Source organism: Pseudonocardia lutea (assembly GCF_042658055.1).
In the GTDB taxonomy this organism is placed as follows: Bacteria; Actinomycetota; Actinomycetes; order Mycobacteriales; family Pseudonocardiaceae; genus Pseudonocardia; species Pseudonocardia lutea.
This window is the reverse complement of the sequence record NZ_JBHSQK010000035.1, coordinates 1-56,547: the sequence shown is the minus strand read 5'-3', so window position 1 is coordinate 56,547 and position 56,547 is coordinate 1. Positions and strand designations below refer to the sequence as shown.

The window sequence follows — 56,547 nt, the reverse complement described above, 5'->3', positions numbered from 1 at the left end:
GGGAGGTGACGGTCGCGGGCTGGCCGGCCGGGTCCACCCAGCCCGGTGCGGAGATCCTCGGGGTGCTGGAGCGGATGGGCGCCACCGTCACCGCGTCCGAGGCGGGCATGACGGTCGCCGGCCCGGACCGGTTGCAGGGCGTGGACGTCGACCTGCACGAGGCCTCCGAGCTCACCCCGACGGTCGCGGCCCTGGCCGCGCTCGCCGAGGGCCCGAGCGTGATCCGCGGCGTCGGGCACATCCGCGGACACGAGACGGACCGGTTGGCCGCCCTGCGCACCGAGCTCACCGCGGTCGGCGCCGCCGTCACCGAGACCGAGGACGGCCTGGAGATCCGGCCCGCCCGCCTCACTGCGGGCGAGCGGCCCTGGGGCGCCTACGCCGACCACCGGATGGCGACCGCCGGGGCGATCCTCGGGCTCGTCGTCCCCGGCGTCCGGATCGACGACGTGACCTGCACCGACAAGACCATCCCGGACTTCCCCGGGCGCTGGGCCGCCCTGGTCTCGTGAGCGGACCCGCGGGCCCGGTCACCGCAGCGGCGCCGCGAGCGACGAGCGCCGGCAGGGCGGGCGCGTGAGCCGGGCCCGCCAGTACGACGAGTCCGACGTCCGCGTCCGCCCGGGCCGCGGCTCCCGCCCGCGCACCAAGCGCCGGCCGGACCACGCCGACGCCGAGGAGGCCATGGTCGTCGCGGTCGACCGGGGCCGCTGGACCTGCGCCCCCGGCGGCGCCGCGGACCGCCCGCCGGTCACGGCCATGCGGGCCCGCGAGCTCGGCCGGACGCCGATCGTCGTCGGGGACCGGGTCGGGCTGGTCGGCGACCTGACCGGCGCCCCGGACACCCTCGCCCGGATCGTGCGCGTCGAGGAGCGGCGCACCCTGCTGCGCCGCACCGCCGACGACACCGACCCCTACGAGCGGGTGGTCGTCGCCAACGCCGACCGGCTCGTCGTCGTGACCTCGCTGGCCGAGCCGGAGCCGCGGACCGGGTTCGTGGACCGTTGTCTGGTGGCGGCCTACGCGGGCGGGCTGGAGCCGGTGCTCTGCCTGACGAAGGCCGACCTCGCCGACCCCGGGCCCTTCGCCGCGCACTACGCCGAGCTGGAGTTCCCGGTCGTCGTGACCCGTCGCGGGGAGTTCCCGACGGCGTTGGCCGAGCTGCTCGAGGCGCGGGTGTCCGCACTCGTCGGGCACTCCGGCGTCGGCAAGTCCACCCTGGTCAACGCCCTCGTGCCGGACGCCGAGCAGCGCACCGGCCGGGTCTCGGGCGTCGGGAAGGGCCGCCACACCACCACCGCGGCGCTGGCCCTCCCGCTGCCGGACGGGCGCGGCTGGGTGGTCGACACCCCCGGCGTGCGCTCCTTCGGGCTGGCCCACGTGACGCCGGACGACGTCATCGCCGCCTTCGACGACCTCGCCGCCGCCGTCGAGGAGTGCCCCCGCGGCTGCGGCCACCTCGGGCCGCCCGCCGACCCGGAGTGCGCGCTCGACGCGCTGGTCGGGGAGGGGGCGCTGCGTCCCGGGCGACTCGCCGCTCTGCGCCGTGTGCTCGTCGCTCTGCGGGCCGCGCCGCCCGGGGCGCTCACGGCGGACCGCTAACCTCGGGGCCTTCCCTGTCGTCGAGGAGGCCGAAGGTGCCGCACGGGAGAGCGCCGGTGGCGGAGCCGGTCCGCAGGCCGCTCGCGCTCGTCCTCGCAGCGATCGCCGTCCTCGCGGTCCTGGTCGGCGTCGTGTCCTGCGCCCGGGGCAACTCCGAGGACGTCGGCGAGGGACACGGCCTGCCCAAGTACTACGCGGCCGCGGACCTGCTCACCGCGGTCACCCGGCGCCAGCAGGCGGACCGCACCGCGCTGCTGCGGCTGTCCGGCCGGGTCGACGCCGCGCAGGGCGTCCCGACCGAACTCGGGGGCGACGGTGTCCTCCGCGTCGAGCAGGGCGGCGGCGTCTCCGCCCAGTTCACGCAGACGCTCAGCGCACCCGGCGCCGACGCGCAGAGCGCGGCGTTCGTGGTGTTGCCCGGCGGGCAGGTGTGGCGCCAGGCCGGCGGCGGCTGGACCCGGGTCGACGAGGCCGCCACCGGCACCGCGGAGAAGACCCTGGCGACCACGGCGGCCAACGTCGTCGCCGGAGCCGATCCCACCGCCCACCTGACCCGCTACCGCGACGCCGCGCTGGTCGCCGACGCGGCGGACGACACGGTCGACGGCGTCCCGGCGGTCCGGTACCTGGTGGTCGTCGACCTGGTGCGCGCGGCGGAGCTGGAGCAGGACGCGGCCACGCGCGAGGCGCTGCAGGAGCAGGCCGCGAGCGGGACCACGCGCATCTCCTCCACCCTGTGGGTCGACGCGGCCAACCGGCCGTTGCGCAGCGAGACCCGCCAGGCCATGCCCGGCATCGGCACCCTCGCGCTGACCTCGGAGTACCGCGACTGGGGCACCCCCGTGGCGATCGCCTCCCCCGGGTCCGCCGCCTGATCCAGAGGCCGCCCGACCGCAGGCCGCCTGATCGGAGGCGTGATCGGATGCGGTTGACTGGGCGCGTGCCCGGCTCCCGCGTCGATCCGCGCAGCATCGGCGGCTTCACGATCACGCGCCTGCTCGGCGAGGGCGGGATGGGCCGGGTCTACCTCGGGCGGCGCGCGGGCGTGCAGGCGGCGGTGAAGGTCGTCCGGTCGGACCTGGCCGGCGATCCGGAGTTCCGGGCCCGCTTCGGCCACGAGATCCAGGCCGCGACCCGCGTGCGCAGCCCGTACACCGCGGCGCTGCTCGGGGCCGACGCCGACGCGGACCCGCCGTGGATGGCCACGGAGTACGTGCCGGCGCCCTCGCTGCGCGAGGCCGTCGGCATCCACGGTCCGATGCCCGTCGAGCAGGTCCGGCTGCTCGGGATCGGACTGGCCGACGCGCTCGCCGCGATCCACGGCGCCGGCGTCGTGCACCGCGACCTCAAGCCGGGCAACGTCCTGCTCGGTGCCGACGGGCCGAAGGTGATCGACTTCGGGATCGCCCGGGCCGCCGACGCGACCGTGCTGACCCGCACCGGCGCCGTCGTCGGCTCGCCCGGGTTCATCGCCCCGGAGCAGATCACGCACGCCCGCTCCGAGCCCGCGGGCGACGTCTTCGCGCTCGGCGGGGTGCTCGCCTACGCGGCCACGGGCCGGGCGCCCTTCGGCACCGGCGACGTCAACGCCCTGCTCTACCGCACGGTCCACGGCGAGCCGGACCTCGCCGGGATCCCGGAGCCGCTGCTCGGGCTGGTCCGCGCCTGCCTGGACCGCGACCCCGCCCGGCGGCCCGAACCCGCCCGGATCCGGGCGGCGCTCTCCTCCGGCCCCGAGGACCGCCCGATCGGCGGCTGGCTCCCCGCGGTGCTCGAGCCCACGCCGCCCCGGCCGGTGGCGCGGGCGCCGCGGTGGAGGACGCCGGCGGCGATCGGGGCGGCCGTGGCGGTGCTCGCCGCGGCCGCGGTGGTCGGGGTGCTCGCACTGCGGGGGCCGGGCGGGGGTGGGCCGGTCGCTCCCTCTTCCGGTCTGCCGACCGCTTCCCCGCCCGCGTCGGCCTCGGTGCCCGGCCCGACCGCTGCGACCGGCTCGCCGACCGCCCCCGCCGACGACGTCCGGGTGTCCGCCGAACCCGCCGGGCTCAGCAGCCCGAGTGGCAACATCGCCTGCTACCTGCAGCCCAACTCGGTGCGCTGCGACATCGCGCAGGCCGAGTGGGACCCGTCGACGATCCCGCAGCGGCCGACGGGGTGTCAGGGCGTGTGGGGCGACTCGCTGCAGATCACGGGCACCGACCGCGCCGACTTCGTGTGCCACTCCGACACCGTCTTCGGCACCGGCCCGATCCTCGACTACGGCCGCTCCCTGCGGGTCGGCGACGTCACCTGCACCAGCCGGCAGACGGGCGTGGAGTGCCGGGTGGGAACCAGCGGCCACGGCCTCAGCTTCTCCCGCACGGCCTACCAGCTCTACTGAGACCCGCATCCGGAACGCTCCGCCCCCGCCGGGACCTCGCACAACCGCCCGGACCCTGGCACATTCCTCGGGGCGTGGCACAACGGTCCGGGCGCCCCGGCACACCCGGAGGCAGCGCGGCACGGGTCGTCGACAGGGTGTGCGGCGCTCTCGCGGGTGTGGGAATCGGACGACCGGCCGCGCGGACCGCGAACCGGGCCGATCGGGGACACCGTGATCTCGGTGCCCTCACTCGGACCGCCCGATCACGCCGTCGGCCCCCACGAGGCGCATCCCGGGGGTCGGCTCCTCGGCGTCCATGACAGCTCGCACACCCACCCGGGCGTGCTACACGCCGTCGACGGGGTGTGTGGCGCTCGCTCGAGGTGTGCGAGCAGGCAGGAGCGGGTGTGGACGGTCCGCAGGGGTGTGCGGCCCTCGAGCCCGTCGACTCGCGCCTCGCATCCGGGTCGTGCCTTCGCGGCGCCCGCAGCGGACCGCAGTCGGCGCGTTCTGGATCCATGACGTGCGCCAGCGCCCGACGTGAGCGCGGTGTGGATCCATGACGCGGAAGCGCCGACCTCAGCGCGTCCTGGCTCCACAACGCGCGCCCGGCCTTCCTCAGCGCGTCGTGGGTTTATAACGAGCGGAACCGCCGGGCCTGAGCGCGTCGTGGATCCATAATGCGGGCATGACCATGGAGGGCGAGGGCAAGCTGCGCATCGGGACGGCCGAACGGGAGGCCGCGGCGGCGGCGTTGAACGCGCATCTCGAGGCCGGCCGACTCGGCGTCGAGGAGTACGCGGACCGCTCCGCGGTGGCGGCGAACGCCGTGACCGCCGACGAGCTGTCCGCGCTGTTCACCGACCTTCCCGAACCGCATCCGGCGCTGCCCGGCACCGCACCGGCCGTCAGGCCGCAGGCCGTGGTCCAGCAGCGGCGCTTCGGGAGCAGCTGGGGCACCCGGATCGCGGCCGCCAGCCCGATCCTCGCGCTGATCCTGTTCTTCGTGCTGAACACCGCGGGCGTGCCGATGGCGTGGCTCGCGTTCCTGCTCATCCCGCTCGTCGGGGCGCTCGGGTTCTCCAAGGAGCGCCAGGACGAGCGGGACGAGCGGCGCGGGCTCCCGGAGGAGCGCCGCGACGAGCTCGACCGCTGAGGGCGGTCAGTCCATCCCCGCCGGCCGGGTCGGCCAGCGCTCCAGGATCTCCGGGTAGTCGGCGCTCACCGTGTTCGGGAACGCGGGTGCCCGCTTCTCCAGGAAGGACTGCACGCCCTCGACCACGTCGGCGCTCTGCCCGAGCCGGTAGATCGCCTGTGAGTCGACGCGGTGCGCCTCCCACGGCGTCTCGGCGCCGAGCATGGCCCACAGCATCTGCTTGCTGAGCGCGACCGACACCGCGGAGGTGTTCTCCGCGATCTCCTGCGCGATCCCGTAGGCGTAGGGCAGCAACTCGTCGGGCGGGAGGACCTTCGAGACCAGGCGGCCGGCGAGGGCCTCCTCGGCGCCGAACACCCGGCCGGTCGCGACCCACTCCATGGCCTGCGAGATGCCGACGATCCGCGGCAGGAACCAGCTCGACGCCGCCTCCGGTACCAGGCCGCGGCGGGCGAACACGAAGCCGAACTTCGCCGTCTCCGAGGCCAGCCGGATGTCCATCGGCAGGGTCATCGTGGCGCCGATGCCCACGGCCGGCCCGTTGATCGCGGCGATGACCGGCTTGCGGCACGCGGCCGTGGTCAGCGACGTGACACCGCCGCCGTCCCGCGGGGCCCCGCCGATGGTGCCGATGTCGCGGCGCTCCGCGGCCCGGGCCGGGTCCTCGGCGTTGAACGTCGAGCCGCCCCGCTGCAGGTCGGCACCGGCGCAGAACCCGCGCCCCCGCCCGGTGACGACGACGGCGCGCACGGCGTCGTCCGCGTCGGCCTCGCCGTAGGCCCGGACCAGCTCCCGCATCATCGTGGTGGTGAACGCGTTGAGCCGGTCCGGCCGGTCGAGCGTGATCGTGGCGACGCCGTCCGAGACCTCGTACGCGATCTCGGTGTAGGCCTGGGCGGTGGCCGGCTCCTGGGTGCTGGTCACTTGACCGCCCACTCCCCCGTGAACACCGGGTCCCGCTTGGCCATGAAGGCCTCGAAGGCGGCCGGCGCGTCCGTGCCCGCGAAGTTGATCGTCTGGGCGCGGGCCTCGCTCTCCAGCGCCTCGCGCAGCGTCTTGTCGGTGTTCTCGTTGAGCATCCGCTTGGACTGCGCGAGGGCCATCGGCGCCCCGGCGGCCAGCGTCTTGGCCAGGTCGGCCGTGAACGCGTCGATCGTCCCGGGCTCGACGACGTAGGTCACCAGCCCGAGCCGCTCGGCCTCCTCGGCGCCGATGATCTCGGCGAGCAGCGCGAGCCGCTTGGCCTGCTGCAGCCCCACGATCTTGGGGAGCAGCCAGGAGCCGCCGAAGTCCAGCGACAGTCCACGCTTGGCGAAGATCTGGGAGAAGCGGGCGTCGCGCTCGGCCACCACCAGGTCGCAGCCCAGCGCCAGGTTCCAGCCGGCTCCGACGGCCACGCCGCTGACCTTCGCCACGGTCGGCATCGGCAGGCTGTGCAGGGCCATCGCGATCTCGTTGATGCGGTGCATCCGGCTCAGGGGGTGACCCCCGGCGGGGCCGCCGGACAGGTCCGCGCCGGCGCAGAAGTCACCGCCGGCGCCGGTCAGCACCAGCACCCGCACGGACGGGTCCTGCGCCGCGTCGGCGAAGGCCCTCTGCAGCCCGTCCCAGGACCCCGCGTTCAGGGCGTTCTTCCGCCGCGGCCGGTTCAGGGTCACCGTGCGGATCCCGTCCGCCGTCTCGACGAGTACGGGGTTCTCGGTCGTGCTCTCGGTCATGTGCCGCCCTTCCTCAGACGCCGAGCCGGTCGGCGAGCCGCGCCCGGTCGCGCCCGGGCGCCCCGAACAGCAGTTCCGTGCTCTTGGCGCGCTTGTAGTAGAGGTGCGCGTCGTGCTCCCAGGTGTAGCCGATGCCGCCGTGGTACTGCACGCACGCCTCGGCGGCCTTGAAGTAGGCCGGCCCGAAGAACGTGGCGACGAGCGCGGCCGCGACCGGCACCTCGTCCGGGGCCTCGTCGGCGGCCCACGCCGCGTAGCGCAGCGCCGACAGGCCCAGCTCCCAGTCCGAGTGGACGTCGGCCAGCCCGTGCTTCACGGCCTGGTAGGAGCCGATCGCCCGGCCGAACTGCACCCGCACCTTGGCGTAGTCGGTGGCCATCTCCAGCACCCGCTGCAGGCCGCCGAGCTGCTCCGCGGCGAGCGCGATCGTGGCGAGGTCGGCGACCCGCTCGAGCGCACCCGCCGGATCGGCCGCCTCGAGCCTCCGCGCGGGGGCGCCGCGCAGCACGATCCGGGCGAGCCGCCGGGTCGGGTCGAGGGTGTTCAGGGTGGCCCGCTCGACGTCCGCGGCCTCGACCCGGAACCACGCGGGCCCCTCGGGCGTGGTCGCGACGACCAGGAACACGTCGGCCAGGTCGCCGGCGACCACCGGCGTCTTGGTCCCGTCGAGGGTCCAGCCGTCCCCGGCCGCGGTCGCGGTGGTGGTGCCCGGACCCCACGGCGAGCCGGGCTCGGCGACGGCGACGGTCGCGATCAGCTCGCCGGAGACCATTCGCGGCAGCAGCGCGCGGCGGGCCTCCTCGTCGTCGAGGGCGAGCAGCGCGTCGGTGGCGAGGACCGCCGAGGCGAGGAATGGCGTGGGCACGACGGCCCGGCCGAGCTCCTCCTGCACGACCGCCCGCTCGACGTGCCCGGCGCCGGCGCCGCCGTACTCCTCGGGCACGACCAGCCCCAGCACGTCGAGGTCGCGGCCGAGCCGGGTCCACAGGTCCCGGTCGACCCCGCTCTCCGACTCCATCGCCGCACGCACCTGCGCCGACGCGGCCCGGTCGGTGAGAAGGTCGCGCACCGCCGCGCGCAGGGCCTGCTGCTCCTCGGTGAGCACCAGCTTCATTTCTGCGTCCCCACCTTCAGCTCGCGGAACGGCACGCCCCTGTCCACGGACGGCTCCTTCGGCAGGCCGAGCACGCGCTCGCCGATGATCCCGCGCTGGATCTCGTTGGTGCCGCCGGCGATGCTCGACGACGGCGTGGAGTTGATGCCCAGCGCCAGCTCGGCGCCGCGGGTGTCCTCCGGGTCCCAGGCCACGACCTCCGGCCCGGCGATCTCGCCGACGGTCTGCACGGCCAGCCGCGCCAGCATGGAGCCGGCCAGCTTCGCGACCGAGCCGCGCGACCCGGGCGCGATGCCGAGGGCGGTCTCCTGGCGCATCCGGACGTTGAACAGCTCGAGCACGCGCTCGCGCGCGTACAGCTCGGCCAGCCGCTCCCGGGTGGCCGGCTCGTCCGCCACGCCGAGCCGGCGCGCCAGCGCGACGACCGAGGTGAAGTCCAGCGGGTTGGTCTTGGCCCGGCGCCGCGACCCGATGGAGACGCGCTCGTGGCCGAGCATCGTGACCGCGGCGTGCCAGCCGCCGTTGACCTCGCCGATCACGGCGTCGGCCGGGATGCGGACCGAGTCGAAGTAGATCTCGTTGAACGGGGCCCGGCCGGACATGTCCTTGAGCGGGCGGACCGTGACCCCCGGCGCGTGCATGTCCAGCACGAACATCGTGAGCCCGGAGTGCTTGGGCCGGTCGGGGTCGGTGCGGGCGAGCAGGGCACCGAAGTCCGCCCACTGCGCGTTGGTGGTCCACACCTTCTGCCCGTCGACGACCCAGGAGTCGCCGTCGAGGACCGCGCGGGTCTGCAGGCTCGCCACGTCCGACCCCGCGCCCGGCTCGGAGAACAGCTGGCACCAGATGTCCTCGCCGCGCAGCAGCCGCGGCAGGTAGCGGGTCCGCTGCTCCGGCGTGCCCAGGTCGTTGACGGTCGGCCCGCACATGCCCATGCCGATCGTGAACGGGTAGGTGGGCAGCTCGTACTCGGCCTCCTCCTCGGAGAAGACCTGCTGATAGGCGGTGGGCAGGCCCTGCCCGCCCACGTCCTTCGGCCAGGTGATCCCGGCGTATCCCGCGTCGAACAGCGCGGCCTGGAAGGCCTTCGCCGCCTCGATGTCGGTCACCGGCGACGGGGCCGGCGCGTGTTCGCGCAGCCAGGCGCGCGCCTGCTCGCGGAACGCGTCGAGATCGGGGGGACTCCCCGTCGCGATGGTGGGCGCCGCAGTCATCCACTACCTCCCGGCGTCGCTGACGGACCTTTGAACGATCACTCGTTAAGTTAACACCGCCGAGGAGCCGCCAGAAGGGGCATCCGGGCCCTATCCTCTCCGGTGTGAGCACCGCAATCGACCGATCGCCCGAGGGCGGACCGATCCCCCGCGGCGGCGGTCGCGAGGCGATCGCCGCGGCCGCGCGGGAGGTCTTCGAGCAGCGCGGCTACCACGGCGCGTCCATCCGGGACATCGCCAAGCGCGCCGGGCTGTCCCTCTCGGCGCTCTACTACTGGCACCCGAGCAAGCAGGACCTGCTCGCGGCGCTGATCGAGGAGAACACCCTCGACTACTTCCGCCGCTGCGACGAGGCGCTCGCCTCCGCCGGGGAGGATCCGGCGGACCGGCTGCGCGCCCTGGTCAAGGCCACGGTGGAGTACCGCGTGCAGCGGCAGACGGAGAGCAACATCTCCTCCCGCGAGTGGCGCAACCTCGAGCCCTCCCACGAGGAGCGGCTCGCCGGGCTGCGCACCAAGGCCAGCACGATCTGGTCGGACATCGTCGACGCCGGCGTGGAGCAGGGGATCTTCCGCTGCGAGCACCCCGCCGACGCGCGCCGCTCCGCCCAGGCCGCCTGCAACGCCATCGCGCAGTGGTTCGACCCCTCCGGCCCGGTGACGATGGAGGAGCTCGTGGACCACTACACCCGGATCGTCATGCGGATCGTCGACCTGCGTCCCTGACCGGGCGCCGCGGCCGCCGGTCCGCCGTCGAGCACGTCACAGCGCCGGGGACTGCCGCGGACCCGGCAACTGAATGTACGATCGTTCAGTTCGCCGAATCCGCAGCGTAGGGGAGTCCTCCGGTGGCTGAAGCCTTCATCGTCGGTGCCGTCCGCACACCCGTCGGGACGCGCAAGGGAGCACTGGCCGGGGTGCACCCGGCCGACCTCGGCGCGCACGTGCTGCGCGAGCTCGTGGAGCGGACCGGGGTGGACCCGGCCGCGGTCGAGGACGTGATCATGGGCTGCGTCAGCCAGCTCGGCGCGCAGGCGGGCGACATCGCGCGCAGCGCCTGGCTGTCCGCCGGGCTGCCGCAGAGCGTGCCCGGCGTGACGATCGACCGGCAGTGCGGCTCGTCGCAGCAGGCCCTGCACTTCGCCGCCCAGGGCGTGATGTCCGGGACCCAGGACCTGGTCGTCGCCGCCGGCGTCGAGCAGATGGCCATGGTCCCGATGACGGCCAACGGGATCGTCAACTCCGAGCTGGGCACCTCCACCAAGGGCCAGGGCTGGACCGACCGCTACGGCGACCAGGAGATCTCGCAGTTCCGCGGCGCCCAGCTGATCACCGAGAAGTGGGGCTTCACCCGCGAGGACCTCGAGAAGTTCTCGCTGGAGAGCCACCGCCGCGCGATCACCGCGATCGACGAGGGCCGCTTCCGCGACCAGATCGCCCCGCTCGCCGGGCTGGACACGGACGAGGGCGCCCGCCGCGACACCTCGCTGGAGAAGCTCGCCGCCCTGAAGCCGCTGCGCGAGGGTTGGGCGATCACCGCGGGCGTCGCGAGCCAGATCTCGATCGGTGCCGCCGCGCTGCTGGTGGCGTCGGAGGACGCGGTGCGCCGCTTCGACCTCACCCCGCTGGCCCGGGTGCACACCCTCGCCGTGGTCGGCGACGACCCCGTCTACATGCTCACCGGCCCGATCCCGGCCACCCAGGCGGCGCTGAAGCGCTCCGGCCTGGGCATCGACGACATCGACACCTTCGAGATCAACGAGGCCTTCGCCCCCGTCGTGCTCGCCTGGGCCCAGGACACCGGCGCCGACCTCGCGAAGACCAACCCCAACGGCGGCGCGATCGCCCTCGGCCACCCGCTCGGCGGCACCGGCGCCATCCTGGCCACCAAGATGATCCACGAGCTGCACCGCACCGGTGGCCGCTACGGCCTGCAGTCCATGTGCGAGGGCGGCGGCCAGGCCAACGCCACCATCCTCGAGCGCGTGTAGCGGCTGCGCGGTCGGTGGTGCTCCGGCGCCACCGACCGCACACGGCGCGTACCGATCCCGACGACACGAACGGCGCTCTCGNGAACGGCGCTCTCGCTCGCGTGAGCGAGAGCGCCGTTCGTGTGTCGGGGCCGGTCAGGTGTGGAGGTGGCAGCGCACCGTGCCACCGCCCGGGGCGGCGACGACGGGCGGTGCCTCGACCTTGCAGAGGTCCATGACGTGCGGACAGCGGGTGTGGAAGGCGCAGCCGGTGGGCGGGTTGGCCGCGTCGGGCACCTCACCCTTGAGCACGATCCGCTCCCGCTCGCGCTGGCGCCGCGGGTTGGGCACCGGCACGGCCGAGAGCAGCGCCTCGGTGTACGGGTGCGCCGGTTTGTCGAACAGCCGGTCCGTCGGCGCCGTCTCCACGATCTCGCCCAGGTACATCACCGCCACCCGGTGCGCGATGTGCCGGACGACGGCGAGGTCGTGCGCGATGAACAGGTAGGACAGCCCGAACTCGGCCTGCAGGTCCTCCAGCAGGTTGAGGATCTGGTTCTGGGTGGAGACGTCGAGCGCGCTGACCGCCTCGTCGCAGACCAGCAGGCGCGGGTTGAGCGCGATCGCACGGGCGATCGCCAGCCGCTGCCGCTGCCCGCCGGAGAACTCGTACGGGTAGCGCTGGGCGTAGGTGCGCGAGAGCCCGACGTGCTCGAGCAGGTCACCGACCCGTGCCGACCGCTCGGACCGCGACAGCGACTCGTGGACGTCGAGCGGCTCGCCGATGCTCTCCCCCACCACCATCGCGGGGTCGAGCGAGGAGTACGGGTCCTGGAACACCATCTGCATCCGCCGCCGGGCCAGCCGCAGGTCGCCGCGGGCCAGCGCGGTGATCTCCTCGCCGTCGAGCCGGACCGAGCCCGCCGTCGGTTCGACGAGCCGCAGCATCGCCCGCCCGGTCGTCGACTTGCCGGAGCCGGACTCGCCGACCAGCCCGAGCGTCTCCCGCTCGCCGATCTCCAGGCTCACCGCCCGGACCGCGCGCAGTGTGCCGCCGCGGCCGAGGAGCCCGCCGCGCAGCCGGAAGTCGACGGTCAGGTCCTCGACCTCGGCGACCGGGCCGGCGTGGTCCGCCCCCGGCATGGACCCGGACGCGGACCGGGACGCGTTCACCGCGTTCGTCATGCGCTCCCCTTCAGGACCAGGTCGGACACGCGCAGGCAGCGGCTGGTGCCGCCCTCGGCGAGCGGGTGCTCGGCGACGGGGGTGTCCCGGCAGGCGTCGACCACGTGCCCGCAGCGCGGGTGGAACCGGCAGCCGGGCGGCATCGCCCCCGCGGGCGGGGTGGAGCCGGGGATCGTGGCCAGCCGTCCCGACCGCGCGGTGAGCTGCGGCATCGCCGACAGCAAGGCCTCGGTGTAGGGGTGGCGCGGGTGCTCGTAGAGCGCGTCGATCCCGGACCGCTCCACGACCTGCCCGGCGTACATGACGACGGCGCGGTCGCAGATGTCGGCGACCACCCCGAGGTCGTGGGTCACGAAGACCACGGCGGTGCCGAACTCGTCCCGCATGGCGCGCAGCAGGTCGAGCACCTGGGCCTGGATCGTCACGTCGAGCGCGGTGGTCGGCTCGTCGGCGATCACCAGCTTCGGCTCGCAGGACAACGCCATCGCGATCATCACGCGCTGGCGCATGCCGCCGGAGAACTCGTGCGGGTAGCTGCGCGCGCGGCGCTCGGCGTACGGGATGCCCACGGTCGAGAGCACCTCGACCGCGCGGGCCCACGCGGCCCGTTTCGACCCGCCGCGGTGCCGGCGCACGACCTCCGCGATCTGGTCCCCCACCCGGAACGCCGGGTCGAGGCTGGTCATCGGCTCCTGGAAGATCATCGAGAGCTCGTCGCCGCGGAGCGCCTCCATCTTCCGCCGCGGCAGCCCGACGAGCTCGCGGCCGTCGAGCCGGATGCTGCCGGCGGTGATCCGCGAGGACTCCGGGGGCAGCAGCCCGAGCACCGTGAGGCTGGTGACGGTCTTGCCGGAGCCGGACTCGCCGACCAGCCCGACCGTCTCGCCGCGGTCGACGGTGAACGACACGCCGTCGAGCACCTGCACCCAGCCGCGGTCGGTGGCGAACTCGACCTCCAGGCCCTCCACCACGAGGAGCGGTTCGGTCACGACCCCCTCCGGATCTCCCGGCCGAGCGAGTCCCGCAGGCCGTCGCCGAGGATGTTGAACGCGAGCACGGTCAGGGCGATGAGCAGGCCGGGGAACACCGTCAGCCACGGCGCGGTGGCGGTGTAGCGGAAGCCGCGCTCGATCATCGAGCCCCAGCTCGCGTCGGGCGGCTGGACGCCCAGGCCCAGGAAGCTCAGGCTCGCCTCGGCCAGCATCGCCATCGCCGCGGTGAGCGAGATCTGCACGATCAGCGGCGAGAGCGCGTTGGGCAGCACGTGCCGGAGGATGACGCGCGGTGTCGGGGTGCCGATCGAGCGGGAGGCCTCGACGAAGGTCTCCTCGCGGATCGACAGCACGGTGCCGCGCACGAGCCGGACGAACCGCGGCGCGAAGATCACGCCGATCACGAACATCGCGTTCGTGAGGCTCGGGCCGAGCACGCCGACGAAGGCGATCGCGAGGATCAGCGGCGGGAAGCTCATCAGCGCGTCCGTGAGCCGCATGATCACCGCGTCCACCCGGCGCCCGGCGTAGCCGGCGACCAGGCCGGGGATCACGCCGAGCACCACGGCGACGCCGACGGCCTGGGCGGCCGCCAGCAGCGAGACCCGGCCGGCGTAGAGGGCGCGGCTGAACACGTCCCGGCCCAGGTCGTCCGTGCCCAGGACGTGGCCGCCGCCGGGCTGCTGCAGCACCGAGGCGAGGTTCTGGGCCAGCGGGTCGTGCGTGGCCAGCAGCGGGGCGAGCGCCGTCGCGAGGACGACCAGGACCAGGTAGACCAGGGCGGCGAGGGCGAGCCGCTGGCGCCGGAAGCGGCGCAGGAACCTCGCCCGGGCGCTGGGCTCCGGCGGCGCGAGGGCCTCGCGCCGGTCGATGGCGGTGGCCGTCACGCCTGCCTCACCTTCGGGTTGAGCCAGCCGTAGGACAGGTCCACGACCAGGTTCACGAGCATCACGATCAGTGCGGCGACCACGACGATCCCCTGGATCATCGGGATGTCCCGCTGCAGCACGGCCCGGATGGCGAGGTCGCCGAGGCCGGGCAGGCCGAACACCCGCTCGACGATCACCGAGCCGCCGAGCAGGAACCCGACCTGGAAACCGATCACCGTGACGACCGGGACCGCGGCGTTCTTCATGCCGTGCTTGAGGATCACCGCGCGGCCGCTGAGCCCGTTGGCCCGCGCGGTGCGGATGAAGTCCTGCTGGAGGGTGTCGGTGAGCGAGCCGCGCAGCTGGCGCGTGATCTCGGCGGCGACCGCCGTGCCGAGGGTGATGCCGGGCAGCACCAGGCCGCGGGCCCAGGAGCCGACGCCCTCGGAGATCGGGGTGTAGCCCACCGCCGGGAAGATCGGGAAGGCCAGCGCGAAGGCCATGATCAGCAGGATCCCGACCCAGAAGTTGGGCAGGGAGATCCCGACGGAGGCGAACAGCGTGGCCCCGCGGTCCTGCCAGCGACCGCGGCGCAGCGCTGCGATCGTGCCGGCGGGCACGGCGATCAGCAGCGCGATCACCATGGCGGCCAGGGTGAGCGCGAGCGTGACGGGGAACCGGCCGGCGATCGCGCCGGTCACGGACTCGTTGCTGAACAGGGAGCTGCCGAGGTCGCCGGTGAGCGCGTTGCCGGCCCAGGCGGCGTACTGGACGAGGACGGGGTCGTTCAGGCCGAGGCGTTCCCGGGTCGCGTCGATCTGCGCCTCGGTGGCGTTCTCGCCCGCGATCGTGATGGCCGGGTCGCCCGGGATCATCAGGACCAGCGCGAAGACGCCGAGGGACACGAGGAAGAGCAGCGGGACCATCATCAGGACGCGCCGGACGGTGTACCGGAGCACGGGCGGGCACCCTCCCAGCGGACGGCGGTGTCGCGAGGGAACTGCGACCAGGTGGTGGGAAAAAGGACTCGGGATCGAGCGGGGGATTCGAACGGAAAGGGACACGGAGAATCGTCCGTCGCGCCCGGGCACGCCCCCGTCGCGCGACACCTCCGCACTAAACGATCGTTCGGAAAGGTAGCAAGCGCCTCACGGTCCGTCAACCGGGTCTTTACCAGGAAGGGCGTCTGAGCTGGACAACCTACTCCGCAGTATCAGCCGTCCTTGACCCCGCCTTGACTCCACGGCCGCCCGAAGATCATCTCCGGCAGCATGGACAATGCGCGGGAACAACGTCTTGTGAATCACGCGGACTCGTGTTCAGAATGGCGCCACGCCGGCACGTCCCCGGTGATCCCTCGTATTCTTGCGTCCCGCACCGTCGCGGGCCCTGCAGAAGTGGACCGCCCATGCCGATCCGTCGTCTCCCGGCCGTGTGCACGGCCCTGCTGGCCGCGTTGCTCGCGGTCGCGCTGGCCGGCTGCGCCCCGATCTCCCCCTCGGAGGGCGGCGGTGGTGCCTCCACGGCGCCGGTCGCCCGGGAGGACCTCGACCCCGAGGCCACGATCCGCTACGCCGACGCCGTCGGCCCCAGCCGGTTCGACCCGCACCGCTCCACCAACGGCCAGGACATCCGCTACCTCGCCCCGGTGTACGACCGGCTCGTGCACCTGTCGTCGGCGGGCGACCCGGTCCCCGGGCTCGCCACCGCGTGGGAGTGGCAGGACGACGGGCTCGCGCTGCGGATGACGCTGCGGCAGAACGTCCGCTTCCACGACGGCACCCCGTTCGACGCGGCGGCGGTCAAGGCCAACATCGAGCGGGAGAAGACCGTCGAGGGCTCCTCGGTCGCCGCGGACCTCGCCAGCGTGACCACGGTGGAGACCCCGGACCCGACCACGGTCGTGCTGCGGCTGGCCAAGCGCAACAGCATGCTGCTCGGCCTGCTCTCGCACCGCGCCGGCGCGATGGTGAGCCCTGCGGCGTTCGACAACCCCGATCTCGACCTCGCGCCCGTCGGTACCGGCATGTACAAGGTGACCTCGTACCGGCCCAACGACGTGATCGTCTACGAGCGCAACCCCGACTACTGGAACCCCGACGTCGTGGGCGCGAAGAGCATCGAGCTGCGCATCCTGCCCGACGAGGTCACCCGGATGAACGCGCTGCGGACCGGTGAGGTCGACGTCGCGCTGCTGTCCGGCCGGCTCGCCGCGGAGGCGAGCGGCCTGCCGGGGATGACCGTGCACCGCGACACCACGCTGACCTACCTGGTGCTCTACCTGAACCGCGCCCGCTCGGAGTTCGGGGACCCGAGGGTGCGCCAGGCCCTCAACTACGCGGTGAACCGGCAGGCCATCGCCCAGGGCATCTACTTCGGCGCCGCCCAGCCCACGGTGCAGCCCTTCCCGCCGGACTACTACGCCCACAACCCCGCCTACCCCGGCGACTACTACCCGCACGACCCGGCGAAGGCCCGGCAGCTGCTCGCCGAGGCGGGCCTGCCGAACGGGTTCGAGTTCGAGATGCTGGTGACCGCGCTGTCGACCTACACCCAGGCCGGCGAGGCGATCCAGCAGATGCTGGCCGAGGTCGGGATCAAGGCGAACATCCGCAACGTCGAGGCCGCCCAGACCGCCGACGTCTACTACCGCCAGCAGCAGGGCGACGCCCTCGTCTCGCAGTGGGGCGGCCGGCCGGACCCGTCGATGACCATCGACCTGCAGTTCACCTCCACCGGGTTCTCCAACCCCGGCCGCGTCACCACGCCGCGACTGGAGGAGCTTCAGCGCACCGCGCTGGACACCCTCGACCCGCAGAAGCGCCAGGAGATCATCCACGAGGAGGTCGGCGAGCTCGTCGACCAGGCCTTCCAGGTGCCGATCGTGCTGGACGAGTCGGTCATCGCGACCAGCTCGAAGATCGCCGGGTTCGAGCTGCTGGTGACCGGCCAGGTCGACTTCCAGAAGCTCGCCGTCAAGAAGCAGCCGTGAGGCCGACGATGCGACGCAGGACCTTCCTCGGCCTCGTCCCGGTCGCCGGGCTCGCCGCCGTCGCCGGGTGCGCCCCGCTCCCGTCGTCGGGCCCCGCCTCGCAGGGCCCGCCGGGGGTCTTCCGGTACGCCTACGAGCTCACGCCGAGCCGGCTGGACCCGCACCGGGCGTCCATCAGCCAGGACGGGGTCACCCTGTTCCCGGCCTACGACCGGCTGGTGCACCAGTCCCCCGTCGGCGAGCCCGAGCCCGGCCTGGCCCGGGCCTGGACCTGGGAGGACCCGCTGGCCCTGCGGCTCGACCTGCGGCCCGGGGTGACCTTCCACGACGGCACGCCGTTCGACGCCGCCGCGGTACGGACGAACATCGAGCGGGCGAAGACGGTGCAGGGGTCCGCGGTGCGGACCGAGCTCGACCCGATCACCTCGGTCGAGGTCCGCGACCCGCTGACCGCCGTGCTCCGGCTGTCGTACCCGTCGGCGTCGCTGCCCGCCGTGCTGTCCGACCGGGCCGGGGTGATGGTCAGCCCCAAGGCGCTGGCCGACGGCCTCGACCTCGACGCGGTGGCGGTCGGCGCCGGGATGTACCGGATGGTCGAGCACCGCCGCGGGCAGATCACCCGTTTCGAGCGGCACCCCGGCTACTGGGACCCCGCCGCGGCCGCCGCGGAGAAGGTGGAGATCCACCACATCGCCGACGCGGCCACCCGGCTCAACGCCGTGCGCACCGGGGTCGTCGACGCGTGCCGGGTGCCGCCCGCGCTGCTCGACCAGGCGAAGCAGACCGGGCTCGAGGTCAGCACCGCGGGCTCGCTGAACTTCAACTACTTCGTGCTCAACCGCGCCCGCTCCGCCTTCGGCGACCTGCGGGTCCGGCGCGCGCTCAACCACGCGCTGGACCGGGAGGCCATCCGGCAGGGCGTCTACCGCGGCCTCGCCACCGTCTCCGCGCAGCCCTTCGTGCCGGGCTACTGGGCCTACGACCCGGACCTCGGCGACGAGGCGATCCGGTTCGACCCCGACCTCGCCCGCCGGCTGCTGGCCGAGGCCGGGGTCGGCGGCGGGCTCCGGTTCTCGACCGTGATCCCGACCGGTTCGGACTACCAGCCGCTGGCCGAGGCGATCCAGGCCCAGCTCGCCGCCGTCGGCGTCACCATGGAGATCTCGCCGGCCGCCCCGGACACCATGGGCGACCTGATGTTCGTGCAGGAGCGGTACGACGCGATGCTCGCCTCCTGGGGTCCGCGGGCCGACCCGTCGATGACGGTCGCCACCCGCTACACCGCCAACGGCTTCGGCAACCCGGGCGGGCAGACCACGCCGCGGCTGGAGGAGCTGCACAAGCAGGCGCTGGCCACGACCGACCCCGGCGCCCGGACCGCCGTCATGCACGACCTGGTCGACGAGGTGGTCGACCAGGTGCTGGAGATCCCGGTGGTGTTCCCGGAGGACGTCGTCGTGCAGTCGCCGCGCGTGGTCGGGCTCGTGCCGCGGCTGATGCACCGGCCGGAGTTCCGCGGGGTGACGGTCCGATGAGGACGCTCCGCGGTGTCGTCGCCGCCCTGCTGCTGCTCCTCGTCGCGGCGTGCGCCCCGATCTCCCCCGCCGGCGGCGGCACCGAGCAGGCGGCCGGACCGGCCGACCCGAACGCGATCTTCCGCTGGGCCAACGCCGTGGGGCTCAGCCGGTTCGACCCGCACCGGGCGAGCTCCAGCAACGACAACACCCACCTCTTCCTCACCTACGACCGGCTCGTGCACACCGACGCGGACGGCCGCGCCGTCCCGGGGCTGGCCACCGCCTGGGAGTTCGGCCCGGACGGGACCACGCTGGACATGACCCTGCGGCAGGGCGTCACGTTCCACGACGGAACGCCCTTCGACGCCGCCGCGGTCAAGGCCAACATCGAGCGGGCCAAGACCGTGACCGGCAGCGCCGTCGCGCCCGAGCTGCGGCCGGTGCGCGCGGTCGAGGTGCTGGCCCCGGACCGGGTGCGCCTCCTGCTGACCGCACCGACCGCCTCGCTGCCCCTGGTGCTCTCCGACCGGGCGGGCGCGATGATCAGCCCGGCCGCCTTCGACAACCCGGACCTGGACCAGAACCCGGTGGGCGCCGGCATGTACCGGGTCACCGCCTACCAGCCGGGCGCCCGGATCGAGTACCGCGCCGCCCAGAACTACTGGGATCCCGCGGCCGTGCGCGTCGCCGGGATCGACATGCCGATCTACACCGACTCGGTCACCCGGTTGAACGCGCTGCGCGGCGGCCAGGTCGACGGCGCCGTCCTGTCGCCCGAGCAGGTCGCCGAGGCACAGGCGTCGGGCATCCGCGTCGAGCCGGGGCGCACCAGCAACTTCTGGTACTTCCAGCCGAACCGCACGCGCTCGGAGTTCGGCGACGTCCGGGTGCGGCGGGCCGTCTGGCACGCGATCAACCGCCAGGCGCTGGTCGACGTCCTCGCCCGCGGCTACGGCGAGCTCTCCGCCCAGCCCCTGCCCGAGTGGAGCGCGGGCCACGACCCGTCGATCGGGCCGGACCCCTACCCGTACGACCCCGCGCGGGCGCGGCAGCTCCTGGCCGAGGCCGGCCTGCCGAACGGGTTCGCGTTCGAGGCGCTCGTGTCGACCAGCCCGGACGTCCAGCGGGTGGCCGAGGCCATCCAGGCCGACCTCGCCGCCGTCGGGATCACGATGACCGGTCGGGTCCTCGAGGGCGCCCAGATCACGGACGAGTTCTTCGTGCGCAAGCAGGGCGACCTCCTGCTCGGCCCGGGCGGCGGCCGGCCCGACCCCGCCCAGACCACCGGCCTGCGGTACCTGCCGGACGGCTTCAACAACCCCGGCGGCCACACCAGCCCGGAGATGGAGCGCCTCCAGGAGACCGTGCTGCGCACCGTCGACCCGGCCGCGCGGGCGGACGCCCTGCACGCGCAGATGCGGGAGTTCGTCGACCAGGCCTTCGAGGTGATCCTCTACTACGCGACCCCGCCGGTCGCGTTGTCGCCGCAGGTCCTGGACTTCCGCCCCGGTCTGGCGGACCGGCCGGAGTTCCGCGGCGTGGCGAAGGCGGTGGCCCAGTGAACCGGATGAACGAGGGGGGTGCCCAGCTGTCGCGGCGGTCCCTGCTGGCCGGCGCGCTGTCCCTGCCACTGCTGGCCGCCTGCGCGCCGCTGGCCAACCCCGGCGCGGGCCGTCCCGCGGCCGGACCGGCCGATCCCTCGGCGGTGTTCCGCTACGCCAACACGATCGGCGTGAGCCGGTTCGACCCGCACCGGGCGTCGTCGAGCACCGACAACACGCTGCTGTTCCTCACCTACGACCGGCTGGTGCACACCGACACGGAGGGCCGCGCGGTGCCCGGCCTCGCGACCGCGTGGCGCACCTCCGGCGACGGGCGGGTGCTCGAGCTCGACCTGCGCGAGGGCGTGCGCTTCCACGACGGCACGCCGTTCGACGCCGCCGCGGTCAAGGCCAACATCGAGCGGGCCAAGACCGTGCAGTCCTCCGCCGTGCGGGCCGAGCTCGCGAGCATCGTCTCGGTGGACCTCGCCGGCCCGCTGCAGGTCAGGCTCGGCCTCTCCGCGCCCAACGCGGCGCTACCGTTGATCCTCTCCGACCGGGCGGGCGCGATGGTCAGCCCGGCGGCCTTCGCGAACCCCGACCTCGACCAGGCCCCGGTCGGCGCCGGGATGTACCGGGTGACGGCCTACCGGCCGGGGGCGAGCGTGACCTACCGGCCGGCGGAGGGCTACTGGGACCCCGCCGCGGTGCGGGTGGCCGGGATCGACGTGCTGATCTACACGGACGCGGTCACCCGGCTCAACGCCCTGCGCACCGGCGAGATCGACGCCACCGTGCTCTCCCCGGACCAGGTCGCCGAGGCGCAGGCCGCGGGCATCGCCGTCACCGCGGGGCGCACCAACAACTTCTACTACCTGCAGCCGAACCGGGCGCGGCCGTTCTTCGCCGACGTCCGGGTACGCCGCGCGCTCTGGCACGCGGTGGACCGGCAGTCCCTCGTCGACGGGCTCGCCCGCGGCTACGGGACGATCGCCGCGCAGCCGGTGCCGGACTGGAGCTTCGCCCATTCCCCGGACGTCGGGCCGGACCCGTACCCGTACGACCCCGAGCTGGCGCGGCGGCTGCTCGCCGAGGCCGGCTACCCGAACGGCTTCAGTTTCGAGGTCTTCGCCTCGGCCGGCAGCGACCAGGGCAAGCACGCCGAGGCGCTGCAGGACTTCTACGCCGCGGTCGGCATCGACATGCGCATCCGGATCATGGACAGCGCCCAGATCGCCGACGTGTTCTTCGTCCGCGAGGAGGGCGACGGCCTGCCCTCCGTCGGGGGCGGACGGGCCGACCCCGCCCAGACGACGGCGCTGCGCTACACGGCCGACGGCTTCAACAACCCCGGGGGCTCCGCGCCCCCGGAGTTCGAGCAGCTGCAGGCCGACGTCGTGGCGGTGAGCGACGAGGCGGGCCGGGCCGCGGCGTTCCACCGGATGATGAACGCCGTGGTCGAGCAGGCGCTCGAGGTCATCCTCTACTTCCCGACGCCGCCGATCGCCACGGGCCCGTCCGTCCTGGACTACCACCCGTTCCTCGCCGACCGGCCCGAGTTCCGCGGCGTGGCCAAGGCCGCCGCCTCCTGAACCACCTGCCCGGAGGGCACCGGTGTGCGGACCTTGCCCGCGCGCGGTGCCGGTCGGGCGGGTCGGGTCCTGTTCGACGAGGAGAGAGGGGCGCGATGAGGCGCATCCGATCGGTTGTCGGGAGCACGGTGGCGGCGCTGCTGCTGGGACTGGTGGCGGCGTGTGCGCCGCTGCCGTCCGGGGGCGGGCAGGCGGCCGGGCCGAGCGGGCCCGCCGACCCGAACGCGATCTTCGGCTGGGCGCACATCGTGGGCCTGAGCCGGTTCGACCCGCACCGGGCAACCTCGAGCTACGACAACACGTTCCTGTTCCTGACCTACGACCGGCTCGTGCACGTCGACAGGGACCTCGACCCGGTTCCCGGACTGGCCACCTCCTGGCGGTTCGGGCCCGACGGCCGCACGCTCGACCTGCAGCTGCGCGAGGGCGTGACCTTCCACGACGGCACCCCGTTCGACGCGGCCGCGGTCAAGGCCAACCTCGAGCGCGCGAAGACGGTCGAGGGGTCGTCGGTGCGCAACGAGCTCGCGTCCGTGCAGTCGGTCGACGTGACCGGCCCACTGGCCGTGCGGCTGAACCTGTCGACACCCAACGCCGCGTTGCCGCTGATCCTCTCCGACCGCGCGGGCGCGATGATCAGCCCGGCCGCCTTCGACAACCCCGACCTCGACCAGGCCCCGGTCGGCGCCGGGATGTTCCGGGTGGCCTCGTACCAGCCCCAGGCGAAGATCGAGTACCGCCGGGTCGACGGCTACTGGGACCCCGCGGCCGTGCAGGTCGCGGGCGTCGACATGTACATCTACGTCGATCCGACGACCCGGCTCAACGCCCTGCGCACCGGGAAGATCGACGGCTCGATCATCTCCGCGGAGCAGGTGCCCGAGGCCGAGGCCGCGGGCCTGCGGCTCGAGCGGGGTCGGTCGAACAACTTCTACTTCTTCCACCCCAACCGGTCCCGCTCGGAGTTCGGGAAGCTGGAGGTCCGGCAGGCCCTGGCGCACGCGATCAACCGGCAGGCCATCGTCGACTCGGTGTTCCGCGGCTACGCCACGGTGTCCGAGCAGCCGCTGCCCGGGTGGAGCTTCGCGCACAACCCCGACCTGCCGCCCGAGCCGCACCCGTACGACCCGGAGCGAGCCCGGCGACTGCTCGCGCAGGCGGGGCTGCCGAACGGGTTCGCCTTCGAGGCGCTCGTGCCCTCCAGCCCGGACTCGATCCGGATCGCCGAGGCGGTGCAGGCCGACCTCGCCGCCGTCGGCGTCCGGATGTCTACCCGGGTGATGGAGGGCCAGCAGCTCACCGACGTGTTCTTCGCCCGCAAGGAGGGCGACCTGCTGATGGGCTCGGGCGGCGGACGCGCCGACCCGGCGCAGATGACGGCGCTGCGCTACCTCCCGACCGGCTTCAACAACCCGGGCGGGACCAGCACCCCGACGATCGAGCGGCTGCAGCAGGAGGCGCTGGCGACCACCGACCAGGCGCAGCGGGCCGAGATCTTCCGGCGGATGATGCAGGAGGTCTCCGACCAGGTGCTCGACGGCGTGCTGTTCTACCCGGAGTCGCCGGTCGCCACGACCGGCCAGGTGATCAGCTTCGACCCCGCCCTCTCCGACCGGCCGGAGTTCCGGGGGGTGTCCAAGGCCGCCGCCTCCTGATGGGTCCGCGGAGACCCTTCCGATCACGCCGTCGGGACGGTACCGTCTCGTCCATTACAGGACGGGACGGTACCGCCCCGTCGGCGATCGGGAGGTTCCCGTGAGACGCACGCCCACCGGCGCCGCGGTCCTGCAGCCGGCGAAGACGGCCTCGATCACCACGGCCGTGCTCGAGGAGCTCGCGGAGAGCGGCTACGGGCGGCTCGCCATGGAGGCGGTGGCCCGGCGCGCCGGTGTGGGGAAGAGCGCGCTGTACCGGCGCTGGTCGGGCAAGCCCGAGATGGTCACCGCCGCCCTGTCCGAGCTGAGCGTGCCGGCCGTGCCGACGCCCGACACGGGCACGCTGCGCGGCGACCTCCGCGTGCTGGTCGAGGCCGTGCACGAGTGGCTCACGCACCCGCTCATCGCCCGGATCCTGCCGGACGTCAGCTCCGAGGCCGTGCGCAACCCGGAGCTGGCCGACGCCCTCCGCCGCACCGTCGGCGACCCGCGCCGCGAGATGGCGAGACCGGTGTTCGACCGCGCCGTGGCGCGGGGCGAGCTGGCCGTGGACGTGGATCTGGCCCTCGACCTCGTGGGGGCGCCGCTGTACTGGCGGCTGTCGGTCCGGCACGTGCCGCTCACCCCCGGATACCTGGACGACCTCACGGACGCACTGCTCCGCGCCCTGTCCCGCTCCTGACCCCCTGCCCCTGAGCCCGCTCCCGGTCGCTCCGACCGGGAGGGCGAGACCCCGGCCACCGCCACCCGTCGCACGTCCCGTCCCGCACTCGATCCGCAGATTGGATCCAATCTGCTTCTGATTGCACTCATGGAGGACCGCATGACCGCGAGCACGGACGTCCCCACCGCCCCCGGGGACACCCTGATCTTCGAGAACGACCGGGTCCGGGTCTGGTCCATGACCCTGGAACCCGGCGGGATGTTCGACTTCCACCAGCACCACCACGACCACGTGGTGCTGTGGCCCGACGCGGGCGACGCCCAGGCCCAGGAGCTGGGCGACCCCGACTGGGGTCTGGTGCAGCACGCCGAGCCCGGCTTCGTCCTCTACCGCACGGTCGGGCGGGCCCGTCCCCTGCCGCCGCACCGGATCCGCAACCTCGGGTCGGAACCGGTGACCCACTACATCGTCGAACTGCTCGAGCCCTCGCCGTCCGAGGAGAGCGAACCGTGGGTCTTCAACGACCGCGGCCGGATCGGGCGCGCCGACGGGTCGGCGCTGTGACCGCCCCGGAGGCCGCCGGACCCGCCGTGCCGGCGGTACCGGGCGACGCCTCGGCCCCGGTCGCGGCGGGGTCCCTGCGCCGCAACGCGATCGGCGTGCCGGGCATGATCTTCATGGTCGTCGCCGCGACCGCGCCGCTGACGGCCCTGTCGTCGAACATCTCGCTGAGCCTCGGCTTCGGCACCGGCCCCTCGACGGTCCTCCTGCTGGTGCTGGTCGGGCTCGTGCTGGCCGTGTTCGCCGCGGGGTACGTCGTGCTCAGCCGGTACGTGACCAGCGCGGGCGCCTACCAGGCCTTCGTCGAGTTCGGCCTGGGCCGCCGCGCGGGCGCCGCCACCGCCTTCGTCGCCACCCTCGCCTACACCGTGGCCGCGGCCGGCATGGTGGCCGCGACCGGCTACTTCGCCGCGCTCACCTGGACGGCGCTGACCGGCGCCGAGGTGCCGTGGTGGGCCTTCGCCGCGGTCGCCCTGGTGCTCACCTACGGGCTGGGCGTGCGCGGGGTGGAGATCGCCCAGCACGTCACCACCGGGATCTCGGTGCTGCAGTTCGCGATCATCGCCGCCCTCGCGGTCGCCGTGCTCGTGCGGAACCCGGACGGCTGGGCGGTCCCGATCCTGTCGCCGACCGCGGCGTTCGGTCCCGGGCTGGCGATGACGTTGGTCTTCTGCCTGCTCTGCTTCGGCGGGTTCGAGGCCACCGCGGCGTACGGGGAGGAGGCACGGGCGCCGCGGCGGAGCATCGCCGTGGCGACCTACGCCGCGCTCGGCATCCTCGTGGTGGTCTTCGCGTTCGGCACCTGGACCCTCGCGGCGGCCTTCGACGACGTGCGGGCCGTGGCCGCCGAGGACCCCGGCGCCCTCGTCGTCACCGCCGCCGACCGCTACCTCGGCACCTGGTCCGGCCCGGTCCTGAGCGGGCTCGTCACGGTCAGCTTCCTGGCCGCCGCGGTCGCCTTCCACAACCTGGCCTCGCGCTACCTGTTCGCCCTCGGCCGGTCCGGCCTGCTGCCCCGCGCGCTCGCCACGGTGCACCACCGGCACGACACCCCGTACGTCGGCTGCCGGACCCAGGCCGTCGTCGCGGTGCTGCTGCTGGTCCCGTTCGCGATCGCGGGTGCGGACCCGATCGTCAACCTCTTCCCGGCGCTGTCCGGGATCACCTCGCTGGCCCTGGTGGCCATGATGGCCGGCTGCTGCGCCAGCCTCGTCGTGGCTGCGCTGCGCAGCCGGGTCACCGAGTCCCGCTGGGTCACGCTCGTTGCGCCCGCCGCCGCCGGGACCGTGCTCGTCGCGGTGCTGGTGCTGATCGTCGGTCACTACACCGAGGTCACCGGCAGCGACGCCCTCGTCGTCGCCCTCATGCCCCTCACCCTGCTCGTCGTCGCCGCGTACGGCGTCGGCGCGGCCACCCTCCGCGGAAAGGACGAGTCATGACCACCGAACTGCTGCGCGCCACCGACCTCCCGGCCACTCGGCGTGAGGTCGTCGAGCGGGCCCGCGAACTGCGGCCCCTCCTCGCCGAGGCCGGCCCGGGGATCGATGCGACCGGCGCCGACCCCACCGCCGCGATGACCCTGCTCGGCGAGGCAGGCCTGCACCGGATCAACGTGCCGGTGGAGTTCGGGGGCCTGTGGGACGGCCCCGCCTTCGGCGGCTGGCGCGAGCTGATCGAGGCGCAGATCGAGATCTGTGCGGGGGACGGCTCGACCGGCCAGTGCTGGAGCACGACCACCCTGGTCGCCCGCGAGCTCTTCACCTCCGACGAGCTGCCGCGCGGGACCAAGCGGCAGCTGGCCGACGAGCTGCTGTACGAGGGCCGCCGGTTCGTGGCGTCCAACGCCGAGACCGGCGGCACCGGACGGGTCGTCGGCCGGCGCGTGCCGGGCGGTGTGGTGGTCTCCGGGACCAAGACCTTCAACACCAACAGCGGCGGCGGCGGCCGCGACATCGCCAGCGTGAGCTTCGCGCTGGTCGGCGAGGACGGTGACGTGGAGACCGCCCCGCGCTGGCACGCCCTGGTCCGGCTCGACGATCCCGCGCTCGAGCTGCTCGGCGACTGGGACAACATGGGCCAGCGCGGCACCGTCAGCCAGACGATCCGCTACCGGGACGTGTTCGTGCCCGACGGCTGGCACTTCCGCGTCCACGTCGCCGACCCGTACTTCTTCGGCGCGGTGATGCTGATGCACGGCGCGCTGCTGCAGGGCATCGGTGAGGGCGGGTTCGCGGCGGCGGTCGCCCATGTGCAGGAGCTGAACCGGCCGAGCATGCCGCGGTTCGGCACCGCCACGGAGGACCCGTTGATGCACCGCCAGCTGGGCGAGATGTCGAGCGAGCTGGCGGCGGCGCGGGCCCTGCTGCTCTCGGTCGCCGACGAGCTGGAGGCACCGGAGCTGGTCACCCGCCCCGAGGAGATGGCGATCAAGGGCTTCCGGGCCAAGGTCGCGAGCACTCGCGCCGCGCTCGACGTGACCGCCCGGATCCACGACCTGACCGGCGCGCGCAGCACGGCGAACCGGTTCCGGCTGGACCGGTTCTGGCGCAACGCCCGGACCTTCGGCAGCCACGACTCGATCGACGCCAAGAACGCGTTCGTCGGGGCGTTCGAGCTGGCCGGCGCGCTGCCCGCGATCCCCGACTACATCCGGGTGTGACAGTGCACCCGTCGGAGATCCTCCCCGTGCCGGACTACGCCGCCCTGGTCCCGGCCCATTTCCTCCACCCGCCCGCGGTGCGGGTGCTGCCCGGAGCGCGCAGCCACCTCGGCGTCCCCTACGCCACCCCACCGGGCTGGCGGGCGCTGCGGCTGGACCTGCACCTGCCGGAGGGACCGGGTCCGCACCCGGTCGTCGTCTACGCGCACGGCGGGAGCTGGTTGGGCGGGATGCCCGGGCACGGCCCGTGGCACGGCCTGCCCGCGCGCGGCACGGCCGTCGCGTCCGTCGGCTACCGGTTGGCGGGCGAGGTGCCCTTCCCGGAACCCGTCGAGGACCTCCGGGCGGCGATCCGGTGGGTGCGGTCCCACGGGGACCGCTACGACCTGGACCCGCACCGGGTGGCCGGCTGGGGCAGCTCCGCCGGGGCCTACCTGATGACGATGGCGGCGCTGTCCGGCGAGCGCCCGCTCGGCCGGCCGATCGGCGACGGGGTCGGTGCGGCCGGCGTGGACGCCGTCGTCGACCACTACGGGCCCGCCGACCTCGGCCGGCTGCTCGACGACGCGCACGAGCCCACCTCCGAGGGCCAGGCCGGGACCGCCGCCGTCCTCCGCACCTTTCTCGGGCGCGATCCCGACGGCTCCGACAACCCGGACGACCCGGCCAACCCGCTGCGGCTCGCCGGGCCGGGCGCACCACCCTTCCTGATCGTGCACGGCGACGCGGACCACCGCGTCGGGCTCGCCCAGAGCCGCTGGCTCCACGCGGGTCTGCGGGCCGCCGGGGTACCGGCCGAGCTCGTCGTCCTGCCCGGGGCCGACCACGCCGACCCGGCCTTCTTCGACCCGGTCGAGGTCGAGCGGGTCCTCGCCTTCCTGACCGCCGTCTGGGACCGCGCCGCGGTCCCCGTCCCCTCGAGGAGCAGTCCGTGACCGTCACCGCGCTCGATCCGCACCCGCTGCCGCCGTGGCCCGGCGAGCTCACCTCCCTGCGCCACGACGAGCCGTCCGGGACCTGGTCGGTGATCGCCGTGCACTCCACGCGGCTCGGCCCGGCCGTCGGCGGGACCCGTGCGATGGCCTACCCGGCGCTGCCGGCGGCGGTCGCCGACGCCCGGCGCCTGGCCGGGGCGATGACCCTCAAGGTCGCCGTCGCCGGCCTGCCGATGGGCGGCGGCAAGTCGGTGCTGGTGCTCCCGGCCCCGCGGCACCGGCTGCACGACGACACGTGGTGCCGGGCACTGGAGGCGCACGCGCGGCACATCGAGCTCCTGCGCGGCACCTACTGGACCGGCCCCGACATCGGCACCGACACGGCGGACATGGACGTGCTGCGCCGGCACACGACCTACGCGTTCGGCCGCTCGGAGGCCGACGGCGGGTCCGGGACGAGCGCCGAGGCCACCGCGGTCGGCGTCGTCGCCGCCGTGCGGGCGGCGGTCCGCGAGGCGGGGCACCCCGGCCTCGACGGGCTGCGGATCCTGGTGCAGGGCCTCGGCGCGGTCGGCATGCGGGTCGCCCGGACCGTGTCGGCGTCCGGCGCGCACCTGCTCGTCGCCGACGTCGATCCCGCCCGGGTCGAGCGGGCCGTCGGGCTCGCGGGCGCCGTGGAGGTCGTGGCGCCCGAGGAGGTCGTCGGCACGCCGTGCGACGCCCTGGTGCCGTGCGCCGTCGGCGGGCTGATCGACGCGCGGGTGGCCCGCACCCTGCCCGCCGCCGTCGTGGTGGGCGGGGCGAACAACGTCCTCGCCGACGACGAGGCCGCGGACGTGCTGGCGGCGCGCGGCGTCGTCGTCGCCCCGGACTTCGTGGCCAACGCGGGCGGGGCGATCCACCTCGTCGGCCGCGAGGTGCTCGGCTGGTCCGCCGAGCGGGTCCGGGAGCGGGCCGAGGCGATCGAGGGCACGCTCGCGGAGATCTTCGCCGACGCCCGGGCCCGTGGCGTCGGCAGCGTGCGCGCCGCACTCGAGCGCGCCGAGCGTTCGCTCGTGGTGGAGCCGGCCGCGTGACCACCCGTCCGACCCTGCGCGGCCGCTTCGGGATGTCGGCCTCGACCCACTGGCTCGCGACGGGCGCCGCCCAGTCGGTCCTGGAGCGGGGGGGCACCGCGGTGGATGCGGCGACCGCCGCGGCTTTCGTCCTCCACGTGGTGGAGCCGCACCTCAACGGTCCCGGCGGGGATCTCGTCGCCCTGGTCGCGCCCGCGGGCGGTGCGCCGTTCGTGCTGTGCGGCCAGGGCCCGGCGCCTGCGGGGGCGACCCGGGAGCACCTCGCGGCCGAGGGCCTCGACCACGTGCCCGGGGCCGGGGCGCTCGCCGCGGCGGTGCCCGGCGCCGTCGTCGCGTGGCTGCGGCTGCTGGCCGAGCACGGCACGTGGGAGCTCGCCGACGTCCTGGAGTACGCCGTGGACCTCGCCGAGCACGGTTGTCCGGTGGTGCCGCGGCTCGCGGCCACGATCGCCGCGGTGGCGGACCTGTTCCGGGACCACTGGCCCTCGTCGGCCGCACTGTGGCTGCCCGGCGGCCGGGTGCCGGAGGCCGGCGCGACCCTGACCAACCCGGAGTACGCGGCCACGCTGCGCACGCTGATCTCCGCGGGGCGCCCGGGCGCCGACCGGCGGGCGCGGATCGACCTCGCGCGACGGGCCTGGCAGGAGGGCGCGGTGGCCCAGGCCCTGGAGGAGTTCGCGGCGAAGCCGCACCGGCACTCCGACGGCCGCGACCACGCGGGCGTCCTGCGGGCTGCGGACCTCGCGGCCTTCCGCGCCACCATCGAGGAACCCGTGCACGGCGAGTTCCGCGGCACCACGGTGGTGAAGGCCGGGCCGTGGAGCCAGGGCCCGGTGCTGCTGCAGGCGCTGGCCATCCTCGACCACGTCGGCGACGGCCGGCTGGACCCCGCGACCGCGGAGGGTGTGCACACGATCGCCGAGGCGCTCAAGCTCGCGCTCGCGGACCGCGAGGCCCACTACGACGCGGAGGCCGCGCCGGGGCTCGTCGACCGGGTGCTCGACCCGGCCCACGCCCGGGCGCGGGCGGCGCTCATCGGCCCCGGGGCGTCCCGGGAGCTGCGTCCCAGCCGGCTCGACGGCGACCCGGTGCTGCCGCCGCTGCACGTCGACGGCACGGCCGCGGCCGGGACCGGCGAGCCGACGGTCGCCAGGGACGGCGAGACGCGCGGCGACACCTGCCACGTCGACGTGGTCGACCGCTGGGGGACGATGGTCTCCGCGACGCCGTCGGGGGGCTGGCTGCAGTCCTCACCCACCGTCCCCGGCCTGGGGTTCTGCCTCGGCACCCGGTTGCAGATGTCCTGGCTGGACCCGCGCTCGCCGTCCCGGCTCGAGCCCGGCCGGCGCCCGCGCACCACGCTGAGTCCTACCCTGCTGCTCCGGGACGGGGCCGCGGTCGCCGCGCTGGGCACGCCCGGCGGGGACCAGCAGGACCAGTGGCAGCTGCTCTACCTGCTGCGCACGCTGGTCGGCGGGCAGTCGCCGCAGGAGGCGATCGACGCGCCCGCGTTCCACACCACGGCGGTCCCCGGCTCCTTCTGGCCGCGCACCTGGACACCGGCCGGCCTGGTCGTCGAGGAGCGCCTCGGACCGGAGGTGGTCGCTGACCTGCGCGGGCGCGGGCACGCCGTGACCGTGTCCGGGCCGTGGACGCTCGGCCGGCTCTCGGTCGTCACGCGGGACCCGGCGACCGGACTGCTCGGCGCCGCGGCGAACCCCCGCGGGGCCCAGGGCTACGCGGCCGGGCGGTGACCGGCCACGGACTACGATCGCGCCGTGGCCGCCCGGGGTTCCGCCGACGTCGCCGCCGTGCGGGACATCGTCGACCGGCTCCAGGAGCGGATCGGCAGCGGCGAGATCCCCATCGGCGGCTGGATCCGGCAGGAGCAGGTGGCCCAGGAGCACGGGGTCAGCCGCACCCCGGTCCGGGAGGCGCTGCGCCAGCTCGAGGCGCTGGGCGTCGTCGAGATGGTGGCGCACCGGGGCGCGCGGGTGACGCTGCCGTCGACCCGGGACATCGCCGAGGCGCTCGAGGTGCGCGGGGTCCTGGAGGGGCACGCCGCGCAGCTCGCCGCGGACCGCATCACCGAGGCCCAGCTCGAGGTGCTCGCGGGGACGGACGCGACCTTCCGCCGGGTCGTCGCGCTGGCGCGGGACCCGGACGCGCAGGAGGAGGCCCGCGAGCTCTGGTACCGGACCAACTCGCTGTTCCACGCGACGGTCGTCGACGCGGCGGGGAACCGGCAGCTCACCGCCAGCCTCGACGCGCTGCACCACCGGCTGCCCCGCAACCTCACCTGGACCGGGCTGGCGGGCGACCCGCGACTGCTCGACCGCAACGCGGACGACCACGTCGCCATCACCGCCGCGATCCGCGCCGGCGAGGGCGAGCGCGCCCGTTCGCTCACCCTCCAGCACGCCCGCCGCGCTGCCGAGATGATCCTCGTGCGCCGGGCCTGACCCGGCGAACGGCGGTCTCGCTCGTCAGGAGCGAGCGAGAGTGCCGTTCGCTCGGGGGTCGGGCCGGCTCGGGGTCACTGCGGGTCGCGCCACATCGGCCAGATCGGCGGGCTGTCGTCGACCGAGAGCGGGGTGCCGGCGACGAAGCCGTGCCGCTCGTACAGCGCCCGGCTGCGGGGGCTCGTGGCCTCCAGGTAGGCGGGATGGCCGGCGCGGTCGGCGCGGGCGAGGACCGGCGCCATGGTGGCGCTGCCGATGCCGAGGCCCTGCCGGTCCGGCCGGACCCCGAGGAACCACAGGTACTCGTGGGGCTCGTGCGGGTGGTGCTGCTCCATGAGGCCCATCAGCGCGAACAGCCGCTGCGCGTCGTCGCCCGCCCGTTCCTCGAGGGCGGCGGCGAAGGCCTCGCCCTGCTCGTCGGACATCGGGGCGCTGCCGTGCGGCACCCACAGCGCGGCACCCGCGACGTCCGGCCCGGCCGCCCACGTGTCGTCGTGCTGGGCGAGCACCTCGACGGTGAGGTCGAAGAAGAACCGCGTCCTCGCCGCCCGATCGGCCGGGTCCGGGTGGATCCAGACGAGGACCGGGTCGTCCGCGAAGGCGGCCGCGAGCGTCGCGGCGACGGCGGCGCGTTCGCCCTCCCCGGCGCGGCGGACGTGGACGGTGGGCTGGATCGTCGTCATCGGGTGCCTCCCCGCTCGGTGACCGGATCGACGACGACGGTGCCCGCGGGCGCCGTCAGAGCCCTGTCATGCGGCTGTCGGCCCGCGCTGTCGGGCGGGTGTCAGCGGACCCGGCGCACGGTCGTGCCGGGGCGGGCGTACTCGTGGAAGAGCACGTCGAGGTGGTCGGCGAGGGTGTCCGCGGGCGCCTCCGGCGGGAGCCGCACGTCCTCGGCGGGGCGCCGGCGGCCCTCGCCGACGTACGAGGCGACCCAGCGCCCGTCCCGCCGCTCGACCTCGATCACGACGCGGCCGTACACGTCGAAACGCAACCGGTCGCCGTCCGGTGTGTCCATGCCGGGCAGTGTGGCGGCCCTCCGGGCGCACACGACGGGTGCGCGGCGCTCCCGCTCACCGGGTACGAGCGGGAGCGCCGTTCGCTCACCCCAGCCCGGCGGCCTCCAGCGCCTCCTTCGCGGACTCGCCGAGCAGCCGGCCGGTGGCGAGGCGGGCGCGGACCTGGTCGGCGTAGCCGTCGTCGGCCATCACGCCCGCCAGGTAGCGCGCCTGCACGCCGGCGAGGATGCACGCCGAACGCCAGCGGTTGAAGGCGATCCAGTAGGGCAGGTCGGACACGTCCCGCCCGGTGATCCGCGCGTACCGGGCGACCAGCTCCTCCCGGGTCGGGAAGCCGGGGACGGTCGTCGGCCCCGGATCCGCGCCCTCGGGCAGCTCGTCCCCGGGCTCCTGCCAGAGCGAGACCAGGTAGCCCAGGTCGGCCATCGGGTCGCCGAGCGTGGAGAGCTCCCAGTCGAAGACCGCGCGGACCGTCCCGTCCGGGCCGAAGGTCATGTTCCCCGGCCGGAAGTCGCCGTGCACGATCCCGCGGGACTGCGGCGGGACGTGCGCGGCGAGCGCGGCGTGGATCTCGTCCAGCAACGCCAGCTCGGCGCCCTCCACCCCGGAGTTGCGGATCTGCTGGTGCCAGCGCGCGAGCTGGCGCTCGGCGAAGCCCTTCCGCGAACCCTCCAGCCCCACCGCCTCGGGATCGAGCGCGTGCAGCGCCGCCAGCACCTCGACGACGTGCTCCCCCGCCCGGGCGCGCGCCGCCGGCGTCAGCGACTTCGCGGCCGCGGGATCGGCGAGCACCGTGCCCTCGACGAAGTCCATGACGTAGAACTCCGCGCCGGTCACGGCCGGGTCGGCGCAGTAGGCGCGGGGCGGCGCCACCGGGACCGCGGTCGGCGCCATCGCCGAGATGAACCGCCACTCGCGACCCATGTCGTGCGCGGTGCTGAGCACGCCCCCGAGGGGCGGGCGGCGCAACGCGTAGGCGTGCCCCGCCGCGTCGTCGATCCGGTAGGTCAGGTTGGACCGCCCGCCGGCGACCAGCGTGAACCGCGCCGGACCGACGAAGCCGTCGACCTGCTCGGCCAGCCAGGTCTCGACGGCCGGCGTCTCGAGACCGGCCAGGGTGCCCGTCGTCGAACCCGTCATCGGCCCACGTACCTCGGCTCCCGCTTCTCCAGGAAGGACCGCACGCCCTCGCGGTGGTCCTCGGTGGCGAACAGTTCACCGAGCCGTGTGCTCACCCAGCGGCCCAGCTCGGTCCAGTCCGGGTCGAGCGCCTCCCGCAGCCCGGCCTTGAGCGCGCCGACGGCCAGCGGCGGGTTCGCGGCGATCCGCCCGGCCAGCTCGAGGGCCGTCGGGAGCAGCCGGTCGTCGTCGACGACCCGGCCGACCAGCCCGATCCGGCCGGCCTCCTCCGCGTCGATGATCTCGCCGGTGAACAGCAGCTCCGCCGCCTTCTCCCGGCCGACGAGCTGGGCGAGCCGGGCGATCCCGGCGACGTCGCTGCACAGCCCGCGCTTGACGAACAGCTCGCCGAACTTCGCCCGGCGCGCCGCCACCCGGAAGTCCGCCATCAGCGCCATCTCCATGCCCCAGCCGACCGCGGCGCCGTTGACGGCGGCGATCACCGGGACGTTCGACGTCAGCAGCGCGCCGGCCGCGGGGGTGAGCCGCGGTGCGGGCCGGGGCGGGCGCTTCTCCGGGTCGCCCCCGCCCATCAGCTCGCGGACGTCGTCGCCCGAGCAGAACGAGCGGCCCTCGCCCGTGATCACCAGGACCCGGGCGGTCGTGGTGCGGACCAGCTCCTCCAGCTCGTCGTACGTCCGACGGCGCAGGGCGTTGTGCACCTCCGGCCGGGCGATGGTGAGCACGCCGACGTGCCCGTCCTCCTCGTACCGGATATCGGTGAGCGCCGTGTCCGGGCTCGCGGTCATCCCTGCACCTCCGTGCGCAGCTCGCGCTTCAGGACCTTGCCGCTGGGGGTGCGCGGCAGCGGCTCCGCGCGGAACACGACCTGCTCGGGCACCTTGAACTCGGCCAGCCGCTCGCGGACGTGCTGCTGCAGTTCCTCCGCGGTCACCGCCGAGCGGGTGTTCACCACGGCCACGGCCTGCTCGCCGAGCCGCGCGTGCGGGATCCCGACGACGGCGACGTCGGCGACCGCGGGGTGCTCGAACAGCGCGGCCTCGACCTCGGCGCAGTAGATGTTCTCGCCGCCCCGGATGACCACGTCCTTCATCCGGTCCACGACGTAGACCCAGCCGTCGCGGACCAGGCCGAGGTCGCCGGTATGGAACCAGCCGTCGGTGAAGGCCGCGGCCGTGCCCTCCGGGTTGTTCCAGTACCCGCGCACCACGTTGGGCCCGCGGAACCAGAGCTCGCCGATCTCCTCCGGCCCGGCGTCCTCCCCCGTCGCGGGGTCGACGACGCGGATGTCCGCCCCCGGGGCGAGGCGGCCCACGCTGTCCGGGTGGGTCACGTAGTCCTGCCCGGTGTTGGAGACGACGGCGCTGGTCGTCTCGGTGAGCCCGTAGCCGTTGGCCGGCGAGACCAGCGAGGCGAACTGACTGTCGATCAGGCCGATGAGGTCGGGCGGGATCGGTGCCCCGCCCATGCTCAGCGCGGCCAGCGTGTCCAGCCCGCCGCCCTCGCGCGCGGCCTGCTCGACCAGCTGGCGCCCGACCGTCGGCACGCCCGAGACGCCGGTGAGCGCCTCCCGGCGGACCAGCTCGAGCGCCTCGACCGGGTCCCACCGGTACTGCGTGACGAGTTTCCCGCCGGTCAGCGCGGTGTAGGTCAGGCTGGTGATGCCGGCGATGTGGAACAGCGGGAAGGTGCACAGCCCGCCCGGCTGCGGCGCGCCCGGGTCCGGGTCCGGCGGGGCCCCGCCGTTGGCGATCGTCGCGGCCACCCGCGCGCCGAGCAGGGTGTTGAGGATGTTGGTGCAGTGGTTGCGGTGCGTCCCGACCGCGCCCTTCGGCCTCCCGGTGGTGCCCGAGGTGTAGAGGATGGTGGCGTCGTCGTCCGGCGCGATCGTGACGTCCGGGAGCTCCGCGTTCCGGTCCAGCGCGGCCAGCACCTCGGCCCACGGCCGGCCCCGCCCCTCCCCGCGAACCTCGATCATCGGCAGGTCGATGCCCTCGAGGATCGCGGCCCGCTCGCCGTCGGCCACGACGAGCCGCGCCTCGCAGTTGCCGAGCGCGTAGCGCAGCTCGGGGCCGGTCCACCAGGCGTTGAGCGGCACGAACACCAGCCCGGACACCTGGCAGGCGTAGAACCACGGCGCCCACTCCGGGTAGTTCCGCATGGTGACGGCCACCCGGTCGCCCTGCCGCAGCCCGTACTCGTCGTGCAGCAGCGTCGCCAGGCCGGCGACGATGCCGGCGTGCTGGGCGTAGGTGACGTGCTCGTCCCGGTAGACCGTGAACACGCGGTCGCCCCACGTGCGGGTGAGCTCGAACAGCTCCCGCAAGGTGTGCGGGCCGCGCTCATACACCCGCCACGGCACCCCGCGAACCTCGGTGTCGACCAGCGCGAACTCGCCCCCGGGCGCGGTGAAGGCGGCGGTGAGCTCGGCGCGCACGCTCCCGCCCGACGTGACCGTCATGCCCGGAACGCCAGGTCGAGGCCCGGGTAGGGCCACTCGGTCGCGTACAGCTTCCCGCGGCCGGAGGAGGTGATGTACGCGGTGCGCGAGTCCGCCCCGGCGAAGCAGATGTTGGTGACGAACGGGTCCGGCTCGGGCACCGGGACCTGCCGGTCGAGCGTGCCGTCCGGCCGGATGATGCTCACCGCCCCGGTGACCAGGGTGGCGACGCAGACGTTGCCGGCGCCGTCGACGGCCAGCGAGTCGAGCAGCTGGTAGCCGGGGAAGCCGTGCAGCAGGTTGGCCCCGCCCGGCCCGCGCGGCGGGTCGCCGCACGGCCCGAGGTGCGCCGGGCCGAGCACCTCCCACTCCCAGACCCGCCCGGTCTGGGTCTCGGCGACGTAGACCCGCGAGCCGTCCGGCGACAGCCCGACACCGTTCGGGGTCATCAGCGGGTGCACCACCTCGGTGATCGACGAACCGTCCGGCAGCGCGTAGCAGAGCCTGCCGACGTCCATCTCCCGGCCGCGGTTCTTGCCCAGGTCGGTGAACCAGAAGCCGCCCGCGGAGTCGAACACGATGTCGTTGGGCCCGCGCAGCGGCCGCCCGTCGACCTCCGTGTAGAGGTCCTTCACCTCACCGTCGAGGGTGACCCGCTGGATGCGGCCGCCGCTGTAGTCCGCGGGCTGGTGCCCGGGCGCGACGATGCCCTCCGGCCGGTCGTGCCACTCGAAGCCGCCGTTGTTGCAGACGTAGATCGCCCCGTCGGGGCCCACGGCGGCACCGTTGGGGCCGCCGCCGAGCTCGGCGACGACGTCGACCGAGCCGTCCGGCCACACCCGGGACAGGGTGCCGCGGCGGATCTCCACGAGGACCACGGAACCGTCGGCGAGGGCGATCGGCCCCTCGGGGAACTGCAGGCCGGAGGCCACCTCACGGAGGACGGGGGTGCCGGTGTCGGCGGGGTCGGCGGCGGGGTCGGCGCTGACCATGCGGGGTCTCCTTCCGACGCTGGAAGTGCGGGGGGGATCGTGCTGAACGATCGTTCAGGTCACGCTAGGAGGGGGTCCGGGCGGTGTCAACGGGCTCGCGCGTCACGAGCTCGCGCAGCACCGGTTTGCGGACCTTCCCGGTGGTGGTGCGGGGCAGCTCGTCGACCACGAGCACCCGGCGCGGGATCTTGTAGCCCGCCAGGTGGCCGCGGCAGAACTCGCGCACGCCCTCCTCGGTCGGGGTGCGCCCCTCGCGGGCCTCCAGCACCGCGACCACCAGCTCGCCCCACACCTCGTCGGGCTGCCCGACGACGGCCGCGGCGGCCACGTCCGGGTGCTGGTGCAGGATCTCCTCGACCTCGCGGGAGTACACGTTCTCCCCGCCGGTGAGGATCATGTCCTTCTTGCGGTCGACGATGTAGAGGTAACCCCGCGCGTCCCGGCGGGCGAGGTCGCCGCTGTGGAACCAGCCGTCCCGGTAGGCCTCCGCGGTCGCCTCCGGCCGGCCCCAGTACCCGGCGCACACCTGGTCGCCGCGGATCACGAGCTCGCCGACCTCGTCCGGGGCGGTGTCCCGGCCCTCGGGGTCGACGACCCGCACCGCGGAGAGCCACTGCGGCTTGCCGACGCTGGTCAGCAGGGCCTCGTCGGACTCCAGTGCCCGGACGTGGTCGGCCGAGCCGTGCACGACGACGTTGCCGGCCAGCTCCGTCATCCCGAACCCGGTCTGGAAGCGGACCTCCGGGAAGGCCGCCATCGCCTCGCGCAGCACCGCCGCGGGCATCGGGGCCGAGCCGTAGCTGATCCGGCGCAACGAGGAGAGGTCGAACTCGGGGAAGCGCGGGTGGCGCAGCAGCATCGCGAGCATCGTCGGCGCCACCGAGGTCTGGCTGACGCGGTGGTCCTGCACCGCCTCCAGGAACCCGACGGCGTCGTAGCGGCGCATCAGGACCATCGTGTCGCCCTTGAGGTGCGCCATCGGCACGCCGTAGCCGGCGATGTGGCACAGCGGCCACGGCATCAGCGCCACCCCGGGATCGTGGTCGTGCTCCCAGCTGAGCAGCGAGTTCATCACCGCGGCGACGACGTTGCGGTGGGTCAGCACCGCGCCCTTCGCCCGCCCGGTGGTGCCGGAGGTGTAGATCAGCCAGGCCGGCGAGTCCTCGTCCGGCACCGACAGCGCGCCGGGTTCGGCGAGCAGGTCCGACCAGGCCAGTGCCCCCTCGACCGGCCCGTCGACGCACACCAGCGTGCGGATCGACGGGACCTCGGCCATCGCCCGGCGCGCGGTCTCCAGGTACTTCCGTTCGGTGACGAGGACCGTCGGGGTCGAGTCCTCCAGGTTGAGCACGACCTCGCGCGGGCTCAACCGGTAGTTGAGGAACACCAGGGCCATCCCCGCCGTCGGGACGCCGTAGTAGGCCTGGATGTACTCGGGGTTGTTCTCGGTCAGGATCGCGATCCGGTCGCCCGGGGCGGCGTAGCGGGCCAGCCCGGTCGCGAGCGCCCGGACGTCCCGGTCGAGCTCCGCGAACGTCCAGCTCCGGTCCTCGAACACCAGCGCGGTCTCGTCCGCGCGCCGGGCGGCGGTGAAGGTCAGGATGTCGCCGATCCGCATTCGTGCTCCTTCGCACGGGTCAGGCCTGCACGGGTCGGCACTGCACGGGGCAGCACCGCCGGGGTCATTCGCCGGGGTGGGACAGGTACTTCGGGTTGGCCACGCGGAGCCGGTCGGTGATCGCCTCCCGCACCGCCGCCAGCAGCGCCGGGTCCTCCGGGTCGACGACGCCGGCGCGGATCGCGGCGGCGAGGTCGGCCTGGTCGGCGCGGCCGAAGCGGGCGAGCCGCTCGCGGTGCCGGCGCTCCTGCTCGGGGCCGAGCGCGAGCTCCCGCGCGACGGTGTCGACGACGTTGGCCGCGACCCGGGCGTTGAAGCTCAGCCGGCCCTGGGTGCCGGGCATGACGTCCTCGCGCAGGTAGAGCGCCACCGCCCCGAGCAGCTCCCGGCTCGTCGGGCGGCCGTGCAGGTCCGACGGCGGCGCCTCGGGGAGGTCCGGGAGCTCGGCGGGCAGGCCGAGCGCGAGGAACAGGTCGTGCTCCTGCTCGCACACCCGCCGGCCGATCGCGGCCAGCTCCACGGACGGGACCGCCCCGGAGAGGTGCCGCTCGGCCATGCCGCGGCAGCCCACGGCCCAGCGCGCGGTGCCGTAGACCTGCCACCAGCGCACCGCCTCGGGGTCCGGGCGGTGCCCGGCCACCTCGGCGTAGCCGTCGAGCAGCTGGTCCAGCGGGCCGAACCCGCCGACGGTCGGCGCGGCGCCGAACCGCCAGCACTTCACGCAGAGCCAGCCGAGGTCCTCGCGGGGGTCGCCGCGGTGCACGACCTCCCAGTCCAGGACCGCCTTGAGCCCGTCCGGCGCGACGATCATGTTGCCGTTGCGGAAGTCGCCGTGCACCACGGTCTCCGGCACGTCGGCCGGCCGGTTCCTCGCCAGCCAGTGCAGCGCGATCTCGATCGACGGCAGCGGCTCGCCCAGCTCGTCGTAGGTCTGCCGGAGCTGCTCCAGCGGGTCGCGGCGCTCCAGCCCGGGCACGTCGTCCGGCGGGATCGCGTGCACCCGCGCGACCGCGCGCCCCAGCTCGGCGGCCAGGGTGGTGCGGACCTGCGCGTACTCGGGGTCGCGCAGCAGCCGGCGGGCGAGCGTCTCCCCGTCGACGTGCCGGGTCACCAGGTACGGCGCCCCGACGACCGCCGGGTCCGTGCCGTGGTCCACCAGCGGCGGCACCGGCACGCCGGCCCGCTCCGCGGCCGCGATCGCCCGCGCCTCCATGGCCATGCCGTCCGGCCGGCCGGGGCCGGGCGGGTCCCGGCGCAGCACGAGGCGGTGCGCGGTGCCGCCGGCGCGGGCGGTGAAGGACCAGGTCTCGCGGCTCGCGCCCCCGGTCAGCCGGTGCAGCCCGACGACCTCGACGGGCTCGCCGAGGACCTCGGTCAGGCGGGCGCCGAGCAGCCCCGCGAGCACGGCCGGGTCCGCGGGGTCACCGGTCGGCAACCGGGTGTCGGTGGTGGCGGTCATGCCGCACCCCCGCCCGTCAGCCCGGTTCGCCGTCCCAGGGGCCGGGGTCCACCGCGTCGACCATGTCCAGGGCGAGGCGCTGGTAGCGGCGCACCATCTCCTCGCGCGAGGCGGGCCCCTCCGGCGAGAACCAGCTGGCGACGCCCGTGCACATCACGACGATCGCCCGCGAAGCCTCGCCCGGGAGCGGGGTGCGGAACGCACCGGTCTCCACGCCCCGGGCCACCACCTCGTCGAACATCCGCTGCTGCGCGTGCCGCTTGGCCAGGTGCGGGGTGCGCACCGGCTCCTCCAGCGCCCGCAGCTCGCTGGTGCCCAGCAGCGTGCCGCGCTGGTCCTCGAGGTGGAACAGCACCTGCACCTCGACCAGCGCCCGCAGCCGGTCCGCCGGGTCGTCCCCCGCGGACTCCAGCGCCTCGCGGGTCCGCGCCAGCAGGGCCTCGATCCCCCGCTCCATGATCATCGCGAGGACGGCCTGCTTCGACGGGAAGTGGTGGTACAGCGCCGCGGGGCTCAGCCCGGCCCGCAGCGCGATGTCCCGCACCGACGTCCCGTGGTAGCCGTGCTCGGCCATGGTCGCGATCGACGCCTCGAGGATCGCCGCGTCGCCCGGCGGCGCGTTCGGGGGCCGCGAGGCGGGCTGGTGCGCTCGCGCCATCGGTCCCTCCCCCGTCCGTCGGCCCGCCCGGCACCCCGGACGGTTGCGGGAAGGCTACCCGGCTGCGCCGCAGCGGGTCGGGCGGCGTCATTTGATCGCCAACGGGTTGATCGGCGAGCCGAGGGCCCGGCTGAACTTGATCGGCGGCGCGGTGAGGAAGAACTCGTAGCGGCCGTCCTCGGCGCAGTCCGCCGAGAGCTCCTCGAAGTCGAGGATCTCGCCGAGCGTCATGCCCATGTCCCGGATCAGCACCATGTGCACGGGCAGCTGCTCGCCGGGGATCTCCCCCGGGAGCACCTCGATCGCCCAGTTGTCCGAGCAGACCGCGGCCACCTCGTGCTCGTGCAGCCATTCGCAGCAGTCCAGGCCGAGCCCGGGCTCGCCGGCCATGAACGCCGCGGCGTCGTTCTCCACCAGGAACTTGCGCCGCCAGCCGGTGCGCACGAGCAGGATGTCGCCACCCTGCAGCGCGACGCCCTGCGCGGCCATCGCCGCGTCGAGCTCCTCCGGCGTGACCACCTCGCCGGCCTCCAGCCACTCGACGCCGCGGTGCCGGGCGACGTCGACCAGCACGCCGCGGCCCGCGATGCCCTTGGCCTGCTTGTCGATCGAGTTCGCACTCGTGCCGTGCGGGCTCACCGCGGAGGCGGGGAACCCGTTGTAGAGCTGGTCGTCGTAGAAGACGTGGGCGAGCCCGTCCCACTGCGACGCGCTCTGCAGCGGCATGAACACGTAGTCGTCGGCGTAGTGGAAGGCGCCCGGGAAGTCCTGGTCCGCGCCGGTCTCGGACACCAGGATCATCGGGTTGATCCGGCCCCCGCCCGGCTGCGGGCCACCCCGGCCGAACGGGATGCCGAGGTCGAAGATCTTCCCCTCACGCACGAGCCCGGCCGCCGCGGCGACCCGCTCCGGCGTGAGCAGGTTGGTGGTCCCGCGCTCGTCGCGGACGCCGTCGCGGTCCCACCGCCCCCAGTTCGAGAGCCGCTTGCCGAGTGCCCTGAAGTCCTGCATCAGCGCACCTTGTTGGGCCCGGCGAAGCCGAACAGGTAGCCGGCGACCTTGCGCATCTGGACCTCCTCGGCGCCCTCGGTGATCCGGTAGCGGCGGTGGTGGCGGTAGATGTGCTCGAAGGGCTGGTGACGGGAGTAGCCCAGGCCGCCGTGCACCTGCATGGCCCGGTCGGCGGCGTCGCAGACGAACCGGTTGGCCCGGTAGTTGCACATCGAGACCTTGTCGCTGATCTCCATGTGCGGCACCCGGTCGAGCTCCCAGGCGGTCTTGCGGACCAGCCCGCGCAGCATCTCCGCCTCGGTCTGCAGCTCCACCAGCGGCCACTGGATGGCCTGCCGGGTGGCCAGCGGCGCGCCGAAGGTGACCCGCTTGCGGGCGTACTCCACGGCCCGGTCGATGCAGAACTGGCCGGCCCCGACCCCGGAGGCGGCCTGGCGGATCCGGTTCTCGTGCACGAAGGTCTGCGCCACGGCCAGGCCCTCGCCCTCCTCGCCGAAGATCGCCGAGTGCGGCACCCGGACGTCGCGGATGGTCACCTCGGCGTGGTCGGTGGGCATGTTGAACGTCCACCAGTGGAAGTCGACCGAGAAGCCCGGGGTGTCGGTGGGCACGAAGAACGCGGTGATCCCGCGGGCGTCGCCGTCCTTGCCGGACGTGCGGGCGAACACCACGTCGTGGGTGGCCGAGTGCATCCCGGAGTTCCACCGCTTGGCGCCGTTGATGATCCAGTCCCCGTTGCCGCTGCCGTCGCGGACCGCGCGGGTCTCCATCCAGGTGGCGTCCGAGCCGTGGTCGGGCTCGGTCAGGCCGAACCCGATCCGGGCCTGGCCGGTCAGCATCGGCTCGAGGTACTCCTCCTTCTGCTCCGGGGTGGCGAAGGCGAGCAGCATGTGCGCGAACGGGAAGTTCCCGACCACCGACGACTCGTTCTGCAGGTCGTTGTGCAGACCGAGACCCTTGCGCGCCAGGTGCTCGCGGATCACGGCCATGTCGAAGTTGGTGCCGTCCTGCCCGCCGACCTCCTTGGGCAGCGCGTAGCGCAGCCACCCGGCCGCGTCGGCGCGGCGACGCATCTCGCGCAGCAACTCCTCCCACTCCGGGCGCGGCGTGCCCCCGGCCTCGAAGTCGGTGCGCGCCCACTCACGGCGGTGGTCGAAGAACCGCTCGTTGTCGTCCTGCGCCTGAAGCGGCACGATCTCCCGCTCGATGAACGCGTCGAGCTCCTCGAGCTTCTGGGTCAGCTCCACCGGCAGTGCGAAATCCACGGGCCCTCCTTAACGATCGTTCAGCTAGGATGCATCGGCACGGGCGCCGAGGGAAGGGGTCGGATGCAGGAGATCCGGTACGAGGTGGCGGAGAGGGTCGCCACCCTCACCATCGACCGCCCCGCGAAACGCGGGGCCATGACCTACGCCATGCTGGAGGAGTTCACGGCCCGGATCGACGAGGCCGGGCACGATCCCGACGTCACGGTCCTGCTGGTGACGGGGGTGCCCGGCAGTTTCTGCGCCGGGATCGACCTGGCCGATCTGGCAGGTCGCTCGCCCGACCAGCGCGGCGCGGTGCGCTCCCGGGAGATCCCGGCGCTGATGGAGTGCCCCAAGCCGGTGCTCTGCGCGGTCGACGGGATGGCCGTCGGGATGGGGGCGGAGTTCGCCACCCAGGCCGACCTGCGGCTCGTCTCCACCCGGGCGCGGTTCCGGTGGAACTTCGTGCACCGCGGGCTGGTGTCGGACACGGGAGCGGGATCGTGGCTGCTGCCCCGCCAGATCGGCACGCCGGCCGCGCTGCGCCTGCTCTACACCGGGGACGACCTGGGCGCCGACGAGGCCGTCTCGCTCGGGTTCGCCGTCTCGGCGCACTCGCCCGAGGAGCTGCCGGAGGCGGCCCGGGCGCTGGCGGTGAAGATCGCCACGGCGTCGCCCTTCGCGCTGGCCCGGACCAAGAAGCTCGTGCTCGACGGCGCGGGCATCGGGATGGCCGAACACGTCGCCGCGACGCGGGAGGCGCTCGCCGAGTGCTTCGCGTCGGAGGATCATGCCGAGGGGGTCGCGTCGTTCCTGGAGCGGCGACCGGCCCGGTTCACGGGGAGGTAGGAGTGACCGAGGTGTCCGAGACATCCGAGACGTCCGCGCAGCGGGTGACCGTCGAGATCACGGACGGGGTGGCCGACGTCCGGCTGGCCCGGCCGGACAAGCGCAACGCGCTCGACCCGGCGATGTTCGCCGCCCTCGTCAGGACCGGTGAGCGGCTGCGGACCGAGCCCGGCCTGCGGGCGGTGGTGCTCTCCGGCGAGGGCCCGGACTTCTGCGCCGGGCTGGACTTCGGGTCCTTCCGGGCCATGCGGGACGGGGAGCGGCTCTCCGCCACCGCCGACCTCCCGCCGGGCGACGGGCCGGCCAAGGCCACCGGTCAGCGGGCGGCGTCCGTCTGGGCGCAGGTGCCGGTGCCGGTGATCGCGGCGATCACCGGCAACGCGCTGGGCGGCGGACTGCAGGTCGCGCTCGGCGCCGACATCCGGATCGTCGCGCCCGACGCCACCCTCTCGGTCCTCGAGGTCAAGTGGGGCCTGATCCCGGACATGACCGGCACCCAGGTGCTGCCCGAGCTGGTCGGGCGGGACGTGGCCAAGGAGCTGACGTTCACCGGGCGCAAGGTCAGCGGCGAGGAGGCCGCGGCCCTCGGCCTGGCCACCCGCGTCGATCCCGACCCGCACAAGGCGGCACTGGAGCTGGCCCGGGAGATCGCCGGGCGCAACCCGCACGCGATCCGCGCGGCCAAGCGACTGCTGGAGAGCTCGGGCCGGGTCGACGCCGAGACCCAGCTCGCCGCGGAGCAGACCGAGATCGGCGCGCTGATCGGCAGCCCCAACCAGGTGGAGGCGGTCACGGCGTCGTTCGAGAAGCGGGCCCCCCGGTTCAGCGACTGATTCGTGAGTTCCTACTGCCGCGGAAGGGGCGGTAGGCACTCACGACGGGCGTGACCTGCGGCGATGCCGGTATCGGACGTCGCCACCGGGACCGGGGGTCGGGGTCGTCGGAAGCCGGGTTGTCGGAGCCGGGATCCTCGGAAGCCGGGCCCTCGGAAGCGGGGCCGGGGCGGAGCTGGACGGCGACGTGGACCCGCCCGGGCCTCGCACACCCGGATGGTGTGCGGAACACCCGCTGCGACCCCGCACACCCGCCAGAATGCCGTCGCACACCATGGCGTGAACTCGCACACCCTGTCGACGAGGTGTGCGGCGACGCGCCGGTTGTGTCGGCCTTCGTCAGGTTCGTGGGCGTTCGCGAGTTGGACGCTCGAAACCGGGTGCCGATCCGCAACTGCGTGGAAATCGGCAGCAAGCACACCCGCTCGTACCTTCCACACGCCGTCGACAGGTTGTGCCGCACTCGCTCCGGTTGTGTCACGCGGCCATGGCGGAGGTGCCGCGCACCTTGGGGGTGTGTTGCGCTCTGTCGGGTGTGCGACCACCCTCTGGCCGAGGGGTCGCGCTCCTCGACGGCCCGGCACACCCGCTCGGACCTCCCACACGCCGTCGACGGGTTGTGCCGCGCTCACCCCGGTTGTGTCACGCGGCCATGGCGGAGGTGCCGCGCTCCTTCGGGTGTGCCGCCCTCCTTCGGATGTGCCACCACGCCACGGCGGAGGTGCCGCGCTCCTTCGGGTGTGCCGCGCTCCTTCGGGTGTGCCGCGACCGTGACCGACGGCCGCCGCTCGGGGTCGCGGCCGAACCGACCCGCAGCTCATCTGGGGTCGTGCGCACCTCCTGCGGGCCGGCAGCGGCACTCACAGGTCGCCGAGGTCCACCAGGAAGGCGATCTCCTCCGGGGAGTACCAGGCGAGCTCGTGGTCCTCGGCCTCGCCGACGAGGAACTCGGCGTCGAGGTCGCCCAGGTCCGCCTTGTCCACGACCGCGGCCGCCTCCCGCACCGCGTGCTCGGCCTCCTCGGTGTCGACGTGCACCGCGGCGATCGCGGTCATCGGCACGGCACCGGTGATGCGGACCGCGCCGTCGTCGAGGTCGGGCCGCAGGGTGACGTCGTCGAGGTCGGCGGCCACCACCACCCGCCGCGACGGCACCTGGTCCTCGCCCAGCCCGAACTCCACGGCGAGCAGGCGCAACGACGCCCGCGCCGCCTCACCCATCGCGGCGTACTCCAGCTCCTCGTCGTCGCCGGACACGTAGGCCTCCCGCAGCCGGGGGGTCAGCGCGAAGGCCGTCCCCCCGATGGGGTCGAACCGTCCGGTCTTGACCAGCTTCCGCAGCATCGGCCAGGTCCCGGGGATGTAGATCCGCACGGTCTCTCTCCTGCTCTCAGCGGCTCGCGGCCAGCAACTCGTCCAACGCCTCGTCGACCAGCCCGGCGAGGACGTCGACGTCCGGCATGGCGTCCCGGTCGCCGTTGAACCCGTAGTACACCCCGCCGTCGTAACTGGTGAGCCCGATCGCGAGCGCCTGCCCCTTGGCGAGCGGCACGACCGGGAACATCTCCAGCATGCGCGCTCCGGCGGCGTAGAGGGGGAACTGCGGGCCGGGGACGTTCGTCACGACGAGGTTGAAGATCCGTCTGGAGATCCCGCTCGCGGCCCGCGCGCCCAGCGCGTGCAGGGTCGGCGGCGCGAACCCGCCGATCCGGACCAGGGTGTCGGCGCCGACGTTGCGGCCGGTGGAGGTGTGCTCGCGCATCGCGTGCGTGACGTGGTGCAGCCGCACCACCGGGCTCGGCTCCCCCACCGGCAGGTCGACCAGGAACGAGGACACGCGGTTGCCGAGCGAGCCCGAGGTGGCCGAGCTGGGCACGTCGGCCTCGCCGCGTACGGACATCGGCACCATCGCCCGCACGGTCGCCCCCGACGTCACCGGCTCGCCGCGGGAGAGCAGCCAGTTCCGCAGGGCCCCGGAGACCACGCTCAGCACGGCGTCGTTGACCGTGCAGCCGTGCGCGGCGCGGATCCGCCGGTAGGCCTCGAGGTCCGTGCGCGCGATCGTGAAGCGGCGCTGCGTGGAGATGTGGACGTTGAGCGGGGTGCCCGGCGCCGGGCGGGAGGCCGTGCGGGCCATGGTGACCAGCTTGCCCGCCATGCCCGCGAGCTTGGTGGCGGTCGCGACCGCGTCCCCGGTGGCGGAGCGGACGTTGTCGACGATCTCGCCCGGGCGGGAGACGGCGTCGCTCACGGCCTCGGCGATCAGCCGGAGGTCGCTCGGCTCCGGCCGCGGCATCCACACCTCCTCGACGCCGGGCCGCGTGTCGGGCGAGACGTCGAGGATCACCTGGGACAGGTCGATCGCCGAGATGCCGTCGACCATGGCCTGGTGGGTCTTGGTGACGACGGCGACCCGGTTCTTCTCCAGGCCCTCGACCAGGTACATCTCCCACAGCGGCCGGGTGTGGTCGAGCGGGCGGGACATCAGGCGCGCGACGAGCTCGCACAGCTGCTCGTCCGTGCCCGGGCGGGGCAGGGCGGAGCGGCGGACGTGGTAGGCGACGTCGAACTCGGTGTCGTCCACCCACACCGGCCGGGCGAGGTTGCCCGGCACGTGCCGGACCTTCTGCCGGTAGCGCGGCACCAGCGACAGGCGCTGTTCCACCAGCCCGACCAGCTTCTCGTAGTCCAGCCCGCCCTTGCCGGACCGCTTGAAGACGGCCACGCCACCCACGTGCATCGGCGTGGTCGACTGCTCCAGATAGAGGAACGAGGCGTCGAGCGCGGAGAGCCGGGGCGGCATGGTCGCGATCCTACGTGCGCGTGCGACCCTGCACGGGTGGCATCGCCGGTCTCGCCGAAGGACTCCTTCATCACCGTCTACGGCCGCAAGCCCGTGCTCGAGGCGCTCGACGACGAGTCGCTGGCCGTCGACAAGGTGATCATCGCCGAGGGCACGCGCGGGGACTCGGTGCGCGCCATCACGGACGCGGCCCGCCGCCGCGGGGTGCCGGTGCAGCGCGCGAGCGCGCACCGGGTGAAGGTGCTGGCGGGCAACGGCCGCCACGACCAGGGGGTGCTGGCGGACGTCGTCGCGCCGCGGATGGCACCGGTGCCGGTGTTCCTGCGCGACCTCGGCTCCCGGCGCCCGGCGCGGGTGCTCGTGCTCGACCGGGTCACGAACCCGTCGAACGTCGGCATGATCCTCCGGACGGCCACGGGCGCGGGTCTCGACGGCGTGCTCCTGCCCCGGCGCGGTGTGCCCGCGATCGACCCGCTGGTGATCAAGGCCTCGGCGGGGGTGGCGTTCTCCGCGCCGGTGCTGCGCTCGGCGACCGCCGAGGAGGGGCTCGCGCAGCTCAAGGAGGCCGGGTTCGGGATCTTCGGGCTCGACGCCGGCGGGGCCGACCTGCTCGCGGCCGACCTCCCGCCCCGGGTCGCGCTGGTGCTCGGGAACGAGACGGACGGGCTCTCCGACGCCGTGCGCCCCCTGCTCGACGACCTGCTCGCCATCCCGCTGATGGGCGGGGTGGAGTCGCTCAACGTCGCCAGCGCCGCCGCCGTCGCCGCCTACGAGCTGCACCGCCGCCGCTGAGCCCACCCGGACGAGCGAACGGCGCTCTCCTGCGGGAGGTGTGGACGAACGCGCCGCTCGCCCGTCAGCCGGGCGTCAGGCGGACTAGCCTCGCGGCATGGTCCAGCGACGGATGCCCAAGCCGAAGGAGCTGCTGCCCCTGCTGCGGCCCGCCCCCTTCGTCCGCGACGCGACCGACCGCCGGCTGCGGCGCGCCGCGTCGATCGCCGATCTGCGCGAGATCGCCCGCCGCCGCACCCCGCGCGCCGTGTTCGACTACACCGACGGCGCCGCGGACGGCGAGCTCTCCCTGAACCGGGCGCGGGACGCCTGGTCCCGCATCGAGTTCACCCCGACGGTGCTGCGGGACGTCAGCGCGGTCGACCTGGGCCGCGACATGCTGGGCGCGCGCTCGGCCCTGCCGTTCGCTCTCGCACCCACCGGTTTCACCCGCATGATGGGTACCGAGGGCGAGCCCGCCGTCGCGTCCGTCGCGGCCGACGCGGGCATCCCGTACACGCTGTCCACGATGGGCACCACGACCATCGAGGAGGTCGCCGAGGCCGCCCCCGCCGCCCGCAGGTGGTTCCAGCTCTACCTGTGGCGGGACCGGGCGTTCGCGAAGGACCTGGTCCAGCGCGCGGCCGCCGCCGGCTACGACACGCTGATGCTCACCGTCGACACACCCGTCGGCGGCAACCGGCGCCGGGACGTGCACAACGGCCTCACCATCCCGCCCGCGCTCACCCTGCGCACCTTCCTCGACGGGGCGCTGCACCCGCACTGGTGGTTCGACCTGCTCACCACCTCGCCGCTGACCTTCGCGACCCTCGAGCGCACCGAGGGCACGGTCGCCGACCTCATCAACCGGGTCTTCGATCCTGCCCTGACCATGGACGACGTCGAGTGGTTGCGCGGGGCGTGGCCCGGCAAGCTGATGATCAAGGGGATCCAGAACGTGGCCGACGCCCGCCGGGTCGTCGACGCCGGGGTCGACGCGGTGCTGCTCTCCAACCACGGCGGCCGGCAGCTGGACCGCGCGCCCGTCCCGGTGGAGCTGGTCGAGCCGACGGTGCAGGAGGTCGGCGACTCCGCCGAGGTCTACGTCGACACCGGGATCATGCACGGGGCGGACGTGGTGGCGGCCGTCGCGCTCGGCGCGCGCGGTGCGCTGGTCGGCCGGGCGTACCTCTACGGGCTGATGGCGGGCGGGCGCGCGGGCGTCGCGAAGGCCGTCGACATCCTGACCGGGGAGATCACGCGGACCATGCAGCTCCTCGGCATCACCTCCGTCGACGACCTGCGCCGCGAGCACGCGAGGCTTCGCCCGATCGGGTGACTCCCGGCGTTGCGCGCCCCGGCCAGGAGGTCCACGGTGGCGACATGGGTTTCATGGACAAGGCCAAGGAGATGCTCGGCAAGCACGACGACAAGGTCGACCAGGGCCTCGACAAGGCCGGTGACGCGGCCAAGCAGAAGTACGCCGGGCACGACGACCAGATCGACAAGGGTGTCGACTTCCTCCAGCAGAGGACCGGTGAGGGCGACACCACCGCCGCGCCGCCGCCGGCGCCGGAGGGCGAGCAGCCCCCGCCCCCGCCCCAGCAGTGACCCCTGACCCTCTCGGCCGACCACCACGGCTGTCCGTCGCGGCGCCGCCCTCCGGGGCGGCGCCGCCGTCGTCCCGGCCCGGTCTCACCAGTCGAAGAGGATCTCCAGCTCGCGCAGGGTCGCGTCGGGATCGGTGTGCCGGACCCCGACCGCCCCGGCCGCACTCGCGCCGCGGACGTTGACGGGCAGGTCGTCGACGACCACGCAGTCGCCGGGCGCGAGCCCCAGCCGCTCGGCGGTGCGCCGGAACGCCTCCGGATCGGGTTTGCGGGCGCCGGTCGCCCCACCGAGGACCACGGCGTCGAACCGGGCGGCATACTCCGCCGGGACGCTGTGGGCGTCGGAGAGCAGGGCGACGCGCAGCCCCGCCGCCCGCGCGCGGGCCGGCAGCTCGGCCATCTCCGGCCCGTCGGTGAGCACGCCGCCGTAGTCGAGGATCAGCCCGCGCAACGCCGTCACGCCAGCCGCCCCTCGACCGCCGCCAGGACCTGGCCCAGGTAGCGGCGCACCGTCGGCTCCTCGCCCGGCAGCGCGTCCCGCAGGGCCCGGTCCACCTGGTCGGCGACCGCCACGCGGCGCCGCCGGCCGCTGTCGGTGAGGTACACCCGGACCACCCGCCGGTCGTCCGCGTCGCGTTCGCGCCGGACGTCGCCGGCCCGCTCGAGGGCGTCGACGACCGGGGTGAGGGTCGCCGGGGTGAGCCCGAGCCGCCCGGCGAGCTCGCGGTGCGGCACCCCGTCCTCGCCGCTCAGCGCCGCGAGGAGGTCGAGCGCGGTCGCCGAGAGCCCGTGCGCGGCCACCACCCGCTGGCGGAACCGGGCGAGCGTCGCGCCGGTCGCGATCAGGAGCCGGTCCAGCGGCTGCTCGCCCACGCCGCGCACCTTAGCCGCCCGAACCATCAGGCCGCTGATGGTTCGGCGGCGAAGTACCCCGATCGGCTCCGCGGCGGGCGGGACGGCCGCACGCTCGAGCCATGACGCTCACCGCCCCGGGACCCGTGCTGCCGGTCTTCGGCACGGTCGTCTACGAGCCGGCCCTGGAGCCGCCGGACGCAGACCTGCCCGCCCTCGACGGGGGCTGGGCCGTGCAGGGCGACCCGCCCCCGGCCTCCGAGGAGACCCAGCCGCCGACTCCCGAGGTCGCCGACCCGGTCCTCGGCCGCAGGCCGAAGGCCGAGGCGCACGACGGGACGGCGGCGGCGGCGACGACCGACCGCGCAGAACGCTCGGCATCGGGCGGTGGGGCACTGCCGAGCACCCGGACCGGTCCCGCGGGGGACGAGGTGCCCCGGACGCCGCCGCCCGGGTCCGCGCGCCGGGAGCGGGAACGGGCGCTCGCGGCCCGGCGACGGGCGGAGCTCGTCGTGCGCACCGCGCTCGAGGTGCTCGACGGCCGCCGTCCGGTCACCCAGCTCGCCCCGTTCGCCGCGCCCCCGGTCCTGCGGTACGTGAGCGCCGGGGTCCCACGGCGCGGACACGGGGCCGCGGCCGGGGCGTCCCTGCGCTCGCTGCACGTGAGCCTGCCGGCGCGCACCGCCGCCGAGGTCGCGGCCGTCTGCCGGTTCGGCACCCGGTTCCGCGCCCTCGCCGCCCGCCTCGAGCTCACCGGTCAGGGCGAGTGGCGGTGCGTCGCCCTCCGGGTGGTCTGAGGCCGGGCGCTCAGCGCTGCTTGCGCGCCGCCCGCTCCTGACGCCGGCGCTCGGCCCGGTTGGTCCCCGCGCCCTGCGGCTGCCGTTGGGCGCCACCGCCGCGCTGACCACCCCGCTGGCCGCCGCGGGTGACGACCTCGCCGCCGTCGTCGCTCGGGCCGCTGTAGCTGAGGTTCTGCTGCGGCGGGCCGGCGCGGAAGGCGGTGGGCAGGACCGACGTCGGGGTCTCGTCCGGGCGGCCGTCGGCGGCCAGGGCGGCCGGGACGCGCGGGATCCGGCTGGTGACCGGTTCGGCGGCCGGCGCGCTCGACGGGGCGGCCGCGGCACCCTGCCGGGCACCGGCCCCGTTCTGGCCGGCACCGTTCTGGCCCGCACCGTTCTGGCCCGCACCGTTCTGGCCGGCGCCGTTCTGTGCCGCGGGCGCCGCCCCGGCCGGCACCGCCCCGGCCTCGGGCGACTCCTGGACCTGCACCACGACGTTGAACAGGTGCCCGACCGTCTCCTCCTTGATGCCGTCGAGCATCGCGGTGAACATGTCGTAGCCCTCGCGCTGGTACTCGATCACCGGGTCGCGCTGGGCCATGGCCCGCAGCCCGATGCCCTCCTTGAGGTAGTCCATCTCGTAGAGGTGCTCGCGCCACTTGCGGTCGATGACCTGCAGCAGGACCTGCCGCTCGAGCTCGCGCATGCCCCCCTGCGCCCCGATCAGCTGGTCCATCTCGGCCTCGCGCACCGAGTAGGCGCGCTCGGCGTCGGCGATCACGGCCTCCTCGATGCGCTCGGCGGTCAGCTCGTCGAGGCCGCCCTCGTCCGGGTCGCCGTCGACGAGGTCCTGCCACTTGATCGCGATCGGGAACAGCTGGCCGAGCGCGGTCCACAGCTTGTCGAGGTCCCAGTCCTCGGCGTAGCCCTCGGAGGTGGCGCCCTCGACGTAGGCGTGGATCACGTCGTGCAGCATGTGCCGCGTCTGTTCCTGGACGTCCTCGCCCGCGAGGACCCGGCGGCGCTCGGCGTAGATCACCTTGCGCTGCTGGTTGAGCACCTCGTCGTACTTGAGGACGTTCTTGCGGATCTCGAAGTTCTGCTGCTCGACCTGCGTCTGCGCGCTGCGGATCGCCCGCGTGACCATCTTGGCCTCGATCGGGACGTCCTCGGGCAGGTTGAACCGGGTCATGATCGACTCGACCATGGCGCCGTTGAACCGCCGCATGAGGTCGTCGCCGAGCGAGAGGTAGAAGCGGGACTCGCCCGGGTCGCCCTGCCGGCCGGAGCGGCCGCGCAGCTGGTTGTCGATGCGCCGCGACTCGTGCCGCTCGGTGCCGAGCACGTAGAGCCCGCCGGCCGCGCGCACCTCCTCGGCCTCGGCCGCGACCTGCTTCTTCATCCGCGCGACGGTCTCGTCCCAGGCCGCCTCGTACTCCTCGCGGTGCTCCACCGGGTCCAGCCCGCGGCTGCGCAGCTCGAGGTCGGCGAGGAAGTCCGGGTTGCCGCCGAGCATGATGTCCGTACCGCGGCCGGCCATGTTGGTGGCGACGGTGACCGCGCCCGCGTGCCCCGCCTGCGCGACGATCATCGACTCGCGCTCGTGGTGCTTGGCGTTCAGCACCTCGTGCGGGACCTGGCGCGCCACCAGCAGCTTCGACAGGTACTCGGACTTCTCGACGCTCGTCGTGCCGACCAGCACCGGCTGGCCCTTGCGGTGCTTCTCGGCGATGTCGTCCGCGACCGCCTCGAACTTGGCCGCCTCGGTCTTGTAGATCAGGTCGGCCTGGTCGAGCCGGATCATCGGGCGGTTGGTCGGGATGACGACGACGTGCATGTCGTACGTCTGGTGCAGCTCGGCCGCCTCGGTCTCGGCGGTACCGGTCATGCCCGAGAGCTTCTCGTAGAGGCGGAAGTAGTTCTGCAGCGTGATGGTGGCCAGGGTCTGGTTCTCCGCCTGGATGTCCACCTTCTCCTTGGCCTCGATGGCCTGGTGCATGCCCTCGTTGTAGCGGCGCCCCGCCAGCACGCGGCCGGTGAACTCGTCGACGATCAGGACGTTGCCGTCCCGGACGATGTAGTCCTTGTCCTTCTTGAACAGCTCCTTGGCCTTGAGCGCGTTGTTCAGGTAGCCGACGAGCGGGGTGTTGGCCGCCTCGTAGAGGTTGTCGATGCCGAGCTGGTCCTCGACGAACGCCACGCCCTCCTCGGTGACGCCGATGGTGCGCTTGCGCTCGTCGACCTCGTAGTGGACGTCCCGCTTGAGCAGCGGCGCCATCCGCGCGAACTCCTGGTACCAGCGGGCGCTCTGCTCGGCCGGCCCGGAGATGATCAGCGGGGTGCGGGCCTCGTCGATGAGGATCGAGTCCGCCTCGTCGACGATCGCGAAGTGGTGCCCGCGCTGCACCATGTCCGCGGCGTTCCACGCCATGTTGTCGCGCAGGTAGTCGAAGCCGAACTCGTTGTTCGTGCCGTAGGTGACGTCCGCGGCGTACATCGTGCGGCGCTGCGAGGGGGTCATCTCGGCGAGGATCACGCCGACCTCGAGGCCCAGGAAGCGGTGGATCCGGCCCATGTTCTCCGAGTCGCGGCGGGCCAGGTAGTCGTTCGTGGTGACGACGTGCACGCCCTTGCCGGTGAGCGCGTTGAGGTAGCTGGGCAGCACACAGGTCAGGGTCTTGCCCTCACCGGTGCGCATCTCCGCGACGTTGCCCAGGTGCAGGGCCGCGCCACCCATCAGCTGGACGGGGAAGGGGCGCTGGCCCAGGGTGCGCTTGGCCGCCTCGCGGACCACCGCGAACGCCTCGGGCAGCAGGTCGTCGAGGCTCTCCCCGTCCGCGTGCCGCTCGCGGAACTCGTCCGTCTTCGCGCGCAGCTCGGCGTCGGAGAGCGGCTCGATCTCGGGCTCGAGCGCGTCGATGTGCGCGGCGATCCTGCCGAGCCGTTTCACCAGCTTCGTCTCACCGGCACGGAGCAGGCGGTTCAACAACGGCACTGGTCGACCTCATTCGCGATCGCGGTCTCGGGCGCGGTCCTGCGGGCCCGACGGGCGCCGGAGGACCGGGGCGGACGCCGGCGCACGGCAGACACCCGCGAACCATGGTAGCCATCGGCGCGGCGACCCCTCACCGTGCAACGACCCCGGACCCTCGCGGGTTCCGGGGTCGTCGCCGTCGGATCCGGTGGACGGGCGCCGGGACGCGGGCGTGCCGCACCCCGGCGCCCTCGTGGGCAGGGCCGGTGGGTCCGCCCGATCAGCCGCCGAGACTGATCACGCCGTAGTCGTAGCCGCGGCGCCGGTAGACGACCGAGGGGGTGCCGCTCTCGGCGTCCGCGAAGAGGTAGAAGTCGTGGCCGACCAGCTCCATCCGGGAGAGCGCCTCGTCGACGCTGATCGGTTCGCTCGAGTGCTGCTTGCGCCGCACGATGCGGCCGGGGACGTTCTCCTCCTCGTCGGTCTCGTACCCGGCGGTGTCGTGGCCGGACTCCTGCGCGGCGTCGAGGTGCTCGGTGTGGTCGCGGGGGCGGGGCACGTCGACCTCGGGGATGGTCTCCTCGGTCTCCGGGAGGGTGTCGAGCACGGCGACGGCAGAGCCGGCGGTCACGGCGCCACGCCCGGCCATGACGCGGGAGCGTCGGTCGTTGAGCCTGCGGCGGTCGTGCGAGCGCCGCATCCTGCTCTCGAGCTTGTTCACCGCGCAGTCCAGCGCGCCGTAGAAGTCCTGTGCACAGGCCTCGGCGCGGATGACGGGGCCGCGGCCCCGCGCGGTGATCTCCACGCGCTGACAGATCTTGGCCTGCCGGCGGTTCGGCTCGTGGAAGAGCTCGACCTCCATCCCGACGATCTTGTGGTCGTACCGTTCGAGCCGGGTCAGCTTCTCTTCCACATGGATCCGGAAATGGTCCGGGACCTCGACGTTCCGGCCGGTGACGACAATCTCCACTCGACTTCCCTCGCTCTCCGTGCGTTGCGGCGTCGGCGTGGTGACTTCGGGCCCGGGGCTCGAGGAGCGCACGTGCGCGGGTGTGGTGCGACCCTGGGGGACCCGAAGCGGACGGTCGGTGTTCCCCTCCCGTTGTGGTCTGGGTTACGTGTGCCAGGCACGGTAGTGCGCATCACGCTTTGGCAACAGTCCTGAGCGACGAGTGACGCCGAACCGGGCGAAATCTCCGGATTCTCTTCCCCTGACCTGCGCAAACACGTAGAGTGGTGGGGTTGCCGGCCGTGCCGGCGGCGCGCTCCCGGCCGGGTGCCGGCGGTCCGTCCGGCTGCTCGCGTCGCACAGCACCACCGCCCCCGAGACCGGGATCCCGACCTCCGCCAGGGCGCGTGCGCAGGCCCGCAACGTGGCCCCGGTGGTCACCACGTCGTCCACGAGCAGGACCGCGCCCGGCGGGTTCTCCCGGGAGCGCACGTGCACCCGGCCCGCCAGGTTCGCCGCGCGTCCGGCGGCGTCGAGGCCGAGGGAGTCCCGCGTCCGGCGGGCCAGTCCGAGCAGCGGCAGCGTGCGCGCGGGCGCGATCCGCCGGCACAGCCGGAGCACGTGGTCGCCCCCGCCGGCCCGGGCGGCCGCGGGCCGCGACGGCGCCGGCACGAGGAGGGCGCGTGGTGGCACGAGCGGGGCGAGCACCGCC

The 56,547-nt window shown here is 74.2% G+C and carries 52 protein-coding genes (1 of these 52 only partly in view); 26 read left to right on the top strand and 26 right to left on the bottom strand.

Annotation, left to right across the window (positions count from 1 at the left end; translation table 11 throughout):
* From aroA to ACFQH9_RS15070, 5 genes are all read left to right on the top strand, one after another.
* A protein-coding gene (aroA, locus tag ACFQH9_RS15090) for a 3-phosphoshikimate 1-carboxyvinyltransferase (protein ID WP_379566716.1) crosses the window boundary here: on the top strand, window positions 1-512 show its 3' end. Its footprint begins 781 nt before the window's first position; 512 of the gene's 1,293 nt are visible here — the last part of the coding sequence; the start codon falls outside the window, past its left edge; the stop codon is at window positions 510-512.
* Between the two features lie 64 nt (window positions 513-576).
* The gene (gene rsgA, locus ACFQH9_RS15085) at window positions 577-1,602 is read left to right on the top strand and encodes a ribosome small subunit-dependent GTPase A (protein WP_379566715.1); all 1,026 of its coding nucleotides are present in this window, start codon (window positions 577-579) and stop codon (window positions 1,600-1,602) included.
* A 56-nt stretch (window positions 1,603-1,658) separates the two neighbouring features.
* Window positions 1,659-2,477 carry an SCO4651 family lipoprotein gene (locus ACFQH9_RS15080; RefSeq protein WP_379566714.1) on the top strand — a complete coding sequence of 273 codons (819 nt, stop codon included), beginning with the start codon at window positions 1,659-1,661 and terminating at the stop codon, window positions 2,475-2,477.
* Between the two features lie 65 nt (window positions 2,478-2,542).
* Window positions 2,543-3,979 (top strand): protein kinase domain-containing protein, encoded by a 1,437-nt coding sequence (locus tag ACFQH9_RS15075; protein ID WP_379566713.1) that lies wholly within the window; start codon window positions 2,543-2,545, stop codon window positions 3,977-3,979.
* 670 nt (window positions 3,980-4,649) lie between these two features.
* A complete protein-coding gene (locus tag ACFQH9_RS15070) occupies window positions 4,650-5,117 on the top strand; it encodes a DUF1707 SHOCT-like domain-containing protein (RefSeq protein WP_379566712.1) in 468 nt (155 codons plus the stop codon).
* A 6-nt stretch (window positions 5,118-5,123) separates the two neighbouring features.
* On the opposite strand, the gene ACFQH9_RS15065 is transcribed toward ACFQH9_RS15070, so the two are convergent.
* Genes ACFQH9_RS15065 through ACFQH9_RS15050 form a run of 4 tightly spaced genes read right to left on the bottom strand, consistent with a single transcriptional unit; the run spans window position 5,124 to window position 9,163 of the window.
* Window positions 5,124-6,041 carry a crotonase/enoyl-CoA hydratase family protein gene (locus ACFQH9_RS15065; RefSeq protein WP_379566711.1) on the bottom strand — a complete coding sequence of 306 codons (918 nt, stop codon included), beginning with the start codon at window positions 6,039-6,041 and terminating at the stop codon, window positions 5,124-5,126.
* Window positions 6,038-6,835 (bottom strand): enoyl-CoA hydratase/isomerase family protein, encoded by a 798-nt coding sequence (locus tag ACFQH9_RS15060; protein ID WP_379566710.1) that lies wholly within the window; start codon window positions 6,833-6,835, stop codon window positions 6,038-6,040. The genes ACFQH9_RS15065 and ACFQH9_RS15060 overlap by 4 nt, the downstream gene beginning before the upstream one ends.
* A 13-nt stretch (window positions 6,836-6,848) precedes the next feature.
* On the bottom strand, window positions 6,849-7,949 hold the full coding sequence (locus ACFQH9_RS15055) for an acyl-CoA dehydrogenase family protein (RefSeq protein WP_379566709.1): 1,101 nt from the start codon (window positions 7,947-7,949) through the stop codon (window positions 6,849-6,851).
* Window positions 7,946-9,163 (bottom strand): acyl-CoA dehydrogenase family protein, encoded by a 1,218-nt coding sequence (locus tag ACFQH9_RS15050; protein WP_379566708.1) that lies wholly within the window; start codon window positions 9,161-9,163, stop codon window positions 7,946-7,948. Before ACFQH9_RS15050 ends, ACFQH9_RS15055 begins: the two co-directional genes overlap by 4 nt.
* Before the next feature lie 104 nt (window positions 9,164-9,267).
* Between ACFQH9_RS15050 and ACFQH9_RS15045 the strand changes: the two genes are divergently transcribed.
* A complete protein-coding gene (locus ACFQH9_RS15045) occupies window positions 9,268-9,888 on the top strand; it encodes a TetR/AcrR family transcriptional regulator (protein ID WP_379566707.1) in 621 nt (206 codons plus the stop codon).
* Between the two features lie 122 nt (window positions 9,889-10,010).
* Window positions 10,011-11,153: an acetyl-CoA C-acetyltransferase gene (locus ACFQH9_RS15040; RefSeq protein ID WP_379566706.1), complete on the top strand. Its 1,143-nt coding sequence runs from the start codon at window positions 10,011-10,013 to the stop codon at window positions 11,151-11,153.
* Between the two features lie 135 nt (window positions 11,154-11,288).
* Here ACFQH9_RS15040 and ACFQH9_RS15035 read toward each other — a convergent pair whose 3' ends face one another.
* The 4 genes from ACFQH9_RS15035 to ACFQH9_RS15020 are packed head-to-tail and all read right to left on the bottom strand — an operon-like array spanning window position 11,289 to window position 15,137.
* Complete coding sequence (locus ACFQH9_RS15035) at window positions 11,289-12,317, bottom strand: ABC transporter ATP-binding protein (RefSeq protein WP_379566705.1); 1,029 nt, start codon at window positions 12,315-12,317, stop codon at window positions 11,289-11,291.
* Complete coding sequence (locus ACFQH9_RS15030; RefSeq protein WP_379566703.1) at window positions 12,314-13,306, bottom strand: ABC transporter ATP-binding protein; 993 nt, start codon at window positions 13,304-13,306, stop codon at window positions 12,314-12,316. Before ACFQH9_RS15030 ends, ACFQH9_RS15035 begins: the two co-directional genes overlap by 4 nt.
* A complete protein-coding gene (locus ACFQH9_RS15025; protein WP_379566702.1) occupies window positions 13,303-14,196 on the bottom strand; it encodes an ABC transporter permease in 894 nt (297 codons plus the stop codon). Before ACFQH9_RS15025 ends, ACFQH9_RS15030 begins: the two co-directional genes overlap by 4 nt.
* A complete protein-coding gene (locus ACFQH9_RS15020) occupies window positions 14,193-15,137 on the bottom strand; it encodes an ABC transporter permease (RefSeq protein ID WP_379566701.1) in 945 nt (314 codons plus the stop codon). The genes ACFQH9_RS15025 and ACFQH9_RS15020 overlap by 4 nt, the downstream gene beginning before the upstream one ends.
* A 449-nt stretch (window positions 15,138-15,586) precedes the next feature.
* On the opposite strand from ACFQH9_RS15020, the gene ACFQH9_RS15015 reads away from it, so the two are divergent.
* The 13 genes from ACFQH9_RS15015 to ACFQH9_RS14955 all read left to right on the top strand — a co-directional run bounded on the left by ACFQH9_RS15015 (window position 15,587) and on the right by ACFQH9_RS14955 (window position 31,832).
* Window positions 15,587-17,170, top strand: a complete 1,584-nt coding sequence (locus ACFQH9_RS15015) for an ABC transporter substrate-binding protein (RefSeq protein WP_379566700.1) — start codon at window positions 15,587-15,589, stop codon at window positions 17,168-17,170.
* Window positions 17,171-17,178: 8 nt separating this feature from the next.
* Window positions 17,179-18,705, top strand: coding sequence for an ABC transporter substrate-binding protein (locus tag ACFQH9_RS15010; protein ID WP_379566699.1), 1,527 nt, complete (start codon window positions 17,179-17,181; stop codon window positions 18,703-18,705).
* Window positions 18,702-20,249, top strand: a complete 1,548-nt coding sequence (locus ACFQH9_RS15005) for an ABC transporter substrate-binding protein (RefSeq protein ID WP_379566698.1) — start codon at window positions 18,702-18,704, stop codon at window positions 20,247-20,249. Before ACFQH9_RS15010 ends, ACFQH9_RS15005 begins: the two co-directional genes overlap by 4 nt.
* A gap of 5 nt (window positions 20,250-20,254) precedes the next feature.
* Entirely contained in the window at window positions 20,255-21,820 is a 1,566-nt protein-coding gene (locus tag ACFQH9_RS15000; RefSeq protein WP_379566697.1) for an ABC transporter substrate-binding protein, read from the top strand.
* Window positions 21,821-21,915: 95 nt separating this feature from the next.
* Window positions 21,916-23,475 carry an ABC transporter substrate-binding protein gene (locus ACFQH9_RS14995; protein WP_379566696.1) on the top strand — a complete coding sequence of 520 codons (1,560 nt, stop codon included), beginning with the start codon at window positions 21,916-21,918 and terminating at the stop codon, window positions 23,473-23,475.
* A 100-nt stretch (window positions 23,476-23,575) separates the two neighbouring features.
* A complete protein-coding gene (locus tag ACFQH9_RS14990; RefSeq protein WP_379566695.1) occupies window positions 23,576-24,157 on the top strand; it encodes a TetR/AcrR family transcriptional regulator in 582 nt (193 codons plus the stop codon).
* Between the two features lie 141 nt (window positions 24,158-24,298).
* Window positions 24,299-24,703 (top strand): hypothetical protein, encoded by a 405-nt coding sequence (locus tag ACFQH9_RS14985; RefSeq protein ID WP_379566694.1) that lies wholly within the window; start codon window positions 24,299-24,301, stop codon window positions 24,701-24,703.
* Window positions 24,700-26,139, top strand: coding sequence for an APC family permease (locus ACFQH9_RS14980; RefSeq protein WP_379566693.1), 1,440 nt, complete (start codon window positions 24,700-24,702; stop codon window positions 26,137-26,139). Before ACFQH9_RS14985 ends, ACFQH9_RS14980 begins: the two co-directional genes overlap by 4 nt.
* Entirely contained in the window at window positions 26,136-27,359 is a 1,224-nt protein-coding gene (locus ACFQH9_RS14975; RefSeq protein ID WP_379566692.1) for an acyl-CoA dehydrogenase family protein, read from the top strand. The genes ACFQH9_RS14980 and ACFQH9_RS14975 overlap by 4 nt, the downstream gene beginning before the upstream one ends.
* On the top strand, window positions 27,356-28,294 hold the full coding sequence (locus ACFQH9_RS14970) for an alpha/beta hydrolase fold domain-containing protein (protein ID WP_379566691.1): 939 nt from the start codon (window positions 27,356-27,358) through the stop codon (window positions 28,292-28,294). The genes ACFQH9_RS14975 and ACFQH9_RS14970 overlap by 4 nt, the downstream gene beginning before the upstream one ends.
* Window positions 28,291-29,370: a Glu/Leu/Phe/Val dehydrogenase dimerization domain-containing protein gene (locus ACFQH9_RS14965; RefSeq protein ID WP_379566690.1), complete on the top strand. Its 1,080-nt coding sequence runs from the start codon at window positions 28,291-28,293 to the stop codon at window positions 29,368-29,370. Before ACFQH9_RS14970 ends, ACFQH9_RS14965 begins: the two co-directional genes overlap by 4 nt.
* 32 nt (window positions 29,371-29,402) lie before the next feature.
* Window positions 29,403-31,124, top strand: a complete 1,722-nt coding sequence (locus ACFQH9_RS14960; protein ID WP_379566814.1) for a gamma-glutamyltransferase family protein — start codon at window positions 29,403-29,405, stop codon at window positions 31,122-31,124.
* 24 nt (window positions 31,125-31,148) lie between these two features.
* Window positions 31,149-31,832: a GntR family transcriptional regulator gene (locus ACFQH9_RS14955; protein WP_379566689.1), complete on the top strand. Its 684-nt coding sequence runs from the start codon at window positions 31,149-31,151 to the stop codon at window positions 31,830-31,832.
* A gap of 74 nt (window positions 31,833-31,906) precedes the next feature.
* On the opposite strand, the gene ACFQH9_RS14950 is transcribed toward ACFQH9_RS14955, so the two are convergent.
* From ACFQH9_RS14950 to ACFQH9_RS14900, 11 genes are all read right to left on the bottom strand, one after another.
* Window positions 31,907-32,515, bottom strand: a complete 609-nt coding sequence (locus ACFQH9_RS14950; protein ID WP_379566688.1) for a GNAT family N-acetyltransferase — start codon at window positions 32,513-32,515, stop codon at window positions 31,907-31,909.
* A 101-nt stretch (window positions 32,516-32,616) separates the two neighbouring features.
* Entirely contained in the window at window positions 32,617-32,850 is a 234-nt protein-coding gene (locus ACFQH9_RS14945) for a DUF7661 family protein (protein ID WP_379566687.1), read from the bottom strand.
* An 85-nt stretch (window positions 32,851-32,935) separates the two neighbouring features.
* Complete coding sequence (locus ACFQH9_RS14940) at window positions 32,936-33,991, bottom strand: phosphotransferase family protein (RefSeq protein WP_379566686.1); 1,056 nt, start codon at window positions 33,989-33,991, stop codon at window positions 32,936-32,938.
* A complete protein-coding gene (locus tag ACFQH9_RS14935; RefSeq protein WP_379566684.1) occupies window positions 33,988-34,779 on the bottom strand; it encodes an enoyl-CoA hydratase/isomerase family protein in 792 nt (263 codons plus the stop codon). Before ACFQH9_RS14935 ends, ACFQH9_RS14940 begins: the two co-directional genes overlap by 4 nt.
* A complete protein-coding gene (locus tag ACFQH9_RS14930; protein ID WP_379566683.1) occupies window positions 34,776-36,452 on the bottom strand; it encodes a class I adenylate-forming enzyme family protein in 1,677 nt (558 codons plus the stop codon). Before ACFQH9_RS14930 ends, ACFQH9_RS14935 begins: the two co-directional genes overlap by 4 nt.
* A complete protein-coding gene (locus ACFQH9_RS14925) occupies window positions 36,449-37,423 on the bottom strand; it encodes an SMP-30/gluconolactonase/LRE family protein (RefSeq protein ID WP_379566682.1) in 975 nt (324 codons plus the stop codon). Before ACFQH9_RS14925 ends, ACFQH9_RS14930 begins: the two co-directional genes overlap by 4 nt.
* A gap of 64 nt (window positions 37,424-37,487) precedes the next feature.
* Window positions 37,488-39,041 carry a class I adenylate-forming enzyme family protein gene (locus ACFQH9_RS14920; protein WP_379566681.1) on the bottom strand — a complete coding sequence of 518 codons (1,554 nt, stop codon included), beginning with the start codon at window positions 39,039-39,041 and terminating at the stop codon, window positions 37,488-37,490.
* Window positions 39,042-39,105: 64 nt separating this feature from the next.
* Window positions 39,106-40,500, bottom strand: a complete 1,395-nt coding sequence (locus tag ACFQH9_RS14915) for a phosphotransferase family protein (protein ID WP_379566680.1) — start codon at window positions 40,498-40,500, stop codon at window positions 39,106-39,108.
* A 16-nt stretch (window positions 40,501-40,516) separates the two neighbouring features.
* Window positions 40,517-41,158, bottom strand: a complete 642-nt coding sequence (locus tag ACFQH9_RS14910; RefSeq protein ID WP_379566679.1) for a TetR/AcrR family transcriptional regulator — start codon at window positions 41,156-41,158, stop codon at window positions 40,517-40,519.
* Between the two features lie 87 nt (window positions 41,159-41,245).
* Complete coding sequence (locus ACFQH9_RS14905; protein ID WP_379566678.1) at window positions 41,246-42,169, bottom strand: cyclase family protein; 924 nt, start codon at window positions 42,167-42,169, stop codon at window positions 41,246-41,248.
* On the bottom strand, window positions 42,169-43,434 hold the full coding sequence (locus ACFQH9_RS14900) for an acyl-CoA dehydrogenase family protein (RefSeq protein ID WP_379566677.1): 1,266 nt from the start codon (window positions 43,432-43,434) through the stop codon (window positions 42,169-42,171). The genes ACFQH9_RS14905 and ACFQH9_RS14900 overlap by 1 nt, the downstream gene beginning before the upstream one ends.
* A gap of 63 nt (window positions 43,435-43,497) precedes the next feature.
* On the opposite strand from ACFQH9_RS14900, the gene ACFQH9_RS14895 reads away from it, so the two are divergent.
* Window positions 43,498-44,265: an enoyl-CoA hydratase/isomerase family protein gene (locus tag ACFQH9_RS14895; protein ID WP_379566676.1), complete on the top strand. Its 768-nt coding sequence runs from the start codon at window positions 43,498-43,500 to the stop codon at window positions 44,263-44,265.
* Between the two features lie 11 nt (window positions 44,266-44,276).
* The gene (locus tag ACFQH9_RS14890) at window positions 44,277-45,098 is read left to right on the top strand and encodes a crotonase/enoyl-CoA hydratase family protein (protein WP_379566675.1); all 822 of its coding nucleotides are present in this window, start codon (window positions 44,277-44,279) and stop codon (window positions 45,096-45,098) included.
* Between the two features lie 860 nt (window positions 45,099-45,958).
* On the opposite strand, the gene ACFQH9_RS14885 is transcribed toward ACFQH9_RS14890, so the two are convergent.
* A complete protein-coding gene (locus ACFQH9_RS14885; RefSeq protein ID WP_379566674.1) occupies window positions 45,959-46,471 on the bottom strand; it encodes a DUF6912 family protein in 513 nt (170 codons plus the stop codon).
* A 16-nt stretch (window positions 46,472-46,487) separates the two neighbouring features.
* Window positions 46,488-47,900, bottom strand: coding sequence for a WS/DGAT/MGAT family O-acyltransferase (locus tag ACFQH9_RS14880; protein ID WP_379566673.1), 1,413 nt, complete (start codon window positions 47,898-47,900; stop codon window positions 46,488-46,490).
* 36 nt (window positions 47,901-47,936) lie between these two features.
* On the opposite strand from ACFQH9_RS14880, the gene ACFQH9_RS14875 reads away from it, so the two are divergent.
* The 3 genes from ACFQH9_RS14875 to ACFQH9_RS14865 all read left to right on the top strand — a co-directional run bounded on the left by ACFQH9_RS14875 (window position 47,937) and on the right by ACFQH9_RS14865 (window position 50,282).
* Window positions 47,937-48,692, top strand: coding sequence for a TrmH family RNA methyltransferase (locus tag ACFQH9_RS14875; RefSeq protein ID WP_379566672.1), 756 nt, complete (start codon window positions 47,937-47,939; stop codon window positions 48,690-48,692).
* Window positions 48,693-48,789: 97 nt separating this feature from the next.
* On the top strand, window positions 48,790-50,010 hold the full coding sequence (locus ACFQH9_RS14870; RefSeq protein WP_379566670.1) for an alpha-hydroxy acid oxidase: 1,221 nt from the start codon (window positions 48,790-48,792) through the stop codon (window positions 50,008-50,010).
* A 44-nt stretch (window positions 50,011-50,054) separates the two neighbouring features.
* Window positions 50,055-50,282, top strand: coding sequence for an antitoxin (locus ACFQH9_RS14865; protein ID WP_379566669.1), 228 nt, complete (start codon window positions 50,055-50,057; stop codon window positions 50,280-50,282).
* An 84-nt stretch (window positions 50,283-50,366) separates the two neighbouring features.
* Here the strand turns inward: ACFQH9_RS14865 and ACFQH9_RS14860 are convergent, their stop codons facing one another.
* A complete protein-coding gene (locus tag ACFQH9_RS14860) occupies window positions 50,367-50,741 on the bottom strand; it encodes an HAD-IA family hydrolase (RefSeq protein WP_379566668.1) in 375 nt (124 codons plus the stop codon).
* The gene (locus tag ACFQH9_RS14855; protein ID WP_379566667.1) at window positions 50,738-51,154 is read right to left on the bottom strand and encodes a MarR family transcriptional regulator; all 417 of its coding nucleotides are present in this window, start codon (window positions 51,152-51,154) and stop codon (window positions 50,738-50,740) included. The genes ACFQH9_RS14860 and ACFQH9_RS14855 overlap by 4 nt, the downstream gene beginning before the upstream one ends.
* Before the next feature lie 101 nt (window positions 51,155-51,255).
* Here ACFQH9_RS14855 and ACFQH9_RS14850 point away from each other — a divergent pair, with 101 nt between their 5' ends.
* A complete protein-coding gene (locus ACFQH9_RS14850; RefSeq protein WP_379566666.1) occupies window positions 51,256-51,930 on the top strand; it encodes an Rv3235 family protein in 675 nt (224 codons plus the stop codon).
* 10 nt (window positions 51,931-51,940) lie between these two features.
* Here the strand turns inward: ACFQH9_RS14850 and secA are convergent, their stop codons facing one another.
* The 3 genes from secA to ACFQH9_RS14835 form a co-directional block, all read right to left on the bottom strand.
* A complete protein-coding gene (gene secA, locus ACFQH9_RS14845) occupies window positions 51,941-54,907 on the bottom strand; it encodes a preprotein translocase subunit SecA (RefSeq protein ID WP_379566665.1) in 2,967 nt (988 codons plus the stop codon).
* A 259-nt stretch (window positions 54,908-55,166) separates the two neighbouring features.
* Window positions 55,167-55,856 (bottom strand): ribosome hibernation-promoting factor, HPF/YfiA family, encoded by a 690-nt coding sequence (hpf, locus tag ACFQH9_RS14840; protein WP_379566664.1) that lies wholly within the window; start codon window positions 55,854-55,856, stop codon window positions 55,167-55,169.
* A 144-nt stretch (window positions 55,857-56,000) separates the two neighbouring features.
* On the bottom strand, window positions 56,001-56,547 hold a 547-nt coding region (locus ACFQH9_RS14835; RefSeq protein ID WP_379566663.1), incomplete at its 5' end, for a ComF family protein.

What these genes read in the sequence shown, in the direction of transcription:
- ACFQH9_RS15055 (WP_379566709.1), bottom strand. Translation starts at nt 7,949, where the DNA reads ATGAAGCTGGTGCTCACCGAGGAGCAGCAGGCCCTGCGCGCGGCGGTG.
- ACFQH9_RS14940 (WP_379566686.1), bottom strand. Translation starts at nt 33,991, where the DNA reads ATGACGGGTTCGACGACGGGCACCCTGGCCGGTCTCGAGACGCCGGCC.
- ACFQH9_RS15010 (WP_379566699.1), top strand. Translation starts at nt 17,179, where the DNA reads ATGCGACGCAGGACCTTCCTCGGCCTCGTCCCGGTCGCCGGGCTCGCC.
- ACFQH9_RS14850 (WP_379566666.1), top strand. Translation starts at nt 51,256, where the DNA reads ATGACGCTCACCGCCCCGGGACCCGTGCTGCCGGTCTTCGGCACGGTC.
- ACFQH9_RS14975 (WP_379566692.1), top strand. Translation starts at nt 26,136, where the DNA reads ATGACCACCGAACTGCTGCGCGCCACCGACCTCCCGGCCACTCGGCGT.
- ACFQH9_RS15015 (WP_379566700.1), top strand. Translation starts at nt 15,587, where the DNA reads ATGCCGATCCGTCGTCTCCCGGCCGTGTGCACGGCCCTGCTGGCCGCG.
- ACFQH9_RS15050 (WP_379566708.1), bottom strand. Translation starts at nt 9,163, where the DNA reads ATGACTGCGGCGCCCACCATCGCGACGGGGAGTCCCCCCGATCTCGAC.
- ACFQH9_RS14870 (WP_379566670.1), top strand. Translation starts at nt 48,790, where the DNA reads ATGGTCCAGCGACGGATGCCCAAGCCGAAGGAGCTGCTGCCCCTGCTG.
- ACFQH9_RS15060 (WP_379566710.1), bottom strand. Translation starts at nt 6,835, where the DNA reads ATGACCGAGAGCACGACCGAGAACCCCGTACTCGTCGAGACGGCGGAC.
- ACFQH9_RS14935 (WP_379566684.1), bottom strand. Translation starts at nt 34,779, where the DNA reads ATGACCGCGAGCCCGGACACGGCGCTCACCGATATCCGGTACGAGGAG.
- ACFQH9_RS14910 (WP_379566679.1), bottom strand. Translation starts at nt 41,158, where the DNA reads ATGGCGCGAGCGCACCAGCCCGCCTCGCGGCCCCCGAACGCGCCGCCG.
- ACFQH9_RS14995 (WP_379566696.1), top strand. Translation starts at nt 21,916, where the DNA reads ATGAGGCGCATCCGATCGGTTGTCGGGAGCACGGTGGCGGCGCTGCTG.
- ACFQH9_RS14920 (WP_379566681.1), bottom strand. Translation starts at nt 39,041, where the DNA reads ATGCGGATCGGCGACATCCTGACCTTCACCGCCGCCCGGCGCGCGGAC.
- ACFQH9_RS15070 (WP_379566712.1), top strand. Translation starts at nt 4,650, where the DNA reads ATGACCATGGAGGGCGAGGGCAAGCTGCGCATCGGGACGGCCGAACGG.
- ACFQH9_RS15000 (WP_379566697.1), top strand. Translation starts at nt 20,255, where the DNA reads ATGAACGAGGGGGGTGCCCAGCTGTCGCGGCGGTCCCTGCTGGCCGGC.
- ACFQH9_RS14945 (WP_379566687.1), bottom strand. Translation starts at nt 32,850, where the DNA reads ATGGACACACCGGACGGCGACCGGTTGCGTTTCGACGTGTACGGCCGC.
- ACFQH9_RS14925 (WP_379566682.1), bottom strand. Translation starts at nt 37,423, where the DNA reads ATGGTCAGCGCCGACCCCGCCGCCGACCCCGCCGACACCGGCACCCCC.
- ACFQH9_RS15005 (WP_379566698.1), top strand. Translation starts at nt 18,702, where the DNA reads ATGAGGACGCTCCGCGGTGTCGTCGCCGCCCTGCTGCTGCTCCTCGTC.
- ACFQH9_RS14960 (WP_379566814.1), top strand. Translation starts at nt 29,403, where the DNA reads ATGTCGGCCTCGACCCACTGGCTCGCGACGGGCGCCGCCCAGTCGGTC.
- ACFQH9_RS15035 (WP_379566705.1), bottom strand. Translation starts at nt 12,317, where the DNA reads ATGACGAACGCGGTGAACGCGTCCCGGTCCGCGTCCGGGTCCATGCCG.
- ACFQH9_RS14865 (WP_379566669.1), top strand. Translation starts at nt 50,055, where the DNA reads ATGGGTTTCATGGACAAGGCCAAGGAGATGCTCGGCAAGCACGACGAC.
- ACFQH9_RS14895 (WP_379566676.1), top strand. Translation starts at nt 43,498, where the DNA reads ATGCAGGAGATCCGGTACGAGGTGGCGGAGAGGGTCGCCACCCTCACC.
- ACFQH9_RS14880 (WP_379566673.1), bottom strand. Translation starts at nt 47,900, where the DNA reads ATGCCGCCCCGGCTCTCCGCGCTCGACGCCTCGTTCCTCTATCTGGAG.
- ACFQH9_RS14930 (WP_379566683.1), bottom strand. Translation starts at nt 36,452, where the DNA reads ATGACGGTCACGTCGGGCGGGAGCGTGCGCGCCGAGCTCACCGCCGCC.
- ACFQH9_RS14905 (WP_379566678.1), bottom strand. Translation starts at nt 42,169, where the DNA reads ATGCAGGACTTCAGGGCACTCGGCAAGCGGCTCTCGAACTGGGGGCGG.
- ACFQH9_RS14915 (WP_379566680.1), bottom strand. Translation starts at nt 40,500, where the DNA reads ATGACCGCCACCACCGACACCCGGTTGCCGACCGGTGACCCCGCGGAC.
- ACFQH9_RS14985 (WP_379566694.1), top strand. Translation starts at nt 24,299, where the DNA reads ATGACCGCGAGCACGGACGTCCCCACCGCCCCCGGGGACACCCTGATC.
- ACFQH9_RS14950 (WP_379566688.1), bottom strand. Translation starts at nt 32,515, where the DNA reads ATGACGACGATCCAGCCCACCGTCCACGTCCGCCGCGCCGGGGAGGGC.